We start from the raw sequence: 56,623 nt of genomic DNA on the forward strand, positions 1-56,623 counted from the left end.
AGCCCCCATTTTTCACAAACCCAAGCTGTTCGACCTTTTGAACGCCCTGCCGCGCAAGATACAAACGGCGTATGCTTGACCAAATAAACGCCGCCGATGCCCTTGATGCATTGTCGCCCAGCTTTGCCCTTAGAAGTGGCCGCCAGAGCTTTTCATATCCAGCCTTTCCGCACCAGCGCGTTAGCCAATCCTGAACGCTGACTTGTTCAAGGGGCTCGCCATCCCTGATCCGCCCGGCCGTCATCAATAGATAGGCAACACGCATTTTGGTCACCAAACCGATTGATCTGAGACGCAGATAGTCGAGCGCCCCGTTCAACGGCATCAGCCGCCCCTCGCTGAAGAAACCCGTCCGCGTAGACCTCCATTCAACGTCGCCCCCTAACCCGATGTCGTCGAGAAGGGCGAGGGTTCGCTTATCAAACGGCAAGATCACATGATAGAACTTGTCGTAGGTGATACCTCCCACCTGCTGAGCCATTGCCAGGCCGCCCAACTCTGGCGCGGCTTCGATCAAGGTCACGCGCTTGCCCGCTTTCTGCAATCGAAGCGCCAGCGCCTGACCCAGAATCCCTCCGCCGAGGACCGCCCACGTATCCGTTTGCACAGCACTCATGACACGCTTTCCAACTCGGACGAGACGACCCCGTCTTGATAACTGTATTGCCGATTGCACTTTGGACAGGTCACGCTTCCCTGCCCCTCAAGGCTTCCACGAACCAACACTTGGCCGCATTTGCACACGGCGCCTTTCAGTCTGGCTGGGTTGCCAAATACCAGATGGAATGCGCCGACGTCTTTGGTGACAACCGACCCCATTCCGATCATTGCGAATTCGCCAATCGTAATCCCGCCCGAGATTCTACTGCCCGCTCCAAAAGTTGCCCCATCCCCGACAAAGGTCGGAAGCGTGCTATCCTGCGGACCTGAATCCAAAAGCTCTGTGAGATCAGGGTCACTGGCACGCGGAGTAATGTCGTTGGTAAAGATGGTCCCCGCAGAGATCATCACCCCATTGCCGATCTTGACGGCATTCGGAATGTAGACAAACGAGTTTATTTTGACGAAATCGCCGATTTCGACGCCATACGCGATATAGCTTTTGCCACCAATAATGCAGTTGCTGCCGATCTTGCTGGGGCCGCGCAGATGCACATTGTCCCACACCGACGTACCTGCACCGATTTCCACGCCATTCTCGACGATCGCCGTCGGATGAATCCTGGGCGTCACGACACCACACTCTTGGGCATGACCCTGTCGATGGTCGCAACGCCGTCAACGTCAACCCATCTGCCGCCTTCCGCTATCGACGTGTAACCGGCTGAAATCACGTCCACCGACGCCAGAATATCCCGCCCGGTGGCAAGGCTTTTGGTTGGCTCACCGCGAACCCCGACCGCAAAGTCCAAGACCTGATTTGAGAACGCCTGCACCTTTCCGTAACCGGTGCCAAAGGTCTCCCATTGTCCGGTCAAAGGACGCCGAATGCGAGAGGATTTCCAACCAACTTCTATGACGCCTTCATCGCCATACAACGCCAGGTAATCCGAGCTGTCCTTGTGGATGCTCCAAGACGTTTCGATCTGGGCCAAAGCCCCGTTTGCCGTTCTGAGCGACATAAAGACGTGGTCTTCGACACTGATGTCCTGAAGGCTTGGACCCACCATGGCAGAGGCGGCGGCAATACCGCCCGTAAAGAAACGCACGATATCCACGCAATGGGTGCCGTTATCCACCAAAACACCACCGCCAGATATTTCGGGCTGCGCGTTCCACCGGTCAGTCATGTCCACCACGCCCGTAAAGACGTTCTCGATCAGCTTGAGTTCACCAATCTCTCCCGCAGCCACCATTTCCCGCGCGATCTGGACGTCATCCACATAGCGGAACTTTGACGCCATCGAGATCAGAATGCCTTTCTCACCAGCCGCCGAAGCCATTCTGCGTGCACTTACACCGTTGATCGCAAAAGGCTTTTCACAGAGTACGGGCAAACCCGCCTCAATCAGATCCAAGACAACGGCTTCATGGGTTGCGGGCGGTGTCGACACGATCACCGCGTCACACAACCCGGACAACGCCAATTCGCGATGCGACGCAAACGCAGTAGCGCCGTGACCATCTGCCATCGATTTTGCGGCATCGAACATCGTATCTGCAACGGCTGTCAGGCAAACGCCTTCGGCCTGCCCCAATGCCTCGGAATATGCTTTTGCAATCGCGCCAGCCCCAACAATACCGAATCGTACCATCAGCTTTACTCCGCAACATCCAGACGAGGAACGTCAGAGCAGACAGCGGCGATCTGTTCTGCCAGATAATTAACGTGCTCGTCGGTATAACGCTCATTCCACGGCAGAACGAGAACATCGTTCAGGAAGGAATAGGTTCCCTCAAATCGCTCTGGCGCATAGTCAACAGCTTCGGGCCGGGCCAGGTTGAAAGGAAAGCCGCTGTCGCCGAACGTTTGCTGATCGCGGATCACAGCGCACTCAAACGCAGGCTTCTGGATATATCGCGGTGCCGAATTGATACCAAATCCGCGCAATGCCTCGGCAACGCGAACCGGGCCGCCTATCTCGGGTTGAACGATCAGCGGGTATTTCCAATAGCTGTGAACGGTTTGATCATCCGAGTAAGGCGCGACCAACATAGGCAGAGCAGATATCGCGCCCGTCAGCTTTTGGGCCATCGCTTTCCTCTGGTGCACGCTGTTTTCAAGCTTGGCAAACTGAGCGAGCGCCACCGCGCCTTGCAGTTCGGTCATCCGCCCGTTTAGCGCGACAAAGTAATGATCCGGCTTTGGATCCCCGTACCCCCATGCCTTGTCGATAAACAGCCGTATGCGCCGGGCAAGACCTTCGTCGTTGGAGGTTACGATTCCACCTTCGCCAGTCGTGATGTGTTTACCTTGTTGCAGGCTAAAACAGCCGATATCGCCAAAAGTTCCGACGTGACGACCGTCGATTGTTGCGCCGTAAGCCTGTGCGCAATCTTCGATCACCGGAATTCCATGCTGACGGGCGACAGCGCAAATCGCCGGCATGTCAGCCGGATACCCAAAGAGGTGCGTTACGATAATGGCCTTCGTGCGATCGCTGATCGCGCGTTCGATCGTTTCCGCCGTCAGGTTTCCCGTGATCGGATCAACATCCGCGAAAACAGGTATGGCCGTCTGGTACAGGATCGGGGTGATCGCGCCCATATCGGTGATCGCAGACGTAATGATTTCGTCGCCGGGGTTAGGGTCGATTGCGGAAACAGCGGCATGGATAGCCCCTGTCCCCGAACTGCAGGCAAAGCCGAACGCGGCTCCGATGGATTGGGCGAACTGGGACTGAAACTCTTTTACGAAATGACCTTTGGTCGACGTAAGCGTACCGGAACGGATAGCGGACGTAAGGGCCGCTATTTCTTCATCACCCAACTGGCGACCGCTTGCATCCTGATCTGAAGGAAACTCGGGAACAGATGTACTCGTCATTAATCTCTTTCTCCACCTACTTGAGGGCCCGCTGGAATTTCTTGCGGGGGGATACGGTTAAAAAATATCTTTCCAATCGCGATACTGGACATCAAAAAAAGGTGGTCGCGAACCACCCGCAAAAGTCTCAACTTGGACTGGCCGTATTTACGTGTCGTCAAAACGGCCGGAACTTCGTCGATACGCCATCCGCGCCGATCCAACAGCGCCAAGACCTCGGCCACACCGGAAAATCCGTCATGTCGACGCGGCAAAGAAACAACCGAGCTTTTTCGGTACAGGCGAAAGCAAGACGTGTAAGTTGCAAGATTGTTCCTAAGCAACTGCCGGTAACCCCAAGAGGCGCCTTTGGACAAAAACAAACGCCATTCCGGTACACCTTCAACCTGCCCCTGTGGGTGATAGGGCGAGGCCGTCACGATTGACGTGTCCTCTTTCAGCAAGGGCAGCATCTTGGAAATAAGCGCAGGATCGTATGAGCAATCGCTATCGATGACCGCAACGGCCTCATCCGTCGAGGCCGCAATCCCGGTTGCAGTGGCCGCCATTATCCCAAGGTTTTTCTTATGCCGTAGACAGGTTACATTCGGTTCGCGCCCGAAAAGGTCGTGCATGACGTCCCACGTGTTGTCAGTACTTCCGTCATCCACCAACACGATCGACAGAGCCACTTGCGATCCAAGGTTCGCCTGCAGTTTGGCGAGTTTCTCGGCCAGATAGTGCAGCCCTTCTTCCTCGTTGAAGCATGGAGCAACCACGGTAAGGGATTGATGAGCCGGGAAAGGATCGGTCGAATGCGTCACTGCACGGCCCCCGCAGCAGTCATGCGGACGGCACGGGTCCGCGCCAGTCTTCTTTGCAGGATATCCAGTATCCGCGAGGCGCTGTTCCCCCGTCCAAATGGATTATCAACTTCTCCGACCTTTGACGCCCAACTTGCAGGGCAATCAAGCTCCAGAAGTTCTTCTTGCAGGCGTTGCGCGGATTGACCGACAAGCCGCGCAATTCCACAGCTCACGGCTTCGGAACGCTCAGTCTCGTCGCGCAGAATCAGCAATGGCTTCCCGAGACTTGGCGCCTCTTCCTGAATGCCTCCTGAATCCGACAGAATGACCCACGACGCCGCAAGAACGTGCAGGAAATCCGGATAGGCCAATGGCTCAACAAGGTGGATCTGGTCTGACCCGGACAACTCGGCGCTCGCTACATTCTTCACTTGCGGATTAGGATGGACCGGGAAAACAAGACTAATGTCCGGCCGTTCTTCGACGTAGCGACGCAATACTTTGAGACGGTCGCACATCACAGAACCAAAGCTCTCGCGTCTATGTGTGGTCAAAACCATAATCCGACGCCCCTTGAGGCCAGATATCAACGACGCAACGGGCTTGGACACGGGTCTTTGCCCCATGACGTGCCGTATCGAGTCGACCACCGTGTTCCCGGTAAGAAAAACACTTTCGGCCGGCACTTTTTCGGCCAGCAAAGCCTTCTTGTTGCTATGTGTCGGCGCGAAATGAAAGCTGGCAATGCGGGAAATCAGCCTTCGGTTTGCCTCTTCCGGGAACGGAGAGTCGATACTGGCCGTCCGCAATCCGGCCTCAACATGACCGACGGGTATCTGCCGCTGCCATGCCGCCAAAGCACTGCCGAACGCGCTTGAGGTGTCGCCCTGAACGAGAACCACATCCGGTTTCTCTTTTTCCAGAACGCTATCAATCCTTCCAACAACCCGAGAAATCACATCATTCAACGACTGGGCGTGCTTCATGACCTCAAGGTCGTAGTCGACGGAAATCTCCCATTCCTGAGCCAAGGATCGCACCAGGTCGGTGTGCTGCGACGTCATTACCGTAATAAGTTCAACGTCTTCTCGGTTTTCTGCCTCGCGAATAATGGGCAGCATCTTAATTAGTTCTGGGCGTGTCCCGAAAACTAACATCACTTTCAACGCCTCTCGGCGCGAATACCTGACCACGCGTCGACTCTCGGGTGCCGATCGAGACTCCCACAAATCGGAACGGCTTCCTGGAAAAGTGTCCTCCATAACGCTTAGACAGCGTTATACATTGCACCCACTCGAGCGCAGTAAATACCAAATTCAAACAATTTAAAGCCCCCACTATTCACCATTACCTTCGGCGCAAAATAACACCCAAGTCACAATACTTTCCGTACCGCTCTGATATGAATAGATACGAGATTTTTCTCGTAATAGTTGCCTGCCCCCATAGTAAATGGTCGGCTATGGCATGCGGAATTGTCAACCGATTCTTTTCTCCCATTTTGAAACTTCCGACCAAACAGCAATCCGGCAGCCCAGAGAATTCATGAAAAAGAGTGGCCAGAAACGTCAAATAGCTGCCGCCGCGACACGAAATAGTTTCGCCTCGCAAAGCGCGTCAGTTGACAACTTTGTCTACTAAATACCCCTCAAAACCTTCGCTAAAAAAGCTGCTATTGCATTCTAGTTAAGTACGACATGCGCGACAGTCGCAAAGAAAAGTATCGGAGCCATTCACCATAAATTTTGACGACCACGAAAAGATTTGCGACACATATCACATCTATTTTGAAAAATTACGGCGGGATTTTCCGAGTGAAATATGCAGGAGAATTGAGATCAGGCCACAGCGCGATTTGCCCGGTCTGCGAAAATAGATCCAAATTGGCGTTCGCCAAAAATGGATATTCAATTATGAAATGCGCGGCATGTGGAAACCGCTCGGTTGCTGGTTTGTTTGGCAACGACCACGTTGCCTCAGTTTATGATGACAGCTATTTTTTCGGGGGCGGCGCTGGTTATTCTGACTACCTAAGCGAGGCTGAATTGCTGCGAGACCAAGGCCGGCGCTATGGGAAACTTTTGTCCCGCCATTCAAAAACCGGCCGAATTCTTGAGGTCGGCAGCGCCGCAGGATTCCTTCAAGCTGGGCTGGAAGATACAGGCTGGGTGACCACAGGTCTGGACCCTAATCAGACAATGGTGTCTCACGCTCGGGAAACCCTTGGTCTAAACAGTTTGCTAGGCAGCCTCGAAGATCTTCAAGGGTTGGAACCCTTTGATGCCGTTAGCCTGATTCAAGTTATTGGGCACTTTCACGACTTGACGAAAGCCATGCAAACGGTTGCCGACTTGACGCGACCGGGTGGCATCTGCGTGGTAGAATACTGGCGCCTGGACAGCTGGATCGCGCGAGCGATGGGTAGGTACTGGCACGAATATTCACCACCGAGCGTCCTGCATTGGTTTTCCCGATCTGGGCTTGATACGCTGATGGGCCGCCACTCGTTTTCTCCGGTCGAAAGCGGCAGGCCCAAGAAGTACATTTCCGCAGGCCACGCCGCCTCGCTGCTGGAGCATGTTCTCGGAAGCAAGATACCTGCCAAGCCATTGAGAATGCTGCGCCCCGACGCAAAAATCCGCTATCCGTCGCTTGATCTGGAATGGAGACTGTATCGCCGCGCCTAGCACACCCAGATCAGCACAGCAGATCGGTATGCGCGCAATAGATCCGAATCTGCGAACAAGGTTGTTCGGATGCGGTCGCGCAAGTGAGAACGAAATAAGTACCACGTGAGTACCGAACGAGTACCGGGAGATCGACTTTAAAAGAAAAAACAGAGAGAAAGTTACCCTAACCCTCTGTTTTTACTATGGTACCCAAGGCCGGACTCGAACCGGCACGGTATCACTACCGGGGGATTTTGAATCCCCTGCGTCTACCATTCCGCCACTTGGGCCACGTTCATTGGATTATCGCTCATGAGCAGGAAGGTCCAGAGGCAAAAAACAACCTAGACCCAGATTGTTTTCACCGTGCAGGTTGACGCTGCATCTGGCCCGTGGTTTGGCTTAACCAACAGAATAACAGGATTTTAGCACCGAATGTTGCGATCGCTTTATGACTGGACCATCCGTCTGGCAGAACATCCGCACGCGCTGTGGGCGCTCGCTGTTGTAGCTTTCATCGAAAGCTCTTTTTTTCCGATTCCGCCTGACGTTCTCATGATTCCCATGATCCTCGCGCGGCCGTCGCGCGCGTGGCTGATCGCAAGTGTCGCTTTGGTTGCCTCGGTACTGGGTGGGCTTTTGGGTTATGCCATTGGTGCGTTCTTCTATGAAAGCGTAGGCCAACCCATTCTTGAATCGATGGGCAAAGCGCACGCGATGGAAGAATTCAATACGCGCTTCAACGATTTCGGCTTCTGGGCCGTTCTCGGTGCGGGCGTCACCCCTTTCCCTTACAAGGTGATTACGATCATGTCCGGTTGGACCGGCATGCCTTTGGGTACGTTCATTGCGACCTCGATTCTGGCTCGGGCCTTGCGGTTCTTCGTCGTCGCGGGTCTGCTTTGGGGCTTCGGTGAACCAATCAGAGCCTTTATCGAAAAGCGTCTCGGGCTTATGTTCACCCTGTTCATCATCCTTCTTTTCGGCGGTTTCCTTGCGGTGAGATACCTATGACACGCAGAAGTTTGCTTTTGCTGGTTGCAACCGGCGGATCCGTCGCGCTTTTGCTCGGAGCTTGGGGCTTTCAGCACATCGGAGGGATGCCGCCGTGCAAATTGTGCGTTTGGCAGCGTTACCCGCATGGGGTGGCGATTCTGATTGGCGCTTTGGCTTTGGCTCTGCCGCGCAACACTTTGCTGCCAGTGATCGGCGCACTTGCCGCGATGACGACTGCCGCAATCGGAGTCTTTCACGCAGGCGTCGAACAAAAATGGTGGGAAGGTCCGTCAAGCTGCAGTTCGGGTGACATTGGTGGCCTGTCGACGCAAGAGCTGATGAACCAGATCATGTCAGCGCCTCTTGTACGCTGTGACGACATCCCGTGGGAGTTTCTTGGCCTGTCCATGGCTGGTTGGAACGCAGCTCTTTCGGCAGGTTTGGTTCTGGTCTGGCTCGCGGCGTGGCGCGCCAGCCGTTAAAACTCGTCCAGTTCTGCATCCCAGTACAGAAAATCGATCCAACTATCATGCAGGTGGTTTGGGGGGAATTTCCGACCGATATTGCGAAGCGCTTCGGCGTCCGGTTGGCGCGGGGGCTTGCGCAAATTCATCCCGGCCTGCCGCAATGATTTTGAGCCCTTCTTCAAGTTGCAGGGACTGCACGCCGCCACAACGTTTTGCCAGCTTGTCACGCCACCCGCCGCTCGGGGGACGACATGGTCAAATGTCAGGTCCCCGCGCCCGCCACAATATTGGCACCGGAATTCATCCCTCAAAAATAAATTAAAGCGCGTGAAGGCCACGCGCTTTCTGGGTTTTACATAATCTTTCAGGACAACGACCGAGGGTATTCGGATCTCGGTACTGGGGCTTCTCACGACCTCGTCATATTCAGCGACGATGTCCACCCGGTCCAGCCAGGCCGCCTTGATCGCCTCCTGCCAGGGCCACAAAGACAGTGGGTAATAGGACAAGGGGCGGTAATCGGCGTTCAAAACCAATGCCGGATGATGCTTTAGCGCACCGGGTTCCCTGACAAATTCGGTCCTGAAATCTCCGTCCATATCAGAATCGCTCCTCGCTCTGCTCTGCCCATTTTTGACATCAGAGCGGGGAACACCCGCCCCGGCCTTAACTCAACTATATATCGTGTTAAATCTCTGACAAGCCCTGAGTATCCACAATATCTCGGGTATTGGGTAAGCTGCCTAAGTAACAGGCAAGTGACAGTTATCCACAGGTTGCCTTGCCTGTGTCGCTCGGGCTATGGCGTGAACCATGTCCTGGTTCATCCGCTTTAACAAACCTTTCGACGTGTTGCCGCAATTCACCGATCGCGCCAATGCGGATTCGCCACGCAGTACCTTGTCGGATTTTATCGACCTACCCGGCGTTTATCCCGCAGGGCGATTGGATCGCGATAGTGAGGGGCTCATGCTGCTGACCGACAATGGCCGTTTACAGGCACAAATATCCGACCCGCAGCACAAGATGCCAAAAACCTATTGGGTTCAGGTTGAAGGTCTGCCCGATGCAGCCGCGCTGAAGGCGCTGAGGGATGGGGTCGAACTGAAGGACGGTGTGACCCGCCCTGCCAAGGCGCGACTGATGGATGAGCCTGACGGGCTGTGGCCGCGCACGCCCCCGATCCGGGTGCGACAGACAGTGCCTGATTGCTGGATTGAACTGACCCTGCGCGAAGGCAAAAACCGGCAGGTCCGGCGGATGACGGCCGCTGTTGGCCATCCAACCCTACGCCTGATCCGTGCCCGCATCGGAGATTGGACGCTTGAGGGGCTGGAACCGGGCCGTTGGGACAGCCTGCCTGCACCAGCAATCAGTACCGCGCCCCAGCGCAAACGGGATCGCCGCCCGCGCCGGTGACAAAAACCGCGTTTTGTGATAGGCTTACGCCATGAAAGTCACACCAGACATACCAACAGCACAAGGTGTTCTGGAGGCCGCTCTTTACGTCGATGATCTGGATTCGGCAGAACGGTTCTATGGCGAGATTTTGGGGCTGGAGAAAATTCAACGCGTCACCGACCGCCACGTTTTCTACCGCCTGGGCGCATCGGTTTTGCTGATTTTCAACGCGGATGAAACCGAGAAACCGCCTATGAACCCGGACCTGCCCGTCCCGCCTCATGGCGCACGCGGGCCTGGGCATGTTTGCCTCTCTATGCCACGCGCCCAGATAAACGTGATGCGTAAACATCTGCTGGACTGGAACGTGCCCATTGAGGCCGAGTTCGACTGGCCGAACGGCGCGCACTCACTCTATGTGCGCGACCCGGCTGGAAACTCGGTGGAATTCGCCGAACCTCACCTATGGGGCTGAGTTCAGCGAAGGGGCTGCTTTTCGCCCCCAACGATGCGGCAAATATTGCTGGAGACTACTCCCGCTTCGGCTAGCGCTGCCCGGAACGTGGCCATGTGAGGGGCAGAAAAATGCGCCTCAAGCGCGGCCTGACTTTCCCATTCTTCATAGACGCGGAACCGGTTTGCGTGGCCCAGGATTTGACTGAATTCGTAGGTGATACAACCTTCTTCCTTTACCGTTTCAGCCACCATCTCTTGCGCAGCTTTGGCTGCTTTTTCAACGCCTTCCGGCGCGACCTCAACCGTTCCCGTTACCACGAGCATTCCCACCTCCATCTGGGTTTAGTACCCTCTCAAAGTCCATTCCGCCCGGCCGATACGAACGGCCGGGGGAAAGGACACGGACAGCTTTTGCCGCCCCCCCGACACGCCGAAAAGACAGCGCCGCTCAAAGGCTCAGCTTGTCGCGCATGAAAGCCAACGCGACGCTGAGTCCGTCGGGCGCGATACCGTGCCCGGTGCCTTTCATGACATGGGCATAGACCTCTTTGAAATCGGCGGCCTGAAGCGCCTCGGCCGCTTCGGGCAAGGATTGTGGCGGGACCACATCATCCGCATCGCCATGAACAAGCAGGATGGGCATTCGGCTGACAGTTTCATCCGGCAGCAGGTCCGGCTCCAGCAGCCGCCCGGAAAAGGCGACAACCCCCGCCACTGGATCTTCGCGGCGTGGGGCGACATGCAAGCTCATCATCGTGCCTTGCGAAAAGCCGAAAAGGACTACCTGTTCCGGCAGGACATCCTCATCGACCATCAGGGCGTCCAAAAAGGCATTGAAGTCTTCAAAGGCCATTTCCATGCCACGACGCGCTTCTTCTTCGGACGAACCGTCGATCCAGGGAATCGGGAACCACTGGTAACCATTTGGCATCCCCGGAATTTGTTCCGGTGCGTCAGGGGACACAAACAGAGTGTCCGGCAGGTGCTCGCCCAGAACATCCGCAATACCCAGCAAGTCCGCGCCGTTGGCACCATAGCCATGCACAAACACAACGACCGAGCGTGTATCGCCCGAAACCGGCTCTTTTCGGAGCGCATTCAAAACTCGTGTCATCTGATCCCTTCTCGTTCCTTTGCCACCCGGTAATAGGCCCACAGCACCCGAGCCGCAACCGACCGCCAAGGCGACCACGCCTCGGCCATCTTTCGCAATTCTTTGTCCGTTGGGCGCTTTGGCAGGCCATAGAGAATACGCGCGGCCTCTTGCAAGGCCAGATCGCCCGGCGCGATAACGTCAGCGCGCCCCAGTGAGAACATCGCGTAGATTTCGGCCGTCCATACGCCGATACCCGAAACCTCGGTCAAAATCGAGACCACATCCGCGTCAGGTAAATCACGTAACGCCTTGTAATCAATGCGCGTCTCGGCCAGCGCGCGGGCATAGCGGATTTTCTGGCGGCTCAGCCCCGCAGCGCGCAAATCATCATCCGTCGCCCACATGATCTTGCGCGGCCCGGTCAGCTTTGCGTCCTGCAAGCGTTTCCAAATCGCGTTGGCCGAGGCTACGCTGACCTGCTGGCTGACGATCGCACTTAGAAGTTGCGCGAATCCGTCCGGGCGTCGGCGCAGCGGCAATGGCCCGGTCTGATCCATCGCATAGGCCATGCGCGGACACGCAGCGGCAAGCCACTCGGCCCCTTCAGCGACACAGTCCGATGTTTCGATGATACGTCCGACGGACATGCGCACTCCGGGTAGTTAAATCACGAGCACGTTAGGCCGCTTTGCCGCATATGCAACCCGCTTGTACGCTGCGCTTTTCGCGGATACGCATAGGCGCATGACAATGACCGCCGCCACTCCAAACGACAGCCGGGCCAAGCGAAACGTCGCCGTGCTGGTTGCAGCCCAAGCCTTGCTGGGCTCGCAGATGCCGATGATCTTTATCGTTGGCGGGCTGGCCGGGCAATCGCTGGCGACCAATGCCTGCCTCGCGACGCTGCCGATCTCGCTGATCGTGCTTGGGTCCATGCTTGCTGCGACGCCGATCTCGGCGATCATGCAACGTTGGGGACGGCGCGCAGGGTTTCTTGTTGGCGCGACAGCCGGTGCTTGCGGCGGGTTGGTCGGCGCATATGGCCTGTACCTCGGGTCATTCCCGGTGTTTTTGGTAGGCAGTCTTCTCACCGGCATCTACATGAGCGCTCATGGGTTTTATCGCTTTGCCGCGGCAGACACGGCCTCTGAAGAATTCCGACCCAAGGCGATTTCGTATGTGATGGCCGGTGGCTTGGCAGCAGCGATTATCGGCCCCCAGATCGTCAAGCTCACTTCGACCGCGTACGTCGTTCCATTTCTGGGCACCTATCTGGCGGTGATTGCAGTAAATATTGTTGGCTCGGCGCTTTTCTTCTTTCTGGACATCCCCACACCCCCCAAGGCCGAGGAAGGCGTACCCAAGGGCCGAACCCGCCTTGAGATGCTGAAAACCCCGCGCATCGCAGTCGCGATCATTTGCGCGATGGTGTCTTATGCGCTGATGAACCTTGTAATGACCTCGACGCCTCTGGCGGTCGTTGGTTGCGGTTACACGGCCAATGATGCGGCCGATGTCGTGACGGGCCACGTTCTGGCCATGTATATCCCCAGCTTTTTTACCGGCCAGCTTATCGCGCGATTTGGGGTCGAAAAGATTGTCGCGCTCGGCTTGGCTATTCTGGCTGGCGCAGGCGTTGTCGCCTTGCAGGGTGTCGAGCTTGAGAATTTCTTCATTGCCCTGATCCTATTGGGCATCGGCTGGAACTTTGGGTTTATCGGCGCCACAACCATGCTGGCCGCTTCTCACGATGTGAATGAGCGTGGTCGGATGCAGGGTCTCAATGACCTTCTGGTGTTCGGAGGCGTAACGCTTGCTTCCTTGTCCTCGGGCGGCCTGATGAACTGCTCGGGCGGATCACCGGTCGAGGGATGGACAGCGGTCAACCTGGCCATGATCCCACTGCTTACACTGGCTGGAGGCGCGCTGCTGTGGCTGGTCTTGAAACCGGCCGAACCTGAAAGAGCCTGAGCCGCCTACCAGCGGCCACTGGCTGCGGTCCACATCAACGACAACCGTCTCCGAACTTCTCCCTGCGACAAGGCACCGGCGGCCACCCGGTCGGGCCTTGCAACAGCACGACGCAAAACCCACTCTGCCTGCCAACCGGCATAAAGCGCGGGTCGGGCCTGTTCGGAAATGGTCGCACGGGCAGAACGGGCACGCGCGATACGGTCCAGTCCTTCCTGCGCCAACGCCCGAACGCCATCAGGCGTGCCGTCCAACAACGGAATACGCCCGCGCGCCTCTAGATCAGGGATCGCCCGCAGCCAGTTCGCAACCCCCAGGCCGTAGCCAAAGTCGCGCAGCACCTGCTCATCTGCTGACCCCAGCGCCTGCGCAGATGCAACAATCAACGATCCGGCACTGTGATTGAGGTAGGATTCAAAATGCGCTGCATCTTCAAAAGGATCACGGTATATATCCCAACGCCTTACAGAGATATATTCATCCAAAACCCCCGCCAAATGAGGGGAAAGCACGCGTGACAGCGGCGTGACCACCTCGTGCCTGCGCACTGGTTGCCCTTCTGCGATCTCCTGCAACGCGTCACGCCACCACTGAAGGCGCATTTCGGCAATCATCGGCTCGTGCGTGACCCAAGGCGCACGGGCAACTTCTACGTTCATTGCATAAATTGGAAACAACACCGCGCGCGCTTCGACCGGCGCGGCCATAGCCGCAATGAACCTGTCGGGATCAACCCGATGCACCAAAGCGGCGCACGCTTTAGCGTCGTCGTCGAACTGGACCGTCACTCGGCCACCGCTGCCTGCGAGCCGCAATCGCGCACAAGTTTCCACTGAATCGCATCCAACAGTGCTTCAAAGGATGCGTCTACTATGTTCGCACTGACGCCAACAGTGGACCAGCGCCGCCCCTGCCCGTCCTCGCTGTCGATGATAACGCGCGTGACCGCCTCGGTTCCGCCTTGTGTAATACGCACCTTGAAATCCACCAAATGCATATCATCCAAAATGCGTGAATAGCGGCCAAGGTCTTTTGCCAGCGCCTTGGCCAGAGCATTTACTGGGCCGCGATCACTGCCGTCATCGTCAAGGGACTCGCTGACCGACAGCTTCTTTTCACCATCGACTTTTACGACCACAACCGCCTCGGACAAGCTGACCATCTTGTTGTACTTGTTTTTCCGCCGTTCGACGGTGACTTTGTATCGCTTCACTTCAAAGAACTCGGGCAGTTGGCCCAGTTCCTCGCGCGCCAGAAGTTCAAAACTCGCCTGCGCCGTGTCGTAGGAATATCCATCCGCCTCGCGCAGCTTGATCCGATCCAGGATTCGCCCCAACGCCGGGTCACCGGCTTCGACGGTCAAGCCAGCCTCGGTCAGACGTTTCCTCAGATTCGATTGCCCCGCCTGGTTCGACATCGGGATAATCCGAGCGTTCCCGACAGCTGCCGGGTCGACATGCTCGTAAGTGGACGGATCTTTCAGGATTGCGCTTGCGTGCAGCCCCGCCTTGTGAGCAAAAGCCGATGCCCCCACATAGGCCGACTGTTTGCTTGGCACGCGGTTCAGAATGTCGTCCAGCATCCGGCTGACCCGAGTCAGACCGGCCAAAGCATGCATGCTGACGCCAATCTCGAACTGAGATGCATACGGTTCCTTCAGTAGCAAAGTCGGGATCAGCGCGGTCAAGTTGGCGTTCCCGCATCGTTCACCCAAACCGTTCAGTGTTCCTTGAATCTGCCGTGCGCCCGCGTCCACTGCAGCAAGGGAACAGGCCACAGCGTTTTCAGTATCGTTGTGAGTGTGAATACCAAGGCTGTCTCCGGGAAGACCCGCCGCGATGACCTGTGAAACGATCCGCGACACTTCGGACGGCAACGCGCCGCCGTTTGTATCGCACAACACGACCCACCGCGCCCCGGCGTCCAGCGCCGCTCGGCACACTTCAACCGCATACTCAGGATTGTCCTTGTATCCATCAAAGAAATGCTCGGCATCGAACAGCGCCTCACGCCCCTGCCCCACAATATGCGCGACCGAGGCGCGGACATTCTCGACATTCTCCTCAAGCGAGATGCCCAGAGCGTGCGTGACATGATAGTCATGCGATTTGCCGACCAGACAAACCGCTTGCGTACCTGCATTCATGACCGCGGCCAGCACGTCATCATTCTCGGCCGATCGCCCCGACCGTTTGGTCATTCCAAATGCGGTCAGTTGAGCAGTTATCTTGGGGGCAGAGTCAAAAAAAGCACTATCGGTCGGGTTGGCCCCGGGCCAACCACCTTCGATATAGTCCACTCCCAATTCGTCCAGAGCTTTGGCGATCTGTACCTTTTCGGCGGTCGAAAACTGCACGCCTTGCGTCTGTTGCCCATCTCGTAGGGTCGTGTCGTATAGGTACAACCGTTCCTTGGACATCACAGGCCCTCCAACTTGGCGGCATCGAAACCTGCACCTGGGACAAGCTCGACCCCCTGCTTGCTCATACGCACTTCAAGACCTGCAGCGATATAAGCTGCCTTGAGACGGTCGACCTCCGTAAAATCCTTGCTCTGCATTGCAACTGTCCGCGCTTCTGCCAATCGGTCCGCATGTGCCGCGAGATCAATGGAAGCAGTGTCTGCCCACGCGCCCATTTCCGGCGTCAAAAGCCCCAACAGCCGCGCGCTGGCCAACAGCCCTGCCGCGTCTCCGTCCGAGGCCAACCGGTAGAGTTCTGCAAGCGCACCCGCAGTGTTCAGATCATCACTCAGCGCTGCGATCACCGAGGGTGCCGCGCTGTCGGCGGGCTCGATGCCCGCAGTCAGCGCCCGCCACTTGCGCAGCGTTGCTTCGGCCTCGTGCGCTTTCTTCTCGGTCCAGTCCATCGGCTTGCGATAGTGGGTCTGAAGGAACACGAACCGGATCACTTCGCCCGGCACTCCCTGTTCCAGCAAGTCATGAACCGTGAAGAAATTGCCCAGTGACTTGGACATCTTCTTGCCCTCGACCTGCAGCATCTCATTATGCAGCCAGACCCGCGCGAACTCGCCCTCGGGATGGGCGCAGCAGCTTTGCGCGATCTCATTCTCATGATGCGGGAACATCAGGTCATTGCCACCGCCGTGGATATCAAAGCTCTCACCCAGCAATTCGTAACTCATGGCCGAGCACTCGATATGCCACCCTGGACGCCCACGCCCCCAAGGTGAGTCCCAGCCTGGCAGTTCGTCAGTCGAAGGTTTCCACAACACAAAGTCCATCGGGTTCTTCTTGTACGGAGCAACCTCGACCCGTGCACCCGCGATCATATCGTCGACCGAACGCCCCGACAGCGCGCCATAGTGTTCCTTCCAGCTGTCGACAGCAAACAGAACGTGCCCTTCAGCAGCATAGGCATGCCCCTTGTCGATAAGCCCTTCGATCATCGCAATCATCTGCGCGATATACTGGGTTGCTCGCGGCATTTCGTTCGGTTCAAGCGCGCCCAAAGCGCCCATGTCATGAAGATACCAGCCTATCGTCTCGTCCGAGCGTTCCTGCACCAACTGCTCTAACGTACCTTGCGCCCCGGCCTTTTGTCGCGCCAGAGCAGTCGCGTTGATCTTGTCATCGACGTCAGTGAAATTCCGCACATAGGTCACGTGATCCACGCCGTAAGTGTGCCGCAGCAACCGGTAGAGCACATCGAACGCCACCACGGGCCGCGCATTGCCCAGATGGGCGCGGTCATAAACCGTTGGGCCGCAGACATACATCCGCACATTGTCGGCACTGATCGGAACGAAGTCTTCTTTCGTCCGCGTCCGGGTATTGTGCAGTTTAATCGTCGTCATCGGTCGGCTCCTAAAGGCAGCATTGCTCGTCGCGTTGGCGCGGGCTTAGCAACTTGTCTCAGGGATGAAAACGAAAGAAACCGGCCCGCTTGATAAATCAGCAGGAAATGCAGCAAATAATGATGCAGGTCATCCGGTTCATAGGCCTGTGACTACCATGCAGATGCCAATTCGCCAAGCCCCTGTGTCCCAGTTGGTATTCGATTGACAATCGAAAAATCCTCTGGCCCTGTCAGCCCAAAAGACCAACGGGAGCGCGCCATGCAACTTTCACAGCGTATCACTCACCTGACCGGAGATGGCGGTGATGGATGGGATGTGTTCTATCGCGCGCGCCGAATGCTCAGCGAGGGCCACGCCATTACCGAGCTGACGATTGGTGAGCATGACATCCTCACCCACCCAACGATACTGGACGAAATGCACAGGTCAGCGCGTGAAGGTCACACCGGGTACGCAATGGTTCCGGGCACGGATCTGCTCCGTGATACCGTGGCCGCCCGTGTTCAGGCGCAGACAGGCGTCCCCACGACACGCAACAACGTCCTGATCACCCCCGGCGGCCAGGCAGCTTTGTTCGCTGCTCATGTGGCTGTCTGCGATCCCGGAGATGTTGGGCTTTTTCTGGATCCCTATTATGCCACCTATCCCGGCACGATCAGGGCTGCCGGAGCGATCGCGCGGCCTGTGCAAACCACGGCCAGCAAAGCCTTTCAACCCAGCGCCGAACAGATCGACAATTCTGCTGATGGTGCCGTATCGCTGCTGATCAACACCCCGAACAACCCGACCGGAGTTGTCTATTCCCCGCAAACCCTAGAGGGCATCGCCGCTGTTTGCCGACAGCGCGATCTGTGGCTGATTTCGGATGAAGTTTACGACACACAGGTTTGGGAAGGCAGGCATATCTCTCCTCGGGCTCTGCCTGACATGGCCGAGCGGACGCTGGTTGTCGGCTCAATGTCCAAGTCCCACGCGATGACGGGTTCCCGCTGCGGCTGGGTGATCGGCCCGGAAGACGTTATCGCTCATCTGATTAATCTGGCCACGCACACAACCTACGGAGTTCCCGGGTTCATACAGGATGCTGCCAGCTTTGCCCTGACAGCAGGCCGCAGCCTTGAAGACGAAATCGCTGCGCCATTTCAAAGACGCCGCGCACTTGCGATCGAAATTCTCGAAGCGCAAAACACCGTAGGACTGGTTCCTGCGCAGGGTGCCATGTACCTGATGCTGGATATTCGAGCCACGGGCCTGAGCGGTGAGGGCTTTGCCAATGCCCTTTTGGACACGCACGCAATCGCGGTCATGCCGGGCGAGAGCTTTGGGGAGGCCGCAGCCGGACATATTCGCGTGGCCATGACAATCGACGATGACCGTTTTGCCTCGGCACTGGGGACAATTTGCGAATTCGCCGCGCAGTTGAAAGATCACCGCGCGGCTGAGTAGCCTCTCTCAGAACCGAAAAGTCGTCCGCAGGTTAAACACGTTGGAATCCAGCCCCCCTTCGGACTGGGTCACATCGTCAAAGTTCTGGCGCAGCGCCTCACCGCTGATGACAAAATTCTCACCAATCGGATACGCGACGCCGATGCCGTAGACAGCAGCCGTATCGTTTTCAACTGTCGAATCCACTCGGGCCGCACCAACCACGACATATCCCAGGGCGGGTCCAAAATCGTAGCCGCCGCGCAGTTTCAACCGTGTCATACCATCCAAACTGCCTTCACCCTGACCAAGGTTCAGCGACAGTCGGTTATACTCCAGTTCGCCGCCAAGAACGAAGTTTCCGAAGTCGTGGTCGTAACCTACAAGAGGCCCAAAACTGGTATCATTGCCGCTTGCGCCGTTCGGTCCGTCCGCGTCCGTGTATCCGAAACTGAACCCGGCATACGCCCCGCTCCAGTCCTCAGCATCTGCCGAGGCAGCACTGGTCACGACAAACGCGACAATCAGGACGAAAAGGGCTTTCATATATTTCACCAAAAACCTTTCAACAAAGTCTTCGAGTACTCAGATCACGTTGACATAAAACTGGTCCGCAATGGTTAATTTTCAATTGAAATCACGAACCGGTGTTAAATAAGTGACAGAAGTATAACAGATTTCCCAAAATTCGGTAGAAATACTTGGGCCCGGCACGTGGTGTTTTTCTGACCAGACCAAGATTACTTCGCATTTAAACCGGCAGGTCGCAAACAGGACAGAATGTTGTGGCCCGCATTGAAAGACTGGCATGCACAAGGTGAGGACCTGCATGCAAAGTGACGTTTGGAAGATCTGTCTGGTCAGCCGCACGATAGGCGCGGACCGTGGACGCGCGGCCCGAGGGCGCCCGTCCGGGGTGTGAACCCACGTACCCTTTCACGTCTCACCTACCGGAATTTCAACATGAACGATCAATCCCGTAATACCTCGCGCAGTGGCGGACGTGCCGCGCGCCGTGCCGCCCGTGCCTCTGCCCTACCGGATCATTTGCGCCCCATACGTCCGGGGCTTGAGGGTGGAACCTATAAACCGTTGACCAAGACTCAGGTTGAACAAATCCATCAGGCAGCGCTGACTGCCTTGGAAACGATTGGCTTGGCAGACGCCCCGCAAAGCGGGATTGACTATCTGGTCGGCGCAGGCTGTACCTTGGGCGAGGATGGCCGCATTCGGTTTCCCCGGGCGCTGGTTGAAGACACCATCGCAAACGCAAACCGATCGGTTACCCTGTGCAGTCGTGACGGCAATACCGATCTGGATCTCTCGGGCACTCGGGTTCACTACGGTACAGCCGGGGCTGCGGTCAGCATGGTGGATGTGCACGGGCGCGAATATCGCGACTCGACCGTACAGGACCTGCACGACGCCGCGCGGATTTGCCAACAACTGGATAATATCCATTTTGTTCAACGCCCTATGGTGTGTCGTGATATCCCCGACAACCTCGAAATGGACCTGAATACGATCTACGCCGCCAGTTCGGGCACGTTCAAACATATCGGCACATCGTTCACCGAACCTTCGCATGTCGCGCCTGCGGTCGAGATGCTGCACATGATCGCAGGCGGAGAGGACAAGTGGCGCGAACGCCCGTTCGTCTCGAACTCGAACTGCTTTGTCGTGCCGCCGATGAAATTCGCCACCGAAAGCTGCGAAGTGATGGAAGAATGCATCAAGGCCGGCATGCCCGTTCTTCTTCTTTCCGCAGGAATGGCCGGAGCGACTGCGCCTTCGACCATCGCAGGAGCGATCACGCAAGCTACGGCGGAATGTCTTGCAGGATTGGTTTACGTAAACGCCGTAAGCGCCGGTGCGCCAGCTGTTTTTGGCACTTGGCCGTTCGGTTTGGACCTACGCACCGGGGCCATGTCCATCGGGTCGGGTGAACAGGCCCTTCTGACCGCGGGCTGTGCCCAGATGCACCAGTTCTATGACCTTCCCGGCGGGGCCGCAGCCGGGGCGTCAGATTCAAAACTTCCTGATATGCAGGCAGGATGGGAGCAAATGTGCTCGAACGTCATGGCCGGACTGTCCGGGGTTAACATGGTTTACGAAGCGGCCGGGATGCACGCTTCCCTTCTGGGATTCTGCTTTGAAAGCCTGATCTTAGGGGACGATCTTATCGGGCAGGTTCAGCGCTGTATCCGTGGGATTGAGGTGAACGAGGAAACGTTGGCTCTGGATCAGATCGCCGAGGTTTGCATGGGCGGACCCGGCCACTATCTGGGAACCGACGCAACCCTTAGCCGAATGCAGGCGGACTATGTCTATCCGACCTTTGGCGACCGGACATCACCCAAAGAATGGGCCGAGCTGGGCAAGCCAGACTTGATAGACAAGGCAACCGCGCGGAAAGAGGAAATCCTGTCTATGCCGTCACCAGCCCGGTTTGATCCGCTGCTAGACGCCCAGATCCGCGCAGGGTTCAACATTCACCTGCCCGCGTAACCGCACAAAAAGGGCAAAAAAAGGGGGCCGAGGCCCCCTTTAGTTTCGCTTTCCAGGCTCATGTCGTTGACCGCCCGGTGATTTTTTTGCCTGCGGCCTGGACTGCGCATGGGACGAGCGCACCCGTCCCGTGAAAGAGTGGGAAAGAGCAATATTCCGCCCCACCCTGTTCCCGGTCGACACGGGCATGTCGACCGAGTGGAAAAAGGCAGCTTAGGTAAGTCTCAGTGCCTTTCTCCGTATTCGTCGGGACCGGATATCCGGGGGGAAGATCACGGTCCCTACGCCCCATTGCCGGGGCGCTTGCCTTAGCTACACCCGCTTGTTGCCCCGCAGGTGTTGCATTTCATGCATGTGCCGTTCCGCACCAACGTGTAATTTCCGCACTCGCCGCAAGGATCGCCCTCATAGCCCTGCATCTTGGCTTTGGTGCGAGCGTCCATGCTGGTTGCCACTGCGGTTTCTGTGACCGGGGCCTCAAACGTGGCCGCGCTTTCGGCCATGCCATTCACCTCGGGCTGACCACCATTGAACACGACCAAGTCTTGCGGCAACCGCTTGCGCAGATACCCGGTCGAGCTGATTTGTTTCAGCACTTCCAGTGACTTGGAAGCCGCAGTTTCAGTGACCTCCGAGACGTTCGAGACACCTTCTTCCTCGCCGCGGCCCAGATCGTCGAATGTAGCGCCTTCGGGCTTCACGTGGGCCAGATCGGTGCGGTCCAGATAGCTGACGGCCAGTTCGCGGAAGATGTAATCAAGGATCGACGTCGCGTTCTTGATCGAGTCGTTGCCTTGCACCATCCCTGCCGGTTCAAACTTGGTGAAAGTGAAGGCGTCCACGAACTCCTCCAGCGGTACACCGTATTGCAGGCCGACCGACACCGCGATGGCAAAGTTGTTCATCATCGCCCGGAAGCCAGCGCCTTCCTTGTGCATGTCGATGAAAATTTCACCCAACTGTCCGTCTTCAAACTCACCGGTCCGCAGGTAAACCTTGTGCCCACCTACAATCGCTTTCTGAGTGTAGCCTTTGCGGCGATGCGGCAGCTTTTCGCGATGGCTGCGGATGACTTCCTTGACGACCACCTTCTCAATGACCTTCTCGGCCAGCACGGTGGCTTTTTCCTGCGGCGAGCCGCTTTCCAGAACTTCGGCCGCCTCGTCATCATCCTCGACCAGCGCCGCCGCTAGCGGTTGCGACAGTTTCGAGCCGTCGCGATACAGCGCGTTGGCCTTCACACCCAGCGACCACGACAGTTCGTAAGCCTTCTGGCAGTCCTCAATGGTCGCGTCATTCGGCATGTTGATCGTCTTCGAGATCGCACCCGAGATAAAGCTCTGCGCTGCCGCCATCATGGTGATGTGGCTATCAACCCCAAGGAAACGCTTGCCTTTCTTGCCGCACGGGTTCGCGCAGTCGAAGATCGAATAGTGTTCTTCCTTCAGGTGCGGCGCGCCTTCCAGCGTCATGGTTCCACAGACGTGGTCATTGGCTGCATCGATATCCGCCTTAGTGAACCCAAGGTGGCGCAGCAGGTCGAAGGTCGGGTCATTCAGCTTGGTCGCCGGGATGCCCAGAACGCCTGTACAGAAATCCTCGCCCAGTGTCCACTGGTTGAAGACAAACCGGATGTCGAAGGCGCTTTCCAGCGCGGCATCCACCTTGGCCAGCTCATTCGGGCCAAAGCCATGACCAGTCAGCGAGGTGTGGTTGATCCCCGGCGCGTTGCCGATGGTGCCGTGACCGACCGCATAACCCACGATCTCTTCGATCTGCGACGAGGAATAGCCCAGCTTTTCCAGCGCCGACGGCACCGAGCGGTTGATGATCTTAAAGTAACCGCCACCGGCCAGCTTCTTGAACTTGACCAGAGCAAAGTCCGGCTCGATCCCCGTGGTGTCGCAATCCATCACCAGACCGATGGTGCCGGTCGGTGCGATCACGGTGGCCTGCGCGTTGCGATAGCCGTTCTTCTCGCCGAGGCTCAGCGCCTCATCCCAAGCGGACATGGCCAGATCAACCAGACGCTTGTCCGGGCAGTTGCCATGATCCAAAGGCACCGGTTTCACAGCCAGTTTCTCGTAACCTTCGGTCACACCCTGCGACGCGCGGCGGTGGTTGCGGATGACGCGCAGCATGTGGTCGGCGTTGCGCTCATAGCCTTTGAACGGACCCAGTTCACCCGCAATCTCAGCCGAGGTCGCATAGGCGACACCGGTCATGATCGCGGTCAGCGCACCACAGATCGCCCGCCCTTCGTCCGAGTCATAGCTGTAGCCCATATTCATCAGCAGACCGCCAATATTGGCATAGCCCAGACCCAGCGTGCGGAAGTCATAAGAAAGCTGCGCGATTTCCTTCGACGGGAACTGCGCCATGGTCACCGAGATTTCCAGCGTCAGGGTCCACAGACGCGACGCGTGCATGTAATCCGCCGCCTGGAACTCACCATCCTTGAGGAAGGTCAGCAGGTTCATAGACGCCAGGTTACAGGCCGTGTCGTCCAGGAACATGTACTCCGAGCACGGGTTCGAGCCGCGAATCTCACCGTCTTCGGGGCATGTATGCCATTCGTTCACTGTATCATGGAACTGGATGCCCGGATCGGCACAGGCCCAAGCTGCATGCCCAACCTTTTCCCACAAATCCCGCGCTTTGACGGTCTTTGCGACCTTGCCATCGGTGCGGTTGATCAGCTGCCAATCGGCATCTTTTTCAACGGCGGTCAGGAACGTGTTGGTCACACGGATCGAGTTGTTCGAGTTCTGGCCCGAGACCGAGCTGTAGGCTTCTGAATCCCAGTCCGTGTCGTAGGTCGGGAATTCGATGCTGTCGTGACCCTGTTTGGCGTAATCCAGCACGCGCTTGATATAAGTCTCTGGGATCGCAACCTTTTTAGCCTCGCGAACCGCTTTCTTCAGGCTTTCATTCTTATTGGGGTCATACGCATCATCCTGCGCACCGTCCCAGCTGCGGATGGCCTCGAAAATGCCGTTCAGCATCTTCTCGTGCATCTTCGATCCGGCAACGATCGAGGCCACCTTCTGCTCTTCGATCACCTTCCATTCGATGAATTGCTCGATGTCCGGGTGATCTGCATCGACGATCACCATCTTTGCTGCTCGACGGGTTGTCCCGCCTGATTTGATCGCGCCAGCGGCGCGGTCGCCGATCTTGAGAAAGCCCATAAGACCCGAGGACTTGCCGCCACCCGACAGCGCTTCGCCTTCTGCACGCAGATGGCTGAAGTTGGTCCCGGTGCCCGAGCCGTATTTGAACAGGCGCGCCTCACGCACCCAAAGATCCATAATGCCGCCTTCGTTAACCAGATCATCATCGACGGACTGGATGAAGCACGCGTGCGGCTGCGGATGTTCGTAAGCGGATTTCGATTTGGTCAGCTTGCCGGTTTTGTAATCGACATAGTGGTGCCCCTGCGCGGGACCGTCGATACCATAGGCCCAGTGCAGGCCGGTGTTGAACCACTGCGGCGAGTTCGGCGCGGCGCGCTGGGTCGCCAGCATATAGCGCATCTCGTCAAAGTATGAGCGCGCGTCTTCCTCGGTCGAGAAATAGCCGCCCTTCCAGCCCCAATAGGCCCAGGCACCGGCCAGACGATCGAACACTTGCTTGGAAGACGTCTCTCCGTCGAATTCCGCGCCATCGGCAGGCACCGAGCGCCACAGGAATTCAGGAACGTCTTTCTCTTTGACCTTTTTTAGCTTGGACGGAACACCCGCCTTGCGGAAATACTTCTGCGCGATGACGTCGCTTGCGACCTGGCTCCAGCTTGCTGGAACTTCAATATTGTCCAACCGGAAGACGATGGTCCCATCCGGGTTCCGAATCTCAGAAGTGGCCGACACGAAGTCCAGATCTGCGTAAGCATCCTGTCCCGATTTGGTGAATTTTCTGTCAATCTTCATGTCCGCCGCCCTAGATTCAATCACTTGTTCATTTGGCATCAGGTCCAGAACATTGGACCCTCGACCTTGCCCGAAATTTAGGGCGCAATAGCCCGGGCGCTGTCTTCGACAACGCAAACCCGTCCTAACGGTTGCACGTTAGTATGATGTGCTTTCCGACCCTCGCCCTGTGCCATACTTTGGTTTTACTACCAGATTTAGTGGCACCACCTTCGGCCCATACAATCTGGCGTATTCACCCATAGAAGGTCAACGTCATTTTTCAGTCATTTTTGAAATCTTTTTTGTTGACCCGCTGTCAATAAACGCCCCGCGAGGCGCTGCGCATGATTCCTCCACAGTTTCATCCACGGCGCCCGGTCTTTTCAGCAGCCCGGGGTCAGAACAATTAACTGTGTTTGCGCACGCGGTTATCAGCAATTGATAATCCTGCGCTAAGGTAACTAAGCTGAAACAGAATCAAAACCGGACCGATGCAGCAGGCAGAAGCGGTCACAATATGCGGTGTGATGGAAATGGGGTGCCGAATCTGATGTTGTCGCTTCGCTTGTTTCCAGTGCTGCTGTCAATAGTGGCCTGCACACCACAAGATGTACCCCGCCCCACACGCAGTGCCCAATTCCAAAGCTACCCTCAACGTTTGTTCGACACCTTTGAGATCGGGTGTGACGGCCCCGGAGAGGAATTTAGCCGCGTAGGGAATCGGGTTTTTGAATGCTCTGAACTTCTGCCGCCAGACACCTCCGCCTATTTGATTCTCAACTACGACGGCTATCCTCAAGACCTTCCCACAAGCGTCATGCGACTGACATCGACTAAGAACACCACAGGCTATCGCGTGGATGCCGATTTGTACTTTAGCGTTCCGCAACGAACCGGACCGTCCGTCCAAGTGCCCGTAGAAAGCCAAACACTGGATAAAGCGCTGTCCGCGCTCTACCAGGCAATGGGTGGATCACCAGCATTGTAAGAAGAAGTGGTCGGGGCGGCAGGATTCGAACCTACGACCCCCTGTACCCAAAACAGGTGCGCTACCAGACTGCGCCACGCCCCGGACCGTGCGCCTTCCTAACGATGCCTTTCTGATTTGAAAAGCCCTAACAAGGCCAAATTGCAGGCCCGTGCGAAAAAACTTCGTGCTGCATCAGAGTTCCCGGTGTGATCAGGTAGCGGTCAGCAAGGCCAGCGTTGATTTCCAGCACGGCATACACCGAATCTCCGCCTCCAATCGGTGTGAGATCGCCGGGTACTGCGTGGCTGTGAACGTGAATCACTGTGCCGACTCGGTCCAGAAATATCATGTCGAGCGGAATCAGCGTGTTCTTCATCCAGAACGCAACTGGTTGAGGCGGATCAAAAACAAACAACATGCCCGACCGCGGCGGAAGTGATTCCCGAAACATCAACCCGCGCGACCGTTCTTTCGGTGTCACTGCCAGTTCGACTTCAAAACTAACCTGCGACTTGTCATTCCGAAGATTTACGCGATCCGCGCTGCACGCCGCCAACGCCCCTTCGGTCCAAAGCATAGTCAAAATCGCAAGAACCGTAAGAACTCTGATCATGTCGGATTAGTCGTCCAGCGCCGCTTCCCAGGCGAGCACCTGCGCCGCCATGCGTCCACGCTTGCCATCAATCACACGCATCGCCAACGCTTCGCCCGGCTGCAGATCGGCCAGCCCGGATCGGCGAAGAACCTCGATATGCAGGAACACGTCTTCGCCTCGACCAAAGACATTGGCAAACCCAAAGCCCTTGCCCTTGTCGAACCACTTGACGCGCGCTGCTTCAAGCGGAGCCTGCGCGATAACGACAGGGTCCAGCTCTGCAAAATCCGCAAGCATCATCGTGTCTGTACGTACCGGAGGATCAACGCTGATCACCTCAACCGCCTGCACGCCACGATCTGTGCGGTGGGTCATAATCTCGATGCCTGCGCCATCGGCCACAGAGCTTTGGCCAAAATTACGCAAAACATTCACGTGCAGCAGAATGTCCGGGCCGCCATCGTCAGACACAACGAATCCATACCCCTTTGCGGGGTCGAACCATTTTACGTGTCCACGAACGCGGTACATGCTGTTCAAATCTTCTGGCACGGTGTTTCCATCGAGAGTTTTAGCACTTCGTTAAGGGTCCGATGTGTATGGGAATGACCCACAATTTCAAGCCGAAAAAATCCTTTATTCTCGGTGTTTTGCATTTCTCGGCACGCGAACGTCATGGATTCAACCTTTGTATTTGCCAAGACGAACCTGCGCGCTCTCGCCGCCATTGAAACCGGTCGTGCAGTCGAAACGCTCCGTCGGCCCAAAACTCGATCTCGGTCGGCTCCAACCGATACCCACCCCAGAACGGCGGACGCGGAGGATTCGGCCCCATTTTCGCCGTTACCTTGGCAACCTCGGCCATCAGGGCCGAGCGGCTGCTGAGGGGCTGAGACTGTTTTGACGCCCAAGCTCCCAACCGGCTTTTCAAAGAGCGAGACGCATAATATTCATCGGCTTGCGGCCCACTTTCCCGAGTTATTGTACCACGAACTCGAATTTGACGCCGCAAAGATTTCCAATGCATCACAAAAGCGGCTTTGCCGGCGCTATCAAGTTCGGCAGCTTTCGCACTTTCATAGTTGGTGTAGAAAACAAATGCGTTCTGCTCGATCTCTTTCAGCAGAACCATCCGCACATTGGGCAAACCATCAACGTCCACGGTCGCCAGGGCAATCGCGTTGGGATCATTCGGTTCACTGTCCCTGGCCTCTTCCAGCCACCGCGCCGCGATAATAAACGGATCGGCGCCGGCGAAAATGCCGTCTCTTTCGCTCATTTCCATCCCCTGGAAACTATTGTTGACCACAGTAGGGCGAGAACCCGCCACGGGCAAGAGCACACGGCCTTGATGCAACGCATCCAATGGCATAAACCATCCCAACATGACGCGAAGACAGGCGGAGAACCGAACATGTCAAATCAGTTGATGGCCGGCAAGCGCGGCCTCATCATGGGACTGGCCAATGATAAATCAATCGCTTGGGGAATCGCCCGTGCATTGTCAGAAGCTGGAGCAGAGCTGGCTTTTTCCTATCAGGGGGATGCGCTGAAAAAACGCGTCGACCCCTTGGCGGCGCAACTCGGCAGTGAAATCGTCCTGCCCTGCGACGTCAGCGATGAAGAGTCCATCGACGGACTTTTCACGGCACTTGCCGAAAAATGGGGCAAACTGGACTTCATCGTTCACGCCATCGGATTTTCGGACAAGAACGAACTGCGCGGTCGCTATGTCGACACGTCGCGCGCGAATTTCAAGCTAACGATGGACGTATCGGTCTATTCCTTCACCGCCGTCATGCAGCGCGCCGAGAAGATGATGTCCGAGGGCGGCAGCGCCGTCACATTGACGTATTACGGTGCCGAACAGGTGATGCCGCATTACAACGTCATGGGCGTCGCAAAGGCTGCGTTGGAAGCCTCGGTTAAGTATCTGGCCGAAGACCTTGGCAAGGACGGTATCCGGGTCAACTCGATCTCGGCCGGTCCAATCAAGACACTGGCCGCCAGCGGGATTGGCGACTTCCGCTATATCATGAAGTGGAACGAATATAACTCGCCTCTGCGCCGCAACGTGACAATCGACGATGTGGGCAAGTCTGCCCTGTACCTGTTGTCTGACCTGAGCAGTGGCGTGACTGGTGAAAACCTGCACGTCGATTCGGGCTATCACATCGTCGGCATGAAAGCCGTCGACGCACCAGACGTTGAGAAGGGTTAACAACATGAGCGCCAAGGACCGCCTGCCCCACGAAAAGGGCTTTCACATAAGCTGGGATCAGATTCATCGCGATTCCCGTGCATTGGCGTGGCGTCTGGATGGGCAAGGCCCGGACGACGGTGCATGGCGCGCTGTTGTTGCCATCACACGTGGCGGCATGGCCCCTGCGATGATTGTTAGCCGCGAGCTGGACATTCGGACCGTCGATACAATCAGCGTGCGGTCCTACCACCATCAGGAACAGGGCGAAGCCGAGGTTCTCAAGGCTCCGGACGCGGATTTGATGGGCGACGGAACCGGCGTTCTGATCATCGACGATCTTGTCGACAGCGGAAAAACGCTGGAGCTGGTGCGCGCGATGTATCCCAACGCCCATTTTGCGACCGTCTACGCCAAACCCAAGGGCCGGCCAATGGTGGATACCTTCATCACCGAAGTCAGCCAGGACACGTGGATTTTCTTCCCGTGGGACATGGCCCTGCAATATGTCGAACCCTATCGCGGAACCGACTGACCCTGAGGCCCAAACGCCGATTCTTTCTATAGTCAGAGAATACAGATGACCCGGACACGCACTGCCTCAACCTTCGCGCCACCGGTGATGGAGGCGCGGCGCTGGCTGGACGGTGTGGACTTCCCTGAGGACCGCCCGCTGATCAACGTCAGTCAGGCGGCTCCGGTTGATCCCCCGCCGCTGGCTCTGCGGCAGGCCATGGCGGAATTCGCGATTTCCGAGGATTCGGCTCATCTCTATGGACCCGTGTTGGGGAACTCTGACCTGCGCGATGAACTGGCCGCCCAGATCAGCGCACATTACGATGCAACGGTTCGCTCGGATCAGGTCGCAATAACCTCGGGGTGCAATCAGGCATTCTCGGCCGTGATTTCAGCGATCACTGATCAAAGTGATGAGGTGATCCTGCCAACCCCTTGGTATTTCAACCACAAAATGTGGCTGGACATGGCTGGCGTGCGTGCCGTCGACCTACCGACCGGCGACGATCTTCTGCCCGATCCTGATGCGGCCCGAGCGTTGCTGACGGACAAGACCCGGGCAATCGCGCTGGTTACCCCCAACAATCCGGGCGGCGTCGAATACCCCGCCGATCTGGTGTTGGCGTTCTACGAATTGTGTCGCGACGCGGGTATCCGGTTGATCGTGGACGAAACCTATCGTGATTTTGACAGCCGCAGCGGGCCGCCGCACGATCTGTTTCGCCAGACCGGGTGGGAAAACACTCTGGTTCACCTTTATTCCTTCTCGAAAGCCTATCGGCTGACCGGCCACCGCGTTGGGGCAATCGCCACCGATGTCGCGCTGCTGGGTGAGATCGAAAAGTTTCTGGATACCGTTGCGATCTGCCCCGGTCAGATCGGTCAATTCGCGGCACTTTGGGGCATGCAGAATCTTCCTGAATGGCTTGCGGGTGAAAGAGAAGAAATTCTCGACCGGCGCGCCGCCATTCAAGAGATGTTGCCTGTTTTGACCGGCAAAGGATGGCGTCTGCTTGGACTTGGGGCCTATTTCGCGTATTTCGAGCATCCGTTCGACATTCCGTCAGACGAGCTGGCCCGCCGCCTGGTGCCAGAGGCCGGTGTCCTGCTGCTGCCCGGCACCATGTTCATGCCCAAGGGTGACCCGGCCGGCAAACGGCAAGTGCGCATCGCATTCGCCAATCTGGATCGCGCCGGACTGGATCAACTGTTCGATCGTTTACAAGCCCTTTCCTTCTGAGCTTGCCCCCCGGCGGTGCGCGTCGTATTCAGGGCCGCAACCGACGGGGCAGTAACCTGCCAAAAAGCACAAAGAGGGCAAAATGGCCGCAGGCATGAAAAACCTTTCAAAGACATTTGTCTGGATATTGATGGGCCTTCTGATGCTGGGTCTGGCCGGTTTCGGGGCAACCAGCCTTACCGGGACTGTTCGGACAGTTGCACAGGTGGGCAACGAGGATATCTCGGTCAACGAATATGTGCGTGAGCTTCAGCGTGAAATTCGCGCCGTCGAAAATCAGACCGGCCAACCGCTGCAAATGTCTCAGGCGCTTGAGTTCGGTTTGGATCAGCTCGCCCTGTCCCGCCTGACCGCTTTGGCCGCGTTTGACAACGAAGTTGGTTTGCTGGGCATTTCGATCGGTGATGAGAACCTACAGAAGGAAATTCTGGCCATTCCCGCCTTTCAGGGTGTGAATGGCACGTTCGACCGCGAAGCCTATCAGTTCCAGCTTGAACAGGTCGGCATGACCGACACAGAGTTCGAGACCGACCTGCGCAAGGAATCGGCCCGTACCATCGTTCAGGGCGCGATCATGGGTGGTGTTGAGATGCCGCAAACCCTGACCGATGTTCTGACTGACTTCATCGGCGCGCGGCGCAGCTTTACCGTCGCAACGCTGGCACCTGATGCCCTGACCACGCCCGTTGCCGCCCCCACGGACGCGCAGGTGCAGGCATACTATGATGAGAATTCCGACCAGTTCACCCTGCCTCGCACCAAACAGCTAACCTATGCGATCCTGTCGCCCGACATGCTGCTGGACAGTGTTGAGGTTGACGAGGATTCTGTTCGCCGTCTGTATGATCAGCGCTCGGCCGAATTCCTGCAACCCGAACGCCGTCTGGTCGAACGCCTTCCTTTCCCGTCCGAGCAAGAGGCCAAGGACGCAATGGCGCAGCTAGAGGTCGGTGGAACCTCGTTTGAGCAACTCGTTCGTGACTACGAGCTTGAGCTTAGCGACATCGACCTCGGCGACGTGACCCGCGAGGATCTGGAAGGTGCTGCCGACGCCGTTTTCGCGGCAGAGCTGGATACAGTCGTCGGACCATTGCCGACGGTCTTCGGCCCTGCATTGTTCCGCATCAACGGCTCGCTTGCGGAAAACAACACCTCCTTTGAAGACGCCGCCCCAATCCTGCGCGAAGAACTGGCCGCAGATCGTGCGCGCCGTCAGATCGAGGCGCAGTCCGAGGACATCAACGACTTGCTGGCCGGTGGCGCCACCTTGGAAGAACTTGTTGCCGAAACCGAGATGGAGCTGGGCCAGATTGACTGGACACGCCAGAGCGAAGACGGCGTCGCGGCCTATGAAGGCTTCCGTTCCGCCGCCGAAGTAGTTCAAGACGGTGACTTCCCCGAGGTCGCTTTTCTGGAGGACGGCTCGATCTTTGCGTTGCGCCTGAACGACGTTCTGCCGCGCCGACCTGAACCTCTGGACACAGCCCGCGAACGCGTGGCCGCGGCTTGGACTTTGGCCGAAACAGGCAAAGCCCTTGAGGAACAGGCAAATGTGGTTCTTGAACAACTGAAGGAAGACGGCGATTTCACTGCCACAGGTCTGCCGTTCCGGGTGGAAAATGCCCTTACCCGCACGGCCTTCCTGGATGACGTGCCAGCCGACTTCATGACACAGGTTTTTGAGATGGAGCCGGGCGAGATGCGCGTTTTTCCCGCCGCCGGAACCGCCCTGATCGTGCGCCTGGATGAGCTGTTGCCGCCGGACGAAACCGACGAGCTGCGTCAGGCGCAAGAAGCATTGGCCGCGCAGTTGAACCAAGCTCTGGCACAGAACATTTTCGACGCTTATGTCCGCGACGCGCAGGTGCGTGCCCGCCCTGTCGTGGATCAGCGTGCCCTGAACGCCGTGCAAGCGAGCTATTAAAGAGACCCAAGATGGCCCTTACCCCAGATTTCGACAGCTTCGCACGCGCTTATGAGGCGGGTGAAAATCAGGTCGTTTACACACGTCTGGCCGCTGATCTGGACACCCCGGTGTCGCTGATGCTCAAGCTGACCGGTGCGCAAAAAGATGCGTTCATGCTGGAATCAGTGACTGGCGGCGAAGTCCGCGGACGGTACTCGATCATTGGCATGAAACCCGACCTGATCTGGCGGTGCCACGGCGAAACCTCGGCCATGAACCGCTCGGCCCGGTTCGACCCAGAATCGTTCACCCCGCAAGACGGCAACCCTATGGACAACCTGCGGGCGCTGCTGGCAGAAAGCCGGATCGCACTGCCCGACGACCTGCCGCAGGCCGCTGCCGGATTGTTCGGGTATCTGGGCTACGACATGGTTCGTCTGGTCGAGTATCTGCCGGACGTGAACCCCGACCCGCTTGGCCTGCCGGATGCAGTCATGCTGCGCCCTTCGGTCGTCGCAGTGCTTGATGGCGTAAAAGGCGAAGTGACCGTCGTATCGCCAGCTTGGGTCAGCGAAGGACAATCTGCAAAAGCTGCCTACGCGCAGGCGGCAGAGCGTGTCATGGACGCGGTGCGCGATCTTGAACGCGCCATGCCTGCTGAGACACGCGATCTGGGGGATGCGTCCGAAGTCGCCGCGCCGGTATCCAACTTTACCAAGTCCGGCTACATGGAAGCCGTTGAGAAGGCCAAGGAATACATCCGCGCTGGCGATATCTTTCAGGTCGTTCCGGCGCAACGCTGGACACAGGACTTCCCGCAGCCGCCCTTTGCGCTCTACCGATCCTTGAGGCGCACAAACCCGTCGCCCTTCATGTTCTATTTCAACTTCGGCGGCTTTCAGGTTGTTGGCGCCAGCCCCGAGATTTTGGTGAGGGTGTTCGGGGATGAGGTCACGATCCGTCCGATCGCCGGAACCCGCCCGCGCGGAGCGACTCCAGAGGAAGACAAAGCCAACGAGGTGGATCTGCTGGCCGACAAGAAAGAGCTTGCCGAACACCTGATGCTGCTGGACCTGGGCCGCAACGATACCGGTCGCGTCGCAAAGATCGGAACGGTGCGTCCGACAGAAGAATTCATCATCGAACGCTACAGCCACGTCATGCACATCGTGTCGAACGTCGTAGGAGAACTGGCCGACGACAAAGACGCGTTGGACGCTTTTTTTGCCGGAATGCCGGCCGGTACGGTCTCGGGCGCACCTAAAGTGCGGGCGATGGAAATCATCGACGAGCTAGAGCCTGAAAAGCGCGGAATTTACGGCGGTGGCGTGGGGTATTTCAGCGCGGGCGGCGACATGGATATGTGCATCGCACTGAGAACGGCGATCGTGAAGGACCACAAGCTGTATATTCAAGCAGGCGGCGGTGTCGTTTACGACAGCGACCCTGAGGCTGAATTCATGGAGACCGTCCACAAGTCCAACGCGATCAGGCGCGCAGCCGCAGACGCCGCGCGATTTACCGGCAGCGGAAACAGCTAAGCGAGAGGCCAATCCGGGATTGGCCTCGCAACCTCTTATTGAACCTCTTGCATCATGACTGCCGAAATCGGTGCCATGGCGACTCGGCCACCGCGATCTTCCAGCCCCCACAAAAGCAGGGCTGAGATCGTGTCGGGCCGCAACCTGCCGAGCATGACAACGGTTCCTTCCTGTCCAGCGCGAAACGCAGCCTGATCCAGAAAACGCCGCATGATTTTGGGGTCCTGACGGGCACCATCTATGTCACGAAAGATCACACCCGACGGAATACCGTTTCTCGCAGCCAGCTTCTGCACCGTGTTCAAGCCGTTATCCTGCGTGATCAATCCGCGCCCCGTGCCGCCTGCAATCGCGGCGACCTGATCTGCCAGCTTTCTGTTGCCTTGAATTCCGGTCTCGACACCTTCGAGAATACCTACTGTTTCAGGAAGCACGTCCAGCCAAACAGACAAAGAAACCTCGGCATCCTGTGCGCTTGCTGCCTCGGGCAAGTCAGCCATTGCCAAAACCTCAAACCCGGCCGCGCGGTGCTTGGCCATCTTGTCGACGGCGTCCGGGTCAGTGGGGCTTATGGCAAAACTTATCGGGTAGGGAAAATCTTGCAGCGCCTCGGCACCATAGGCGCCTTCATCGTCAATCAGAATAATCGACATCAGCGGCTTGGCCTCGGGGTTTTCAAACTCTGCGGCATAAGCCTCGATCGGTTTTCCTGGGGTAACCGGTTCACCTTCGGTCGTCGTTGCGGCGGCCTCGTTGTCTCGCTCGGTCAACGGCACGACCCTCTTGCCGATCGAATTTGGAGCATCCTGCGATTGTTCCACACCGATCTGGGGCACCGCGGCGATCCGGGGCAAACTGCGTGGAAGAACATCTTCATCACCTTCGACCGCAATCGGACTGTCCTGGAAAGGTTTTTCTTCGTTTTCCTGCTCGTCCAGCGCAGCGACCTCTGTCTCATCTGGGGCAGCCTCAACCTCGGCCTCCTCAACAACAGGCGCGGGAGGTTCAGGCGAGTCTTCCGCCACAATCGGATCTGCTTCTGCAAGAGGAGCCTCGGGCAGCGGTGCTGGCGCTTGCGGGGCAATAGGAGCCTCGGTCGAAATCGTCACGTCGGCACCGCCGGCCTGCTGCGGAGATTGACCGACCTGGGCAGCCATGTCGTTAACCTGCGGCTCTGCATCCGTCGCCGTTTCAACATCGGACAGCCCAGCCAACGTGTCTGCCTGTTCCTCTGCCGCTTCCGCCTCACGCGGGGGCAGCTTTACCAATCCAGCATCCGAGACGGGCTCGGAGAAATCCGAATTGCCTTCAACCGTTTCCACGGGTGCCGGTGTCGGAGCGTCTTCAGCCACGGCGGGCTTTCGGGTCAAAGGTGTGTTCAAGGACAAGGCCGCACCCAGCAGCAACACAACGACCGCGCCCGCGATCAGTCCGCCCACAAATCCGCCCATAACAATTGCCTCTCGTCTTAATCCTGCTTCGATCGCCTGTGCGCCGTCTCATGCGACACTCACCTACAGGCTCGTCAAGATTGGGATGTCCCCTTGACGCTGCCTCGCAAGCCTGAACATGTATGTGCGAACATTATATCGCGGCTCGGGGCTGCATCGCCAGTCCCAAATGCCCAATCCGAGACAAGTGCCCAAATGCTGCTGCTGATCGACAACTACGACTCGTTTACCTACAACCTCGTCCATTATTTAGGCGAACTTGGCGCCGAAATGGTCATTCGCCGAAATGACGCGCTGGATGTTCAGGAAGCAATGGCGATGAACCCCGCCGGTATCCTTCTCAGCCCGGGGCCGTGCGACCCGGATCAGGCCGGAATTTGCCTTGCCCTGACCGAAGCTGCCGCCGAAACCGGTACGCCTTTGATGGGCGTTTGTCTGGGGCATCAAACAATCGGGCAAGCGTTTGGGGGCAAAGTCACGCGCTGCCACGAGATCGTGCACGGAAAAATGGGCACGATGCACCACACAGGCAAAGGTCTTTTTGCCGGATTGCCCTCTCCGTTTGAAGCCACCCGTTATCATTCGCTGATCGTGGACCGAGCCACCCTGCCCGATTGCCTTGAAATCACTGCTGAGCTTGAAGATGGCACCATCATGGGCCTGCAACACAAGGAACTGCCGATCCACGGTGTTCAGTTCCACCCAGAATCCATTGCATCAGAGCACGGCCACGCCCTGCTCAAGAACTTCCTGTCCGAAATGAAAGTCCCCGCATGAGCGACGCTCTGAAACCACTGATCGGAGCCGCTGCCGACCGGCCCCTAACCCGCGCCGAGGCCGAAGACGCCTTTGGCATACTTTTTGACGGCGCAGCCACACCCAGCCAAATTGGTGGGCTGCTTATGGCCATGCGCACTCGCGGCGAAACCGTTGAGGAATACGCAGCCGCGGCGGCCGTCATGCGCGCCAAGTGCAACGCGGTCAAAGCCCCAGCGGGGGCAATGGACATTGTCGGAACGGGCGGTGATGGCAAGGGCACCCTAAACATCTCAACCGCGACCGCCTTTGTCGTCGCGGGCGCAGGCGTGACCGTGGCCAAGCACGGAAACCGCAATCTCAGCTCTAAATCAGGTGCCGCCGACGCGCTTGGACAATTGGGAATCAACGTTATGGTTGGCCCGGAAACCGTTGAAAAGGCGATTAAAGAGGCCGGTATTGGCTTTATGATGGCACCGATGCACCATCCAGCAATCGCCCATGTCATGCCGACCAGACAAGAGCTTGGCACACGCACCATCTTTAATATCCTGGGTCCGCTTACAAACCCGGCAGGCGTCAAGCGACAACTCACAGGCGCGTTCAGCCGCGAGCTGATCCGCCCCATGGCCGAAACCTTAGGGCTGTTGGGGGCAGAACACGCCTGGTTGGTTCATGGTTCCGACGGAACGGATGAATTGACCATCACAGGGCTAAGCTGGGTTGCTTCACTCGAAGACGGTGTCGTCAAAGAGGTTGAATTGCACCCTGAGGATGCCGGGCTGCCCGTGCATCCATTTGAAGACATTCTGGGTGGGACACCCGAGGAAAACGCCGTTGCTTTCCGCGCCCTTTTGGACGGTGCACCATCAGCTTATCGCGACGCCGTATTGCTGAACGCCGCGGCCGCCTTGGTGGTGGCAGGCGCGGTCGGGGACTTAAAGGAAGGCGTGGCAAAGGCTGCCGAAAGTATCGACAGCGGGAAAGCTAAAGAAAAAATTGCGGTCTTGGCCCGCATTACTCAGGAGGCCGCATGACCGAGACGGTTCTGGACAAGATCAAAGCCTACAAGCTCGAGGAAGTTGCATCAGATAAAGCACACAAATCCTTGGAAACACTAGAAAGTGAGGCGAAGGGAGCGCCCGAAGTCCGCGGGTTTTCCAAGGCTTTGCAATCAGCGGCGCGGCAAGGATACGGACTGATTGCCGAGGTAAAAAAGGCCAGCCCGTCAAAGGGTCTGATACGCGCGGATTTCAACCCGCCTCAGTTGGCGCAAGCCTATGAAGAAGGAGGCGCGGCCTGTCTTTCGGTTCTGACAGACACGCCCAGTTTCCAAGGCGCAAAAGAGTATCTGGCCCAAGCACGCGCGGCCTGCTCACTGCCGGCGCTGCGCAAGGATTTCATGTATGATCCGTATCAGGTTGTCGAAGCCCGCGCTTTGGGCGCAGATTGTATCCTGATCATCATGGCCTCAGTCGAGGATGAACAAGCGGCCGAGCTTGAACAAACTGCCTTTGACTGGGGAATGGACGTTTTGATTGAGGTCCATGACGAGGTGGAACTGGAACGCGCAACCAAGCTGAAAAGCCCTCTGATTGGGATAAACAACCGCAATCTCAAGACGTTCGAGACAACTCTTGACACAACACGGCGGCTGTCCAAACTCGTGCCCGCAGACCGGACGATCGTATGCGAAAGCGGCCTGAGCACGCCGGCTGACTTAGCAGATATTGCCAGATATGGCGCGCGATGCTTTCTGATTGGTGAAAGCCTCATGAGGCAGGATGATGTCGCCACGGCCACACGAAACCTACTGGCGAACCCTCTGATACCCGGAGTGATGTGATGCCACTGACGCACTTTGATGCACAAGGTCAGGCCCACATGGTGGACGTGTCCGACAAGGCTGTGACAGACCGGGTTGCTGTCGCTGCCGGTCACATCAAGATGATGCAGGAAACCTTTGATTTGATTTCCGAAGGCCGTGCCAAGAAGGGCGACGTTCTTGGGATCGCACGCCTTGCGGGGATCATGGGAGCAAAGAAAACACCGGACCTGATACCCTTGTGCCATCCTTTGCCGGTCACCAAGGTCGCAGTCGAGTTGACATTGGACCCGGACTTGCCGGGTGTCCAGATTGAGGCCACCGTTAAAACTGCAGGTCAAACCGGCGTTGAGATGGAGGCGCTGACCGCGGTCTCAACCGCAGCTTTGACCGTCTACGACATGACCAAAGCAGTGGACAAAGCCATGCAGATTGGCGGCATTCGAGTCCTTTTGAAAGATGGCGGCAAGTCAGGACGTTACGAGGCGTCATGATTTCTGTTGAGGACGCACGGGCGCTACTTTTTGATCTCGTCCCGAAGCTTCCGGGCGAAGCTGTCCCATTGGCCCAAGCCGCCGGGCGTATTCTGGCAGAAGATGTGACCGCCACGCGGGATCAGCCCCCGTTTGCGGCTTCTTCGATGGATGGGTACGCCGTCAAATCCTCGGAAGTGGAACTGCACGCCATGTTCAAGGTGGTCGGGGAATCCTCGGCTGGGCGTCGCTTTGAAGGCCGCGTCGGGCCGGGCCATGCCGTTCGGATTTTCACCGGGGCGCCGATACCGGATGGCGCTGATTTTGTTGTAATACAAGAAGATACAGACCGTCGTGGAAACCTGATTACGATCACTGATCTGCCCGGAGCCAAGGACAACATTCGGCCCGCCGGAGTGGACTTCAAGGTAGGCACCAAAATTGCCGCGCCGCGTATCCTACGACCGGAAGACGTGGCGCTTATGGCTGCGATGAACGTCGCAACTGCTTTTGTGGCGCGTAAACCGTCGGTGGCGCTCATTTCCACCGGAGATGAGCTTGTGATGCCCGGTGAGGTGCCGGGACCGGATCAAATTATCGCTTCAAATACCTTTGGCCTCAAAGCCTTGCTTGAAAAAGCCGGAGCAGATGTTCGGATTCTTCCAATTGCGCGAGATACCATAGCGTCCCTTGAAGCCGCCTTTGGCCTTGCGAAAGGTGCCGATCTGGTTGTGACGATCGGCGGGGCATCTGTAGGAGACTATGACCTTGTGTCCAAAGCCTCGACCGGATTGGGGATGGAGAGGTCTTTCTACAAAATCAGGATGCGTCCCGGCAAACCCCTGATGGCCGGTCTTTTGGGAAATACGCCGATGGTCGGGCTTCCGGGAAACCCTGTAAGTGCAATGGTTTGCGGCTATTTGTTCCTCGTGCCAATGGTTCAGCGCATGCTGGGACTTGAACAGGCCGTACCTGCGTTCCGCCGTGCTGTACTGACCGAACCTATCGCCGAAAATGGTCCGCGTGAGCACTATATGCGGGCTGTTCTGGATGAAAATGGCATAGGGGCCTGTGCAGATCAGGACAGTTCCCTTCTCAGTGTTTTGGCCGACGCGAACGCCCTTTTGGTCCGAGAACCCAACGATCCCGCGCGACCTGCCGGTGACAAAGTCTGGTATCTGCCGATTTAAACCTATAGCAAAATCATTGACACAAAACGTGAACATGCGTAGAACAAAATAAAACGCATGATCGGTGAGGTATGAGCAATGCTGACCAAGAAGCAGTTGGATTTGTTGGAATTCATCCACAAACGCGTTCAGGCGGACGGTGTTCCGCCCAGCTTTGATGAAATGAAAGCCGCGCTGGATCTGCGGTCAAAGTCAGGCATCCATCGCCTGATTACCGCGCTGGAAGAACGGGGATTTATCCGCCGTCTGGCTCATCGGGCGCGAGCCATTGAAATTGTGAAGCTGCCGGAAAGCCTTGGCGGGGAACCAACTGTCGCGTTCAAACCTCGGGTGATCGAGGGTGACAAGCCCGAAAGCCAACGCCCGGCGAACTTGGAACCGGTAACCGCCAATGCGATGGAGCTACCGGTTATGGGTCGCATCGCTGCTGGCGTTCCGATTGAAGCGATCAGCCATGTCTCGCATCACGTCGCAGTTCCCGGCACTATGGTGTCCGGCAAGAGCGAGCATTATGCCCTTGAGGTACGCGGCGATTCGATGATTGACGCAGGTATCAACGATGGTGACGTCGTGGTGATCAGAGAATCCTCCGTGGCCGACAACGGGGACATCGTCGTCGCATTGGTCGAGGATCAAGAGGCGACTTTGAAACGTTTCTTCCGTCGCGGGCATGCGATAGCACTCGAAGCGGCTAACCCGGCATATGAAACCCGCGTTCTGCCTGAGGAAAAGGTGAAGGTCCAAGGCCGTTTGGTCGGCTTGATCCGTAGTTATTGATAGCGTTTGCGGGCCTCACCCTGTCGTGGGGACCACAACCTGCTGCCGATCTCATCCCTGCTGCTTGTCAGTTTGTTCCCCGATAGCGCAAGACTGCCGGTTTCCGTTAGGTTATCGGGATCGAAAACCCTGCATTCGCCCGACAGGTCGACTGCCACCGCGGAAACTATGATTTGGTTTGATTCGCATTCGTCAAAGTTACGCGCGGCACGTTTTCCTGTGATATGAACCACTTCTGTACCTTTCCAAAAGTGGCGCTGAACTAACTCGGCCCCCGGCCAACGGTTGGCAGCTTGGATTTGGTTTGCGCCATCCCCGTCATTCTCAAGCCAAACCGTTGCAATGAACCCGCTGCCCTTCTTCTTGCTCAGCGCCCTGCCCTGATCCGTCATTACGCCAACCAAACCTCCTGAATCGGCGATTAATATGTCAGGGCGCTGACCCTGCCCCCAAAGCAGAAAAGCCACGGCCACAGCGACACCTCCGACCCATCTTGCAGAACCGCTCCACAGCGTCAGCCACAGGGCACCAAGCGCGAACATGGGAAGGACATAGCTGGGCGGGCTAACCACGTGCCCCTGCGCTCCGTCCAGGCCAGACACCCAATCCGCGACCACCAGTATCCATTCCAGCCCCAGCCCCATAACGGCCAATGCCAGCATCTCAAGCCCAAATGGAGCGAGCAAGGCTGCAACAACTGCGGCCGGCACTACAATCGTTCCCATCATCGGAACTGACAGCATGTTGGCCAGCAACCCATAGTGTGAAATTGTATTGAAGTGAGCCGCCCCGATCGGAGCGGTCGCAAATCCGGCGATGGCAGAAGACATCAGCAATCCGGTAACAGGCTTTGACCATTTTGGTCCGGGCAACGGGCCGTAGTCACGTAGCGCCCCAAAGACCGCAACCAGTGCCGTAGTTGCCGCAAACGACATTTGAAACCCCGGACTCAGCAAGGTTTCTGGCCGTAGCGACAGAACGATCAAAGCCGCCACTGCAACAGCGCGCAGAGAGATTGCGCGCCGGTCGATCAGTATTGCAACCAGCATCACACTGGCCATTATGAACGCGCGTTCGGTCGCGACGTTTCCGCCAGACAGCATCAGGTAAATGACGGCGGCGATCAGTGCTCCAACCGCTGCAAGTTTGCGCACCGGCCATCTGAGGGCAATCATTGGCAGGGCGGAAAGCGCAATCCTGAAGGTCAGAAAAACGAACCCTGTCAGCAACCCCATATGCAAGCCGGAAATTGCCAACAAGTGCGCAAGGTTGGACGCGCGCAACGTGCTCAACGTCTCATGCCCCATTCCGCTGCGGTCTCCGGTCGTGACGGCAGCGGCAAATCCCCCAACCTCACCAGCCAGGAGAGAGCGAACATGTTCGGAAACCGACATGCGCCACGCCGTTATGCGAACGCCTTCGGCATCCTGCGGCGAAATAATCAGAACCGGAACGCGTGTGTAGCCTACTGCGCCAAGGCTCTGGAACCATGCGTGACGGCGAAAATCGAAACCTCCGGGCTCAACCGGGCCTTGCGGCGGCGACAAGTGGCCGGTCGTCATGATCCTTTGTCCGGGCGCAAGTGCGACATCTCCACCATGCAGCGATAGCCGGGCGCGCTGCGGTCGGCTGTCACCATCCACGCCGTCCAGCCGCACCTGGTCCAGCGTCACCCGCAGAGCATCCGACGCTGACCGATCAATGGCCACAACCCGCCCTTCAATCGGACCGTAGTAACGCCAGGACAAGACCGGCGCGGCCACGGTATGGGCCCGCACTCCCGCAAGAATGAATCCGGTGGCAATCAGAGCGCCACCGATCACCAGTGCCACCCAGCCGGACCGCCACTTGCAAACTATTGCGCAGGCGATCGCGATCGCAGCCAAAAGACAGGCATAGACCTGCCATCCCGGTTCAAAGCGGAGTGAAAAATACAGCCCGATACCGATGGCGAGACAGACCGGAGACCATTGAAACAATTGGCCCGTCTGGTTCAGTAGCGCGGTCTCGACCCGTGCCAGAACACGCATGGTTGCCCCCGTCCTTCCGGCTCGTTAGACAGGCGCCAATCTATGCCCGACACGGTTACCAAAAGGTTAATCCACACAATGTCTGATCAGGTCGTCACCCGTTTCGCCCCGTCTCCCACCGGCTTTTTGCACATCGGTGGCGCACGCACCGCTCTGTTCAACTGGCTTTTCGCGCGCGGTCGCGGCGGCAAGTTTCTGCTGCGGATCGAAGATACGGACAGGGAACGCTCGACCCCTGAAGCGACAGCCGCCATCCTTCAGGGTATGGAGTGGCTGGGGCTTGATCACGATGGCGACGTGATCAGCCAGTTTGAAGGCGCACAGCGCCACGCAGAGGTCGCGCTTCAACTGCTGACCGAGGGCAAGGCGTATAAGTGCTTTTCAACACAGGAAGAAATTGCGACCTTCCGGGAACAGGCACGGGCCGAGGGTAAGTCCACCCTGTTCCGCAGCCCCTGGCGCGATGCTGATGCCTCAACGCACCCGGATGCTCCGTTTGTGATCCGTATCAAGGCTCCGCAGGATGGCTCGACGGTGATCCGTGACCAGGTGCAAGGGGACGTGACTATTCGCAATGACCAGTTGGATGACATGATCCTGCTGCGCTCGGACGGTTCTCCGGTCTATATGCTGGCGGTTGTGGTTGACGATCACGATATGGGTGTGACCCACGTTATTCGCGGCGACGATCACCTGAACAACGCCGCGCGCCAGATGATGATCTACGAAGCCATGGGCTGGGACGTTCCTGTCTGGGCGCATATTCCGCTGATCCACGGGCCAGACGGCAAGAAGCTGTCAAAGCGTCACGGCGCATTGGGCGCTCAGGAATATCAGGCGATGGGATATCCGGCGGCCGGGATGCGCAACTACCTCGCCCGGCTGGGATGGAGCCACGGCGACGACGAATTCTTCACGGATGAACAGGCGAAAGAGTGGTTCGATCTGGACGGAATCGGCAAGAGCCCTGCCCGTTTTGACTTGAAAAAGCTCGAAAATCTCTGCGGTCAGCACATTGCGATCGCCGACGATGCCGCACTGCGGCAGGAAATCCAAGCCTATCTGAAAGCGGCGGGACTGCCTGCCTTAACGGACACACAATCCGGTGATCTGGAGCGTGCGATGTATTGCCTCAAGGATCGGGCGCGCACATTCCCGGAACTGCTTGAAAAAGCGCATTTTGTACTGACATCCCGCCCCATTGAACCAGACGAGAAGGCGGCGAAAACACTCGCCTCTGTATCCGATGGTATACTGAATGAATTGACGCCGCATGTGCAAAATGCTAGCTGGTCGCGGAACGAACTGGAGGATGCCCTGAATTCTTTTGCAGAGGCGAAAGGGCTGAAGTTCGGCAAGCTGGCTGGACCCTTGCGGGCTGCTTTGGCTGGTCGGGCTGTAACTCCTTCGGTTTTTGACATGATGCTTGTGTTGGGGCGCGATGAAACCCTGGCACGGCTTTCTGACGCAGCGAGTTAAACCAAAGCTTAACATTTGGGTAACGCTGCTCCGCTAACACCCGGACTGCGCGTCAGCGCGCATCCGTTGCCCGTAGGCTCGGACAGCGATCCGACTTGCGCATGAATGAGGAAGGGACACTATGACCGACAGCAACAAATCAGCCACTCTGACAGTCCATGGTGAAACGTACGAGTTGCCGGTTCATTCGCCAACCGCAGGCCCGGATGTCGTCGACATTCGCAAGCTGTATAATCAAGCCGGTGTCTTCACCTATGACCCGGGCTTCACCTCGACGGCGAGCTGTGACAGCACAATCACTTATATCGACGGTGAAAAAGGTGAGCTGCTGCACCGTGGATACCCCATCGACCAGTTGGCTGGCAAATCTCACTTCCTCGAGGTTTGCTACCTGCTGCTGTACGGAGAGCTGCCAACAGCACCCGTTCTGGAAAAATTCGAGACTACGATCACCCGCCACACCATGCTGCACGAACAGATGCAGTATTTCTATCGGGGCTTCCGCCGTGACGCGCATCCGATGGCGATCATGGTTGGCGTTGTGGGTGCGATGTCCGCCTTCTATCACGACTCGACTGACATCAACGATCCGCGTCAGCGCGAGGTCGCCTCGCACCGCCTGATCGCCAAGATGCCGACAATCGCGGCGTGGGCGTTCAAGTACCACACCGGTCAGCCCTTCGTGTATCCGCGCAACGATCTGGACTATGCGTCTAACTTCCTGCGTATGTGTTTCAGCGTTCCGGCGGAAGAGTATGAGGTCAACCCGATCCTCAGCCGTGCCATGGACCGCATTTTCACCCTGCACGCGGATCACGAACAGAACGCCTCGACCTCGACCGTGCGCCTGGCCTCGTCTTCGGGTGCGAACCCATTTGCCTGTATCGCGGCTGGTATCGCCTGTCTTTGGGGTCCGGCCCACGGGGGTGCAAACCAGGCGTGTCTGGAAATGCTGGAGGAGATCGGCAGCGTCGATCGCATCCCAGAATATATCGCACGTGCCAAGGACAAGAATGATCCGTTCCGCCTGATGGGTTTCGGCCACCGCGTCTACAAGAACTTCGACCCTCGTGCGAAGGTGATGAAGCAGTCCGCCGATGAAGTGCTGGATCTGCTGGGCATCGAAGACAACCCGAAACTGCAAGTCGCCAAGGCGCTGGAAAAGCAGGCTCTGGAAGATCCGTATTTCGCAGACAAAAAGCTGTTCCCGAACGTGGACTTCTACTCGGGCATCATCCTCGAGGCGATGGGTTTCCCGACCTCGATGTTCACCCCGATCTTTGCCCTGTCGCGCACCGTTGGCTGGGTCAGCCAGTGGAAGGAAATGATCGCCGATCCTCAGAACAAGATCGGTCGTCCGCGTCAGTTGTATCTGGGTGAAACCAACCGCGACTACGTGGACATCGAAAACCGCTGAAAATAGCGAAATATCTGAAAGCGCCCCGGACCAAGTTCCGGGGCTCTTTTTGTTTAGAACAGGGTAAGCTGATCCCCCGCCTGAGCGGGCTTTGCAAACAGGTCACAACGCAACGGTGGCGTCTGTGATGCAAGCCCCAACCGCCTTAGAGCCAACGAAAACCTCTTGGCGATCAGTCCGGCATATTCCCCTTCGCCGCGCATTCGGTGCCCCCAGCGCGGGTCATAGTCCCGCCCACCGTGCATCTCTCTGAGCTTTGACATGACCTTTTCAGCTCGTGCAGGTTCGTGATCGCGCAACCATTCCTGCCACAACCCGGACACTTCACGCGGGAGGCGCAGCATGATCCAGCTTGCAGCGTCCGCGCCTGCATCTCGTCCCGCTTCAAGCAGGTGCTCCAACTCGTGATCCGTCAGGCCGGGAACAAGTGGCGAGGTCATGACGCGAACAGGAACCCCGGCACCGGTCAACCTACGAATGGTCGCCAGCCTTCGCTTGGGCGACGGCGCGCGCGGCTCCATCCGGCGAGACAGACCGGGGTCCAAGGTCGTCAGCGATACACCTACGTGCACCAAACCGCGTTCAGCCATCTCAGCCAGAATGTCCAAGTCACGCTCGACCAGCGTACCCTTAGTCACGATACCGACCGGATGCTGAAACTCTTGCAAAACAGACAAACAAGACCGAGTTATCGCGAGGTCTTTCTCAATCGGCTGATATGGATCGGTATTTGTCCCAAGAGCGATCGGCGCGACCTTGTAGCCGCGTGCTGACAACTCGTTTCTGAGGACCGTCGCAGCATTCGGACGTGCAATCAGCCGAGTTTCAAAATCCAACCCCGGCGACAGGCCGAGATAGGCGTGTGTCGGACGCGCAAAACAGTAAACGCACCCATGTTCGCACCCTCGATAAGGATTGATGGAGCGGTCAAATGGCAGATCAGGCGAGCGGTTATACGTAATCAGGCTGCGCGCGACTTCTTCTGAGACATCGGTCCGAAGTACTGGCAAGTCGTCATCGGCGGCCCATCCATCGTCAAAATGTTCGGACTCGAATCTCTCAAACCTTCCCGCCGCGTTTGACGTGACCCCCCTACCCTTAATGTTAGGCGCAGCCATTTTTGTTTCCCTTTTGTTCTCATTTTAGACATAAGGGAACTGAGCAAACCGGACAAGCCCCCTCGTTGAGCAAGGGCGACGCAACTAGCGTGTCACGTTGGTGCGGTTTCAAACCCTTTTCTGAACGAAATGCAGGATGTTCATGCAGAAAATGACGTCGAGTTGATCAATATTTTGCCGTATAGGTCGGTCCCGGAACCGCCAAGGTCGCAATCGTCACAGTCGAACTGCGGCGAAATGGCCAAAACGGAAAAAATGCCACCACGGGCAATATGCCCGAACAGATCAGGGAAACGCCCCATGTCCGATGAAGAAGACATCGTCCTGTCCGAACTGAATGACGACGAACTGGTCGAACAGATGTTCGACGATCTTTATGACGGCCTGAAAGAAGAAATCGAAGAAGGTGTGAACATCCTGCTGGAACGCGGATGGACCCCTTATGACATCCTAACCAAAGCTCTCGTCGGTGGAATGACCATCGTTGGCCATGACTTCCGCGACGGCATCCTGTTCGTTCCCGAAGTTCTGCTGGCCGCAAACGCGATGAAGGGCGGTATGTCCATCCTGAAGCCTCTGCTGGCCGAAACCGGCGCACCGCGTGTTGGCAAGATGGTCATTGGCACCGTGAAGGGCGACATCCACGACATCGGCAAGAACCTTGTGTCGATGATGATGGAGGGCGCTGGTTTTGAGGTCGTGGACATCGGCATCAACAACCCGGTCGAGAACTATTTGGAAGCGCTGGAGTCAGAGAAGCCGGACATTCTGGGTATGTCCGCACTGCTGACGACTACGATGCCATACATGAAAGTCGTAATCGACACACTGGTCGAGCAAGGCTTGCGTGAAGACTACATCGTTCTGGTCGGCGGCGCGCCTTTGAACGAGGAATTCGGAAAAGCCATCGGCGCAGACGCCTACTGCCGCGATGCCGCCGTTGCCGTGGAAACAGCCAAGGATTTCGTGTCGCGCAAGCACAATCAACTTGCAGGCTAAGCGCTGTTCACGCATTTAGACTAAGGCTGCTCTTTGAGGGCAGCCTTTTTCGTTTAACCACTTGCAAATAAATATAATTTTACTAACTCTCCATTTGCGGGAGTTAAACTCGCGTATTAAGCGAATTTCATTGAAGATATTTTTGGGGTTAGTTGATGCCAACAACATTCAACGTAATTTTTCTGGGCGACCTTCCACTCATCGACCCGACCGAGGGAAATAATGTGGCCGAGAACGCAGGCGCGTTGGTTGGTCAAACGTTCGGCGGCCCCGGCACGCCCCTGTTTGAAAACGCGGCCGTCTGGAGCCCCGTCAGAAACCCCGGTACAACCTACGAAAACGACGCGAACGCCGATTTTGATCTATTCTCTATCGACGGCAATGTAACCCTGTTCGACGCAGCCGTCGCGTACAACGCCACGATTACTTATCTTGACGGAACAACCGCAGACATTACCGCCGTGGTTGCCCAGGATGTTTTCGGAAATACTTACCTCGTGCCCGAATTTTCGGCCAATGCTGATCAGGCGGCTCTTGAGGCTCAAGCCATTCTTTCGGTGTCAATAAACAGCATCGACACTGACACAACGAATGGTCTGACTGCAAACCGCCAGGACTGGAATATCGCGACATGTTTCACGACTGGAACGCTGATTGAGACAGACAATGGACAAATCGCAGTCGAGGACTTGAAGGCGGGGGATCAGATCCGCACCTATGATCACGGGCTGCAATCGCTTCGCTGGGTTGGCCGTAGAACGGTGCGCGCCACTGGTACGTTTACCCCGGTGCTTTTCAAAGCCGGAGCGCTGGGAAATTCTCGGGACTTGTTGGTGTCGCAACAACATAGAATGTTGGTAAGTGATTGGAAAATTGAACTGAATACCGGCCACGCAGAGGCCCTTGCCCCTGCCCGCCAACTTTTGAACGATACCGACATAGTGATGCGGCCCGGCGGTTTGGTAACCTATTATCACCTGATGTTCGACCAGCACGAACTGATTTGGGCCGAAGGCTGTCTGACCGAAAGTTTTCACCCCGGTGTCCAGGCTTGGAACAGCCTGGCCGACGCGACGCAGCAGGAGATTCTGACACTGTTTCCAGAGCTGTCAGCTCAAGGAGTTTCTGCCTACGGCCCAACCGCTCGCCCGTCATTGCAGTCGTATGAAACACGTGCGTCGGTCGCCTGACGCAGGATGTCGGAAGCGGGCTTGCCTTCATCATTCTTTCGTCCTTTGATGCTGCGATCGCACCGGGAATGAAGCCATGCCGCATAACAGCACGCCAGATGACGCAAGCCTGACGTCACAGGGTTATACCGAATCCGGTCGCAAGGGCGGCATCCTCCTGCTGGCCTGCGGTGCGCTTGCGCGTGAGATCCTGGACCTGAAAAACCGCAATGGCTGGGATCACATGTCATTGACCTGCCTGCCCGCGATTCTGCATGTCTACCCCGAGCGGATTACTCAAGCCGTCGAAGAAGCTGTCGCCAAACACCGCGACGAGTTTGACCAGATTTTTGTTGTCTATGCTGATTGCGGAACCGGGGGGCTATTGCAAAAAGCCTGCGCGGAGATGGGCGTAGAAATGGTCAAAGGGCCGCACTGTTACTCATTCTTTGAAGGGAACCAAGCCTTTGACGCTCGTGCCGAGGACGAGACAACGGCCTTCTACCTGACAGACTTTCTAGCCCGGCAATTCGACGCCTTTGTCTGGAAACCACTGGGATTGGATCGCCACCCTGAGCTTAGGGACATGTATTTCGGGAACTACACGAAGCTGGTCTATCAAGCGCAGACAGACGATCCCGACTTGACCGAGCGCGCGCGCAAGTGTGCCGAACGCATGGGGCTGACGTTCGAGCGTCGCTTTACCGGGTACGGAGACCTTGAGACCACTCTTTCAGGTTGGGCCAGTCGCGGCCACTCGGACTAAGGAAATCAGGCGTTTTCCTGAGCCACTTCGCGAATGCGTTCGATCATGGCCCGAAGACCGTTTGAACGCTGGGCTGACAGGTGATCGTGCAGACCAAGACGCGCCAGTTCGCCACCCGCATCGATCATTGGCACTTCGCTGACCGGCAAACCGTTATACAACGACCGCAAAACCGCGATCAGACCACGCACGATCAACGCATCGCTGTCGCCGTCAAAATGAAAAACTCCGCCTTCGATCACCGGGTGCAGCCAAACTTGACTGGCGCAGCCATGCACCTTTGTAGCTGGAACCTTGAGCGCGTCGTCCAGCGGCTCCATCGCCTTGCCTTGATCAATGACATGGCGATACCGATCTTCCCAGTCCTCCAGGAACTCGAAATCCTCAACGATTTCTTCAAAGGCAGGCGTTGCCATTTCGCGGCGGTCCTTTTGTTACAGCTTCATTGGTGTAGCTATGCCTCCGACCGTCGACTGTCCAGCCCTTGGGGTGGGTTTTCAAAGACGGGAAATTGCGATAACCCATTGCGGAATTTAACGCTCTGAGCTGGGTCCATGCAAAAACCGTTGTCACTTGTAATATTCGCCGTACTGACCCTGTCCGCCTGCAATAACTGGAGTGACTCGCGCGCCAACCCGTCCAACTGGTTCGGGTCCAGCACGTCTACGCCGACAGAAGCACCAGCATATGATCCGAACGTGCTCGTGCCGCCGGAACGTGAAGGCACCGGCCTGTTCTCGAGACCCGATCCCGTAGACAACAGCGTGCCGATTGCAAGAATCGACGAGCTTAGGATCAACCCGACGCCCTCGGGCGCAATAATCTATGCCAGCGGAACTGCGGCGCGGCAGGGCGCACATGGCGCGCAGCTTGTTCGCGTTGAAAGCGAGGAAAACCAAAAGAATGGTGTTCTCGAATTCACCTTCCGCGTCAGCTATCCCAGCTATGCAACAAACCAGGGCACCGAACGGTCGCGGGCGGTGTCAGACGCAGCAAATGTCAGCCTGGATGATCTGCAAAACATCCGTCTGGTGCGCGTCGTAGGTCAGCAGAATACGTTGGAATCCCGTCGCCGGTAACAAAGGTCAGAGTGAAACGACCTTCACCGCCTGCCCTTTGGCGGCCAGCGCAATCTTGCCTTCGCATAGTTTGAGCGCGTCCTCACCAAAAGCCTCGAACCGCCACCCTGACATGGCTGGCAGTTCGCGTTCACCGGCTGCGATCTGATCCAGCTCGGAACTGGTGGCGATCAGCTTTGCCGCGACACCCAGACTTTCTGTTTTGGACTTCAACAATACGCGCAGGAGGTCAGCCAATGCCGGGTTGACCTTCAGCTTGTCCCGGCTGTTGTCCACGCGCGGCATCTGGTCCGGCGGGCAGTTAACGCCTTTTTTGACAGCCGCCAAAATGCCTTCGGCAATCACGCCCTTGCGTGCCTCACGCAGCAAGAGCCGGGATCCCCCCAGGTCTGACGCCGACTTGGGCTTGGTCGATGCAAGTTCGATCAGGGCGTCGTCCTTGAACACTCGACTACGCGGAACGTTGTTTTCCTGCGCATAAGCCTCGCGAAACTGGGCCAACTCTCGTACGACCGCCAGAAACTTGGCGGAATTCGTGCGGGTTTTAACACGTTTCCAAGCGTCTTCCGGGCGGATGTCATAGGTTGCCGATTGCGTCAGAGTCCACAGCTCCTCGGCGACCCAATGGCTGCGTTTAGATTTCTCCAATTCCGCAGCGAGGTGTTCGTAGATTTGTCTAAGATGGGTCACGTCCGCCAGAGCATATGTCTTTTGCGCCTCGGACAGCGGGCGTCTTGACCAGTCGGTAAAGCGGGATGTCTTGTCTACACCCTGCTTGCAAATCTTGCGGACAAGAGTTTCGTAGCCAACCTGCTCACCAAATCCGCAGACCATCGCGGCCACCTGCGTATCAAACAACGGCTTGGGGAAAACACCGGCCTCAACCCAGAAAATCTCAAGATCCTGGCGAGCCGCGTGAAAGACCTTGACCACGTTTTCATTACTGAACAGCTCGTAAAGCGGGTCCAGGGACATGCCATCTGACAACGGATCGACGAGAACCGCGCTATCTTCATCGGGCGAAGGGACGGCCAGTTGCAACAAGCACAACTTGGAATAGTACGTGCGCTCTCGCAGAAACTCGGTGTCTACGGTGACATAGGCGTGGTCCGCGGCGGCTGCGCAAAACTCGGCCAACTCTTGCGTCGTTGTCAGGGTTTTCATTCGAGGTGCTATTCTTGCTCTTGTATTTTGTTACTGCCCGTCAGTTCTTTGACATCCCAAGCTGTGGTGCAGACCATAGGCTGAATACCGGGCAAGTGTAAATCACCCTGACAGGTTCACGGCAGCAGCACTGGGGTTCGATCACCGCTGGCGTAGCGCCGCAGAACGGCCGGATATAACTTGTGCTCCCACACCAGAACACGCGCGGCCAATGCTTCGGGCGTCTCGTCTGGTTCAATATTCAAACGGGCCTGCCCCAAGATCGGGCCGTCATCCAACGCGGCCGTAACCTCATGTACCGAGCAGCCATGTTCCGCGTCGCCAGCGTCAATCGCGCGAGCGTGCGTATTCAGACCCTTGTATTTAGGCAACAGTGACGGGTGGATATTCAGCATTCGCCCCTGAAAACGCGATACGAAATCCGCGGTCAAAACCCGCATGAAGCCAGCAAGACAGACGATATCCGGCTGGGCTTGTTCTAACGGCTTCAGCAAGTCGGCCTCGAACGCGGCGCGGTCACCCTTGAACGGTCGGTGATCAACCGCAGCCGTGGCGATGCCGCGATCGGCGGCTTTCACCAAGCCGCCCGCCTGGGGATCATTTGACAGAACCAGACAGGGCCGCGCGGGGTGATCGCCGGTCATGCTATCAACCAGCGACACCATATTGGAGCCGCCCCCCGAGATTAAGATGGCGACGCGCTTGTGGCTCACAGCAATTTGCCCGAGTAAGACACGCCCGGCACGTCTGTGACGGTGCCGATCCGGGCAACTGTCTCTCCGGCCTCGGCCAGCAAAGTGGTCAGCTCATCTGCGCGTGCGGCGTCACAGACGACAATCATGCCGATGCCGCAGTTGAAGGTCTTGAGCATTTCTGCCTCGGCTATGCCACCAACATCAGCCATCCAACGGAAAACCGGCGGCAAGTCCCATGCGTTCAAGTCAATCTGGGCACCAAGCTCATCAGGCAATACGCGCGGGAGGTTTTCCGTCAGGCCACCACCGGTGATATGCGCCAGCGCATGAACGCCCCCTGCCCGGATCGCTTGCAGCGCCTGTTTGACATAGAGACGCGTGGGCGTCAGCAGCGCCTCGCCCAGCGACCCCTCGCTGAACGGCGACGCGGCGTCCCAGCCCAGCCCTGACATCTCGACCAGTTTGCGCACCAGAGAATAGCCGTTGGAATGCACTCCGTTCGAGGCCAGCCCCAACAGCACATCGCCCTGCTGAACTCCGGCGGGCAAATGGGCGCCGCGCTCCATCGCGCCGACAGAGAAACCGGCCAGATCAAAATCACCATCGGGATACATCCCCGGCATTTCGGCAGTTTCGCCACCGATCAGGGCGCAACCGGACTGAACGCAGCCCTCGGCAATGCCTTCGATGATCCGTGCGGCAGTGTCCGTGTCCAACTTGCCCGTTGCGAAATAGTCCAGAAAGAAAAGAGGCTCGGCCCCCTGACAGATCAGGTCGTTGACACACATGGCCACCAGATCAATGCCGACACCATCCACGACGCCGGTATCGATCGCAATGCGCAGTTTTGTGCCCACGCCGTCTGTTGCACCAACCAGAATCGGATCCTGATACCCGGCGTCCTTGAGGTCGAACAAAGCGCCAAACCCGCCAAGGCCGCTCATCACCCCCGAGCGGTTCGTCCGCTTGGCTGCTGGCTTGATCCGGTCGACCAGAGCATTCCCTGCATCAATATCAACACCCGCGTCAGCATAGGTGATTCCGTTCTTGCCCGCTGTCATGGCCAACCCCTTATGAATGGTTCTCGGGCGGGTTAGTCGATTGTTGGGAATGTTGCAACGGTCAGGCTTGACGCGGACGTTCACCGTGATACCCAAGGCGCGTAGGCGGGCCTGTAGCTCAATTGGTTAGAGCAGAGCGCTCATAACGCTTTGGTTGGGGGTTCGAGTCCCTCCGGGCCTACCAAAATTCTGCTTTAGCGCCAGCTAACGAACTGGCACACGGAATAGAAATAGTCACACGGATCAAACCATCCGAGGACAATAACACTGGATACGGCAGCTACTATTGCCAATATCAACCAATTCAATGACCTCACCTCACTAGTAACTTGGACACACATCAGCGTTTCCGGGTTTCAAGCGAAACAATTCAGGTCGACACAAATCGACATACGGAAACAAAGGTGAGGGCCAGCCGAATCAATGGCCTAACTATGCCCCAAACACCCGCTATTCGTTCCCTAGCCCTATCATAGCACACTCAAGCGTCTGGAAAGGCATCACTTTCGATTCTAAGTGAAATTTCTTTCGAGCGTGTCTTTTTACGAACCAAAAAGGCTACCGTCCGATTATTATATCAGCACTCAGCCCACCCAAGCGTTCGCTTTTGCCCAGCCGCAGCACGCCGCCATGCGCGCGGGCGATATCAGAGACGATCGCCAGACCAAGCCCAACGCCGCTACCCTGATTCTGGTTGCGTGCGGGATCCAACCGGGAAAACGGTTTCACCGCCTCAGAGCGCTGCTCAGGCGCGATGCCGGGCCCGTCATCTTCAACCCGTATTCGCACCGCCTTGGGCGTTATCGACAGGCTCACTTCTGCGCGGTCACCGTAGCGAACAGCGTTTCCAATCAGGTTCTCAACCGCGCGACGGATTGCGGTGGGACGTAACAGCGCGGTGCCTTCGCCTTCCACTGAAACCAAGCTGGCCTCCAGCCCTGCGCGGCGTGCATCCTCGACAATCTGCCGCAGCAATTCCTCGGGCTGAACTGTCTCAGGCGGGCCTTCGGCAGCACCGCGCGAGAAATCCAGGAATGCGTCCAGCAACAATTGCATCTCATCCACATCTTGCTGCAGGGGTGCTGCCTCATCTTCGGGAAGCATGGACAGCCCCAGTTTCAGCCGCGTCAGCGGTGTCCGTAGATCATGGCTGACCCCCGACAGCATCAGCGTGCGTTGTTCCATCTGCCTTTCGATACGAGCGCGCATGTCCAAAAAGGCGCTTCCTGCTGCGCGCACTTCTATTGCTCCTCCGGGGGAATACGGCACGACCCTGCCCCGACCAAACGCCTGGGCCGCGTCTGCCAATCGTGTGATCGGGCGAAGCTGGTTGCGCATATACAAAAATGAAATCGAGGTCATGACGACGGCAAAAAACAACATTGTCACGATCAACTGATGCGGAGCGGTCGGCGACAGACGCCGACGTTCCAAGGTCAGCTCAAGCAGACCAACTTGAGTTTCGAGGTACAATCGCGCCTCGTCCCCGATGGGCAGTGCAACGGCGACAAGATTCTGCAACATTTCGTGCAGATCTGACTCAACCTGCGGAGCGATAAAGTCGTACCAGCGACGGATACCCAAGTCTGGCTCTTCGTTAATGTCCAGAAAACGGGCCTTCATATCCAGTGCAGCTATGTCTTGACGAATTGCGGCTATGGCCTGTTGCTGAGTTTCGGCATCCTCTGTCGCCCCCGCAACCAGCAAAACCTCTCGCGCGGCTGCGCTGGTCATTTGCCCTGTCACGTCCTCGAGGTGCTTTTGCAGGAATGCAATGCCCACAACAAGCAACAGCACGACCACTGGCAGAACCAGGATCAGAACCGCACGGGCATACAGGCTGCGCGGCATATAAGATTTGAGCCACCGGCTGGACATGCGCTAAACCTAACGGGCTGATCGGACAAGAGAAAGAGTTCAAAATGCAGGCACCCGATGATTTCAACCCGACTCCCGGTCAGCCTATCGAGCTACAGACCGATCTTCGACTAATCTTGGCGCCGAATCCCTCGCCAATGACCTATCGCGGAACGAATACCTATCTGCTCGGAGAAAGGGACTGCGCTGTCATCGACCCCGGCCCTCTGAACGAGGTCCACCTACAGGCGATTCTGAATGCGCTGCGTCCAGATCAGCGGATCAGCCATATCATCGTGACACACACACATCTGGATCATTCCCCCTTGGCCGCACCGTTGGCCGAAAGAACGGGCGCGCCGATTCTCGCATTTGGCGGTCCCGAGGCTGGCCGCAGCCCCGTCATGAAGAAGCTGGCGCAACAAGGTCTTGCGGGCGGTGGCGAAGGCATCGACAAGGATTTCCGCCCCGACATCGAACTTTCTGATGGAGAACTGATCGAAGGTGACGGCTGGAATCTTGAGGTCATCCATACGCCCGGCCATCTGGGAAATCACATAGCCTTGGGATGGAAGGATGTCTGTTTTACAGCCGATCACGTTATGGGGTGGGCCAGCTCATTGGTTTCACCACCGGACGGAGATCTGACGGATTTCATGCACGCATGCTACAAACTGCGACAGCGAAACTGGTCCATTTTTCACGCAGGTCACGGCGCGCCAATCTCGAATCCTGCTGACCGGTTGGACTGGCTGATCAATCACCGGCTTGCGCGCGAAGCACAGATTCTTGAGGCACTGGCAGACAAGCCCGGCACCGCTCGGGATTTGGCAGAGAGTATCTACACCGAAACGCCTGCGGCTTTGTTACCTGCGGCCGAAAGGAACGTTTTTGCGCATCTTGTCGATTTGTACGGTAAATCAATGGCTTCCCCCATCGACCAGCTATCGGCCAGCGCGCAGTTCAAGAGGCTGAAATGATCTGGCAATTTTTTTTCAACCCAGTGACATTCTGCTCTGGACGTCAAAATTTGTGATTGTTATACGGCCATCAGTTCCGGCGTAGCTCAGCGGTAGAGCAGTTGACTGTTAATCAATTGGTCGTAGGTTCGATCCCTACCGCCGGAGCCAAAATCACTCTTATATAACAAGAGAGTAACAAGCCGCCCCTAGGGGCGGCTTTTGGTTTCTGCAACATCTCTGCAACATACCTTTTGGCTCACCTGTAGGGCCGGGCTGATGTGAGTTTAGCCTTAGGACTCGGCCATCCTGGCTCCATCGCTGGCGCCCGATCTGATGCCAGCCCTCATGGCTGAACCTTCTTTTTCTTCTTGTTTGGGTGCCTTGCGGCCCCGCGGG

General features: G+C 57.2%; 53 protein-coding genes and 4 tRNA genes (1 of these 57 only partly in view). 29 read left to right on the forward strand and 28 right to left on the reverse strand.

What is annotated here, in order from left to right; genetic code table 11:
* The 6 genes in view from ACR0B7_RS00270 to wecB are tightly spaced (at most 5 nt apart) and all read right to left on the reverse strand, a layout consistent with a single transcriptional unit that may run on beyond the window.
* A protein-coding gene (locus ACR0B7_RS00270) for an FAD-dependent oxidoreductase (protein ID WP_170481900.1) crosses the window boundary here: on the reverse strand, window positions 1-616 show its 5' end (the start). 731 nt of this gene lie to the left of the window's left edge; the window shows 616 of its 1,347 coding nt (coding positions 1-616); its start codon is at window positions 614-616; its stop codon lies beyond the left edge, outside the window.
* Window positions 613-1,233 (reverse strand): acyltransferase, encoded by a 621-nt coding sequence (locus ACR0B7_RS00275; RefSeq protein ID WP_170481898.1) that lies wholly within the window; start codon window positions 1,231-1,233, stop codon window positions 613-615. Before ACR0B7_RS00275 ends, ACR0B7_RS00270 begins: the two co-directional genes overlap by 4 nt.
* Entirely contained in the window at window positions 1,230-2,255 is a 1,026-nt protein-coding gene (locus ACR0B7_RS00280; protein ID WP_170481895.1) for a Gfo/Idh/MocA family protein, read from the reverse strand. Before ACR0B7_RS00280 ends, ACR0B7_RS00275 begins: the two co-directional genes overlap by 4 nt.
* A gap of 5 nt (window positions 2,256-2,260) precedes the next feature.
* On the reverse strand, window positions 2,261-3,487 hold the full coding sequence (locus tag ACR0B7_RS00285; protein ID WP_170569496.1) for a DegT/DnrJ/EryC1/StrS aminotransferase family protein: 1,227 nt from the start codon (window positions 3,485-3,487) through the stop codon (window positions 2,261-2,263).
* Window positions 3,487-4,290 carry a glycosyltransferase family 2 protein gene (locus ACR0B7_RS00290; protein ID WP_170481888.1) on the reverse strand — a complete coding sequence of 268 codons (804 nt, stop codon included), beginning with the start codon at window positions 4,288-4,290 and terminating at the stop codon, window positions 3,487-3,489. The genes ACR0B7_RS00285 and ACR0B7_RS00290 overlap by 1 nt, the downstream gene beginning before the upstream one ends.
* On the reverse strand, window positions 4,287-5,534 hold the full coding sequence (gene wecB, locus ACR0B7_RS00295; RefSeq protein ID WP_480680711.1) for a non-hydrolyzing UDP-N-acetylglucosamine 2-epimerase: 1,248 nt from the start codon (window positions 5,532-5,534) through the stop codon (window positions 4,287-4,289). Before wecB ends, ACR0B7_RS00290 begins: the two co-directional genes overlap by 4 nt.
* Before the next feature lie 651 nt (window positions 5,535-6,185).
* Here wecB and ACR0B7_RS00300 point away from each other — a divergent pair.
* Window positions 6,186-6,959, forward strand: coding sequence for a class I SAM-dependent methyltransferase (locus ACR0B7_RS00300; protein ID WP_170481882.1), 774 nt, complete (start codon window positions 6,186-6,188; stop codon window positions 6,957-6,959).
* Window positions 6,960-7,145: 186 nt separating this feature from the next.
* Here the strand turns inward: ACR0B7_RS00300 and ACR0B7_RS00305 are convergent.
* Window positions 7,146-7,231: transfer RNA gene (locus ACR0B7_RS00305), tRNA-Leu, on the reverse strand.
* Window positions 7,232-7,376: 145 nt separating this feature from the next.
* Between ACR0B7_RS00305 and ACR0B7_RS00310 the strand changes: the two genes are divergently transcribed.
* Window positions 7,377-7,955 carry a YqaA family protein gene (locus ACR0B7_RS00310; protein WP_170481879.1) on the forward strand — a complete coding sequence of 193 codons (579 nt, stop codon included), beginning with the start codon at window positions 7,377-7,379 and terminating at the stop codon, window positions 7,953-7,955.
* Window positions 7,952-8,419, forward strand: coding sequence for a disulfide bond formation protein B (locus ACR0B7_RS00315; RefSeq protein WP_170481876.1), 468 nt, complete (start codon window positions 7,952-7,954; stop codon window positions 8,417-8,419). The genes ACR0B7_RS00310 and ACR0B7_RS00315 overlap by 4 nt, the downstream gene beginning before the upstream one ends.
* Here the strand turns inward: ACR0B7_RS00315 and ACR0B7_RS00320 are convergent.
* Window positions 8,416-9,003 (reverse strand): HNH endonuclease, encoded by a 588-nt coding sequence (locus ACR0B7_RS00320; protein ID WP_170383227.1) that lies wholly within the window; start codon window positions 9,001-9,003, stop codon window positions 8,416-8,418. The two genes, ACR0B7_RS00315 and ACR0B7_RS00320, sit on opposite strands and share 4 nt — an antisense overlap.
* A gap of 214 nt (window positions 9,004-9,217) precedes the next feature.
* Between ACR0B7_RS00320 and ACR0B7_RS00325 the strand changes: the two genes are divergently transcribed.
* A complete protein-coding gene (locus ACR0B7_RS00325; RefSeq protein ID WP_170481873.1) occupies window positions 9,218-9,823 on the forward strand; it encodes a pseudouridine synthase in 606 nt (201 codons plus the stop codon).
* A 31-nt stretch (window positions 9,824-9,854) separates the two neighbouring features.
* Window positions 9,855-10,280 carry a VOC family protein gene (locus ACR0B7_RS00330; RefSeq protein ID WP_170413221.1) on the forward strand — a complete coding sequence of 142 codons (426 nt, stop codon included), beginning with the start codon at window positions 9,855-9,857 and terminating at the stop codon, window positions 10,278-10,280.
* A 2-nt stretch (window positions 10,281-10,282) separates the two neighbouring features.
* On the opposite strand, the gene ACR0B7_RS00335 is transcribed toward ACR0B7_RS00330, so the two are convergent.
* The 3 genes from ACR0B7_RS00335 to ACR0B7_RS00345 all read right to left on the reverse strand — a co-directional run bounded on the left by ACR0B7_RS00335 (window position 10,283) and on the right by ACR0B7_RS00345 (window position 12,004).
* On the reverse strand, window positions 10,283-10,585 hold the full coding sequence (locus tag ACR0B7_RS00335) for a putative quinol monooxygenase (RefSeq protein ID WP_170481870.1): 303 nt from the start codon (window positions 10,583-10,585) through the stop codon (window positions 10,283-10,285).
* 124 nt (window positions 10,586-10,709) lie between these two features.
* A complete protein-coding gene (locus tag ACR0B7_RS00340; protein WP_170383219.1) occupies window positions 10,710-11,375 on the reverse strand; it encodes an alpha/beta fold hydrolase in 666 nt (221 codons plus the stop codon).
* Window positions 11,372-12,004: a DNA-3-methyladenine glycosylase 2 family protein gene (locus ACR0B7_RS00345; protein WP_170481867.1), complete on the reverse strand. Its 633-nt coding sequence runs from the start codon at window positions 12,002-12,004 to the stop codon at window positions 11,372-11,374. The genes ACR0B7_RS00340 and ACR0B7_RS00345 overlap by 4 nt, the downstream gene beginning before the upstream one ends.
* A gap of 97 nt (window positions 12,005-12,101) precedes the next feature.
* Here ACR0B7_RS00345 and ACR0B7_RS00350 point away from each other — a divergent pair, with 97 nt between their 5' ends.
* Entirely contained in the window at window positions 12,102-13,328 is a 1,227-nt protein-coding gene (locus ACR0B7_RS00350; protein ID WP_170481864.1) for an MFS transporter, read from the forward strand.
* Between the two features lie 5 nt (window positions 13,329-13,333).
* Here ACR0B7_RS00350 and ACR0B7_RS00355 read toward each other — a convergent pair whose 3' ends face one another.
* The 3 genes from ACR0B7_RS00355 to cysS are packed head-to-tail and all read right to left on the reverse strand — an operon-like array spanning window position 13,334 to window position 17,144.
* On the reverse strand, window positions 13,334-14,116 hold the full coding sequence (locus ACR0B7_RS00355; protein WP_170481860.1) for a squalene/phytoene synthase family protein: 783 nt from the start codon (window positions 14,114-14,116) through the stop codon (window positions 13,334-13,336).
* The gene (cimA, locus tag ACR0B7_RS00360; protein WP_170481854.1) at window positions 14,113-15,747 is read right to left on the reverse strand and encodes a citramalate synthase; all 1,635 of its coding nucleotides are present in this window, start codon (window positions 15,745-15,747) and stop codon (window positions 14,113-14,115) included. The genes ACR0B7_RS00355 and cimA overlap by 4 nt, the downstream gene beginning before the upstream one ends.
* Complete coding sequence (gene cysS / locus ACR0B7_RS00365; RefSeq protein WP_170481850.1) at window positions 15,747-17,144, reverse strand: cysteine--tRNA ligase; 1,398 nt, start codon at window positions 17,142-17,144, stop codon at window positions 15,747-15,749. Before cysS ends, cimA begins: the two co-directional genes overlap by 1 nt.
* Before the next feature lie 261 nt (window positions 17,145-17,405).
* Between cysS and ACR0B7_RS00370 the strand changes: the two genes are divergently transcribed.
* Window positions 17,406-18,593, forward strand: coding sequence for a pyridoxal phosphate-dependent aminotransferase (locus tag ACR0B7_RS00370; RefSeq protein ID WP_170569502.1), 1,188 nt, complete (start codon window positions 17,406-17,408; stop codon window positions 18,591-18,593).
* 6 nt (window positions 18,594-18,599) lie between these two features.
* On the opposite strand, the gene ACR0B7_RS00375 is transcribed toward ACR0B7_RS00370, so the two are convergent.
* Complete coding sequence (locus tag ACR0B7_RS00375; RefSeq protein ID WP_170481844.1) at window positions 18,600-19,118, reverse strand: outer membrane beta-barrel protein; 519 nt, start codon at window positions 19,116-19,118, stop codon at window positions 18,600-18,602.
* A 417-nt stretch (window positions 19,119-19,535) separates the two neighbouring features.
* On the opposite strand from ACR0B7_RS00375, the gene ACR0B7_RS00380 reads away from it, so the two are divergent.
* On the forward strand, window positions 19,536-21,080 hold the full coding sequence (locus ACR0B7_RS00380) for a trimethylamine methyltransferase family protein (RefSeq protein WP_170481840.1): 1,545 nt from the start codon (window positions 19,536-19,538) through the stop codon (window positions 21,078-21,080).
* Between the two features lie 308 nt (window positions 21,081-21,388).
* Here the strand turns inward: ACR0B7_RS00380 and ACR0B7_RS00385 are convergent, their stop codons facing one another.
* Window positions 21,389-25,009 (reverse strand): vitamin B12-dependent ribonucleotide reductase, encoded by a 3,621-nt coding sequence (locus ACR0B7_RS00385; protein WP_170481837.1) that lies wholly within the window; start codon window positions 25,007-25,009, stop codon window positions 21,389-21,391.
* A 520-nt stretch (window positions 25,010-25,529) separates the two neighbouring features.
* On the opposite strand from ACR0B7_RS00385, the gene ACR0B7_RS00390 reads away from it, so the two are divergent.
* Window positions 25,530-25,979: a hypothetical protein gene (locus tag ACR0B7_RS00390; protein WP_480680717.1), complete on the forward strand. Its 450-nt coding sequence runs from the start codon at window positions 25,530-25,532 to the stop codon at window positions 25,977-25,979.
* A gap of 7 nt (window positions 25,980-25,986) precedes the next feature.
* On the opposite strand, the gene ACR0B7_RS00395 is transcribed toward ACR0B7_RS00390, so the two are convergent.
* From ACR0B7_RS00395 to pdxH, 4 genes are all read right to left on the reverse strand, one after another.
* Window positions 25,987-26,063: transfer RNA gene (locus ACR0B7_RS00395), tRNA-Pro, on the reverse strand.
* Between the two features lie 43 nt (window positions 26,064-26,106).
* A complete protein-coding gene (locus ACR0B7_RS00400; protein ID WP_170481835.1) occupies window positions 26,107-26,574 on the reverse strand; it encodes a DUF192 domain-containing protein in 468 nt (155 codons plus the stop codon).
* A gap of 6 nt (window positions 26,575-26,580) precedes the next feature.
* On the reverse strand, window positions 26,581-27,108 hold the full coding sequence (locus ACR0B7_RS00405) for a cold shock domain-containing protein (protein WP_170383197.1): 528 nt from the start codon (window positions 27,106-27,108) through the stop codon (window positions 26,581-26,583).
* A gap of 121 nt (window positions 27,109-27,229) precedes the next feature.
* Window positions 27,230-27,835, reverse strand: coding sequence for a pyridoxamine 5'-phosphate oxidase (pdxH, locus tag ACR0B7_RS00410; RefSeq protein ID WP_170481833.1), 606 nt, complete (start codon window positions 27,833-27,835; stop codon window positions 27,230-27,232).
* A 135-nt stretch (window positions 27,836-27,970) separates the two neighbouring features.
* Here pdxH and fabI point away from each other — a divergent pair, with 135 nt between their 5' ends.
* From fabI to trpE, 5 genes are all read left to right on the forward strand, one after another.
* Window positions 27,971-28,777, forward strand: a complete 807-nt coding sequence (fabI, locus tag ACR0B7_RS00415; protein WP_170481828.1) for an enoyl-ACP reductase FabI — start codon at window positions 27,971-27,973, stop codon at window positions 28,775-28,777.
* Window positions 28,778-28,781: 4 nt separating this feature from the next.
* Window positions 28,782-29,291, forward strand: a complete 510-nt coding sequence (gene gpt / locus ACR0B7_RS00420; RefSeq protein ID WP_170413262.1) for a xanthine phosphoribosyltransferase — start codon at window positions 28,782-28,784, stop codon at window positions 29,289-29,291.
* 45 nt (window positions 29,292-29,336) lie between these two features.
* The gene (locus ACR0B7_RS00425) at window positions 29,337-30,512 is read left to right on the forward strand and encodes an aminotransferase (RefSeq protein WP_170569505.1); all 1,176 of its coding nucleotides are present in this window, start codon (window positions 29,337-29,339) and stop codon (window positions 30,510-30,512) included.
* Between the two features lie 82 nt (window positions 30,513-30,594).
* Entirely contained in the window at window positions 30,595-32,436 is a 1,842-nt protein-coding gene (locus tag ACR0B7_RS00430; protein WP_170481821.1) for a peptidyl-prolyl cis-trans isomerase, read from the forward strand.
* Window positions 32,437-32,447: 11 nt separating this feature from the next.
* On the forward strand, window positions 32,448-33,959 hold the full coding sequence (gene trpE, locus ACR0B7_RS00435; RefSeq protein WP_170481818.1) for an anthranilate synthase component I: 1,512 nt from the start codon (window positions 32,448-32,450) through the stop codon (window positions 33,957-33,959).
* A gap of 35 nt (window positions 33,960-33,994) precedes the next feature.
* Here trpE and ACR0B7_RS00440 read toward each other — a convergent pair whose 3' ends face one another.
* Window positions 33,995-35,410 (reverse strand): divergent polysaccharide deacetylase family protein, encoded by a 1,416-nt coding sequence (locus ACR0B7_RS00440; protein WP_170576597.1) that lies wholly within the window; start codon window positions 35,408-35,410, stop codon window positions 33,995-33,997.
* A gap of 195 nt (window positions 35,411-35,605) precedes the next feature.
* Here ACR0B7_RS00440 and ACR0B7_RS00445 point away from each other — a divergent pair, with 195 nt between their 5' ends.
* The 6 genes from ACR0B7_RS00445 to lexA all read left to right on the forward strand — a co-directional run bounded on the left by ACR0B7_RS00445 (window position 35,606) and on the right by lexA (window position 40,431).
* Window positions 35,606-36,187, forward strand: coding sequence for an aminodeoxychorismate/anthranilate synthase component II (locus tag ACR0B7_RS00445; protein WP_170481812.1), 582 nt, complete (start codon window positions 35,606-35,608; stop codon window positions 36,185-36,187).
* On the forward strand, window positions 36,184-37,203 hold the full coding sequence (gene trpD, locus ACR0B7_RS00450; protein WP_170481809.1) for an anthranilate phosphoribosyltransferase: 1,020 nt from the start codon (window positions 36,184-36,186) through the stop codon (window positions 37,201-37,203). Before ACR0B7_RS00445 ends, trpD begins: the two co-directional genes overlap by 4 nt.
* Window positions 37,200-38,012 carry an indole-3-glycerol phosphate synthase TrpC gene (trpC, locus tag ACR0B7_RS00455; protein ID WP_170481806.1) on the forward strand — a complete coding sequence of 271 codons (813 nt, stop codon included), beginning with the start codon at window positions 37,200-37,202 and terminating at the stop codon, window positions 38,010-38,012. The genes trpD and trpC overlap by 4 nt, the downstream gene beginning before the upstream one ends.
* Complete coding sequence (moaC, locus tag ACR0B7_RS00460) at window positions 38,012-38,485, forward strand: cyclic pyranopterin monophosphate synthase MoaC (RefSeq protein WP_170413284.1); 474 nt, start codon at window positions 38,012-38,014, stop codon at window positions 38,483-38,485. The genes trpC and moaC overlap by 1 nt, the downstream gene beginning before the upstream one ends.
* Entirely contained in the window at window positions 38,482-39,654 is a 1,173-nt protein-coding gene (locus ACR0B7_RS00465) for a molybdopterin molybdotransferase MoeA (protein ID WP_170576599.1), read from the forward strand. The genes moaC and ACR0B7_RS00465 overlap by 4 nt, the downstream gene beginning before the upstream one ends.
* Window positions 39,655-39,732: 78 nt before the next feature.
* Window positions 39,733-40,431, forward strand: coding sequence for a transcriptional repressor LexA (gene lexA / locus ACR0B7_RS00470; protein ID WP_170383133.1), 699 nt, complete (start codon window positions 39,733-39,735; stop codon window positions 40,429-40,431).
* On the opposite strand, the gene ACR0B7_RS00475 is transcribed toward lexA, so the two are convergent.
* Window positions 40,425-42,461 carry a ComEC/Rec2 family competence protein gene (locus ACR0B7_RS00475; protein WP_170576600.1) on the reverse strand — a complete coding sequence of 679 codons (2,037 nt, stop codon included), beginning with the start codon at window positions 42,459-42,461 and terminating at the stop codon, window positions 40,425-40,427. The genes lexA and ACR0B7_RS00475 overlap by 7 nt on opposite strands.
* 78 nt (window positions 42,462-42,539) lie before the next feature.
* Between ACR0B7_RS00475 and gltX the strand changes: the two genes are divergently transcribed.
* Complete coding sequence (gene gltX, locus ACR0B7_RS00480; RefSeq protein ID WP_170482073.1) at window positions 42,540-43,940, forward strand: glutamate--tRNA ligase; 1,401 nt, start codon at window positions 42,540-42,542, stop codon at window positions 43,938-43,940.
* Between the two features lie 121 nt (window positions 43,941-44,061).
* The gene (gene gltA / locus ACR0B7_RS00485) at window positions 44,062-45,357 is read left to right on the forward strand and encodes a citrate synthase (protein WP_170481793.1); all 1,296 of its coding nucleotides are present in this window, start codon (window positions 44,062-44,064) and stop codon (window positions 45,355-45,357) included.
* Between the two features lie 53 nt (window positions 45,358-45,410).
* Here gltA and ACR0B7_RS00490 read toward each other — a convergent pair whose 3' ends face one another.
* The gene (locus ACR0B7_RS00490; protein WP_170576601.1) at window positions 45,411-46,475 is read right to left on the reverse strand and encodes a PA0069 family radical SAM protein; all 1,065 of its coding nucleotides are present in this window, start codon (window positions 46,473-46,475) and stop codon (window positions 45,411-45,413) included.
* Between the two features lie 300 nt (window positions 46,476-46,775).
* On the opposite strand from ACR0B7_RS00490, the gene ACR0B7_RS00495 reads away from it, so the two are divergent.
* The 3 genes from ACR0B7_RS00495 to ACR0B7_RS00505 all read left to right on the forward strand — a co-directional run bounded on the left by ACR0B7_RS00495 (window position 46,776) and on the right by ACR0B7_RS00505 (window position 49,409).
* Window positions 46,776-47,474 (forward strand): cobalamin B12-binding domain-containing protein, encoded by a 699-nt coding sequence (locus tag ACR0B7_RS00495; protein WP_170383124.1) that lies wholly within the window; start codon window positions 46,776-46,778, stop codon window positions 47,472-47,474.
* Window positions 47,475-47,629: 155 nt separating this feature from the next.
* On the forward strand, window positions 47,630-48,664 hold the full coding sequence (locus ACR0B7_RS00500) for a Hint domain-containing protein (protein ID WP_170569516.1): 1,035 nt from the start codon (window positions 47,630-47,632) through the stop codon (window positions 48,662-48,664).
* Between the two features lie 76 nt (window positions 48,665-48,740).
* Entirely contained in the window at window positions 48,741-49,409 is a 669-nt protein-coding gene (locus ACR0B7_RS00505; RefSeq protein WP_170481782.1) for a DUF1638 domain-containing protein, read from the forward strand.
* 5 nt (window positions 49,410-49,414) lie between these two features.
* Here ACR0B7_RS00505 and ACR0B7_RS00510 read toward each other — a convergent pair whose 3' ends face one another.
* Window positions 49,415-49,825: a SufE family protein gene (locus ACR0B7_RS00510; RefSeq protein ID WP_170481779.1), complete on the reverse strand. Its 411-nt coding sequence runs from the start codon at window positions 49,823-49,825 to the stop codon at window positions 49,415-49,417.
* A 138-nt stretch (window positions 49,826-49,963) separates the two neighbouring features.
* On the opposite strand from ACR0B7_RS00510, the gene ACR0B7_RS00515 reads away from it, so the two are divergent.
* The gene (locus tag ACR0B7_RS00515; protein WP_170413312.1) at window positions 49,964-50,488 is read left to right on the forward strand and encodes a hypothetical protein; all 525 of its coding nucleotides are present in this window, start codon (window positions 49,964-49,966) and stop codon (window positions 50,486-50,488) included.
* Between the two features lie 6 nt (window positions 50,489-50,494).
* Here the strand turns inward: ACR0B7_RS00515 and rnd are convergent, their stop codons facing one another.
* The 3 genes from rnd to purM all read right to left on the reverse strand — a co-directional run bounded on the left by rnd (window position 50,495) and on the right by purM (window position 53,408).
* Complete coding sequence (rnd, locus tag ACR0B7_RS00520; RefSeq protein WP_170481775.1) at window positions 50,495-51,652, reverse strand: ribonuclease D; 1,158 nt, start codon at window positions 51,650-51,652, stop codon at window positions 50,495-50,497.
* A gap of 116 nt (window positions 51,653-51,768) precedes the next feature.
* Entirely contained in the window at window positions 51,769-52,365 is a 597-nt protein-coding gene (gene purN / locus ACR0B7_RS00525; protein ID WP_170569522.1) for a phosphoribosylglycinamide formyltransferase, read from the reverse strand.
* Complete coding sequence (purM, locus tag ACR0B7_RS00530) at window positions 52,362-53,408, reverse strand: phosphoribosylformylglycinamidine cyclo-ligase (RefSeq protein WP_170413321.1); 1,047 nt, start codon at window positions 53,406-53,408, stop codon at window positions 52,362-52,364. Before purM ends, purN begins: the two co-directional genes overlap by 4 nt.
* Before the next feature lie 107 nt (window positions 53,409-53,515).
* Between purM and ACR0B7_RS00535 the strand changes: the two genes are divergently transcribed.
* Window positions 53,516-53,592 (forward strand) — tRNA-Ile (locus ACR0B7_RS00535).
* 374 nt (window positions 53,593-53,966) lie between these two features.
* Here ACR0B7_RS00535 and ACR0B7_RS00540 read toward each other — a convergent pair.
* Entirely contained in the window at window positions 53,967-55,286 is a 1,320-nt protein-coding gene (locus ACR0B7_RS00540; protein WP_170481768.1) for an ATP-binding protein, read from the reverse strand.
* A 44-nt stretch (window positions 55,287-55,330) separates the two neighbouring features.
* Between ACR0B7_RS00540 and ACR0B7_RS00545 the strand changes: the two genes are divergently transcribed.
* Both ACR0B7_RS00545 and ACR0B7_RS00550 read left to right on the forward strand, forming a co-directional pair.
* Window positions 55,331-56,245, forward strand: coding sequence for an MBL fold metallo-hydrolase (locus tag ACR0B7_RS00545; RefSeq protein ID WP_170576602.1), 915 nt, complete (start codon window positions 55,331-55,333; stop codon window positions 56,243-56,245).
* A gap of 75 nt (window positions 56,246-56,320) precedes the next feature.
* Window positions 56,321-56,395, forward strand: a tRNA-Asn gene (locus ACR0B7_RS00550).
* Window positions 56,396-56,623: the final 228 nt, after the last annotated feature.

The organism is Ruegeria sp. BB6, from assembly GCF_056539385.1.

Excerpts from the sequence above, each read along its gene's own strand:
- ACR0B7_RS00280 (WP_170481895.1), bottom strand. The coding sequence starts at position 2,255 with ATGGTACGATTCGGTATTGTTGGGGCTGGCGCGATTGCAAAAGCATAT.
- ACR0B7_RS00285 (WP_170569496.1), bottom strand. The coding sequence starts at position 3,487 with ATGACGAGTACATCTGTTCCCGAGTTTCCTTCAGATCAGGATGCAAGC.
- wecB (WP_480680711.1), bottom strand. The coding sequence starts at position 5,534 with ATGGAGGACACTTTTCCAGGAAGCCGTTCCGATTTGTGGGAGTCTCGA.
- ACR0B7_RS00300 (WP_170481882.1), top strand. The coding sequence starts at position 6,186 with ATGAAATGCGCGGCATGTGGAAACCGCTCGGTTGCTGGTTTGTTTGGC.
- ACR0B7_RS00310 (WP_170481879.1), top strand. The coding sequence starts at position 7,377 with ATGTTGCGATCGCTTTATGACTGGACCATCCGTCTGGCAGAACATCCG.
- ACR0B7_RS00315 (WP_170481876.1), top strand. The coding sequence starts at position 7,952 with ATGACACGCAGAAGTTTGCTTTTGCTGGTTGCAACCGGCGGATCCGTC.
- ACR0B7_RS00320 (WP_170383227.1), bottom strand. The coding sequence starts at position 9,003 with ATGGACGGAGATTTCAGGACCGAATTTGTCAGGGAACCCGGTGCGCTA.
- ACR0B7_RS00325 (WP_170481873.1), top strand. The coding sequence starts at position 9,218 with ATGTCCTGGTTCATCCGCTTTAACAAACCTTTCGACGTGTTGCCGCAA.
- ACR0B7_RS00330 (WP_170413221.1), top strand. The coding sequence starts at position 9,855 with ATGAAAGTCACACCAGACATACCAACAGCACAAGGTGTTCTGGAGGCC.
- ACR0B7_RS00335 (WP_170481870.1), bottom strand. The coding sequence starts at position 10,585 with ATGCTCGTGGTAACGGGAACGGTTGAGGTCGCGCCGGAAGGCGTTGAA.
- ACR0B7_RS00340 (WP_170383219.1), bottom strand. The coding sequence starts at position 11,375 with ATGACACGAGTTTTGAATGCGCTCCGAAAAGAGCCGGTTTCGGGCGAT.
- ACR0B7_RS00345 (WP_170481867.1), bottom strand. The coding sequence starts at position 12,004 with ATGTCCGTCGGACGTATCATCGAAACATCGGACTGTGTCGCTGAAGGG.
- ACR0B7_RS00350 (WP_170481864.1), top strand. The coding sequence starts at position 12,102 with ATGACAATGACCGCCGCCACTCCAAACGACAGCCGGGCCAAGCGAAAC.
- cimA (WP_170481854.1), bottom strand. The coding sequence starts at position 15,747 with ATGTCCAAGGAACGGTTGTACCTATACGACACGACCCTACGAGATGGG.
- cysS (WP_170481850.1), bottom strand. The coding sequence starts at position 17,144 with ATGACGACGATTAAACTGCACAATACCCGGACGCGGACGAAAGAAGAC.
- ACR0B7_RS00370 (WP_170569502.1), top strand. The coding sequence starts at position 17,406 with ATGCAACTTTCACAGCGTATCACTCACCTGACCGGAGATGGCGGTGAT.
- ACR0B7_RS00375 (WP_170481844.1), bottom strand. The coding sequence starts at position 19,118 with ATGAAAGCCCTTTTCGTCCTGATTGTCGCGTTTGTCGTGACCAGTGCT.
- ACR0B7_RS00380 (WP_170481840.1), top strand. The coding sequence starts at position 19,536 with ATGAACGATCAATCCCGTAATACCTCGCGCAGTGGCGGACGTGCCGCG.
- ACR0B7_RS00385 (WP_170481837.1), bottom strand. The coding sequence starts at position 25,009 with ATGAAGATTGACAGAAAATTCACCAAATCGGGACAGGATGCTTACGCA.
- ACR0B7_RS00400 (WP_170481835.1), bottom strand. The coding sequence starts at position 26,574 with ATGATCAGAGTTCTTACGGTTCTTGCGATTTTGACTATGCTTTGGACC.
- pdxH (WP_170481833.1), bottom strand. The coding sequence starts at position 27,835 with ATGAGCGAAAGAGACGGCATTTTCGCCGGCGCCGATCCGTTTATTATC.
- fabI (WP_170481828.1), top strand. The coding sequence starts at position 27,971 with ATGTCAAATCAGTTGATGGCCGGCAAGCGCGGCCTCATCATGGGACTG.
- gpt (WP_170413262.1), top strand. The coding sequence starts at position 28,782 with ATGAGCGCCAAGGACCGCCTGCCCCACGAAAAGGGCTTTCACATAAGC.
- ACR0B7_RS00425 (WP_170569505.1), top strand. The coding sequence starts at position 29,337 with ATGACCCGGACACGCACTGCCTCAACCTTCGCGCCACCGGTGATGGAG.
- ACR0B7_RS00430 (WP_170481821.1), top strand. The coding sequence starts at position 30,595 with ATGGCCGCAGGCATGAAAAACCTTTCAAAGACATTTGTCTGGATATTG.
- trpE (WP_170481818.1), top strand. The coding sequence starts at position 32,448 with ATGGCCCTTACCCCAGATTTCGACAGCTTCGCACGCGCTTATGAGGCG.
- ACR0B7_RS00440 (WP_170576597.1), bottom strand. The coding sequence starts at position 35,410 with ATGGGCGGATTTGTGGGCGGACTGATCGCGGGCGCGGTCGTTGTGTTG.
- ACR0B7_RS00445 (WP_170481812.1), top strand. The coding sequence starts at position 35,606 with ATGCTGCTGCTGATCGACAACTACGACTCGTTTACCTACAACCTCGTC.
- trpD (WP_170481809.1), top strand. The coding sequence starts at position 36,184 with ATGAGCGACGCTCTGAAACCACTGATCGGAGCCGCTGCCGACCGGCCC.
- trpC (WP_170481806.1), top strand. The coding sequence starts at position 37,200 with ATGACCGAGACGGTTCTGGACAAGATCAAAGCCTACAAGCTCGAGGAA.
- moaC (WP_170413284.1), top strand. The coding sequence starts at position 38,012 with ATGCCACTGACGCACTTTGATGCACAAGGTCAGGCCCACATGGTGGAC.
- ACR0B7_RS00465 (WP_170576599.1), top strand. The coding sequence starts at position 38,482 with ATGATTTCTGTTGAGGACGCACGGGCGCTACTTTTTGATCTCGTCCCG.
- lexA (WP_170383133.1), top strand. The coding sequence starts at position 39,733 with ATGCTGACCAAGAAGCAGTTGGATTTGTTGGAATTCATCCACAAACGC.
- ACR0B7_RS00475 (WP_170576600.1), bottom strand. The coding sequence starts at position 42,461 with ATGCGTGTTCTGGCACGGGTCGAGACCGCGCTACTGAACCAGACGGGC.
- gltX (WP_170482073.1), top strand. The coding sequence starts at position 42,540 with ATGTCTGATCAGGTCGTCACCCGTTTCGCCCCGTCTCCCACCGGCTTT.
- gltA (WP_170481793.1), top strand. The coding sequence starts at position 44,062 with ATGACCGACAGCAACAAATCAGCCACTCTGACAGTCCATGGTGAAACG.
- ACR0B7_RS00490 (WP_170576601.1), bottom strand. The coding sequence starts at position 46,475 with ATGGCTGCGCCTAACATTAAGGGTAGGGGGGTCACGTCAAACGCGGCG.
- ACR0B7_RS00495 (WP_170383124.1), top strand. The coding sequence starts at position 46,776 with ATGTCCGATGAAGAAGACATCGTCCTGTCCGAACTGAATGACGACGAA.
- ACR0B7_RS00500 (WP_170569516.1), top strand. The coding sequence starts at position 47,630 with ATGCCAACAACATTCAACGTAATTTTTCTGGGCGACCTTCCACTCATC.
- ACR0B7_RS00505 (WP_170481782.1), top strand. The coding sequence starts at position 48,741 with ATGCCGCATAACAGCACGCCAGATGACGCAAGCCTGACGTCACAGGGT.
- ACR0B7_RS00510 (WP_170481779.1), bottom strand. The coding sequence starts at position 49,825 with ATGGCAACGCCTGCCTTTGAAGAAATCGTTGAGGATTTCGAGTTCCTG.
- ACR0B7_RS00515 (WP_170413312.1), top strand. The coding sequence starts at position 49,964 with ATGCAAAAACCGTTGTCACTTGTAATATTCGCCGTACTGACCCTGTCC.
- rnd (WP_170481775.1), bottom strand. The coding sequence starts at position 51,652 with ATGAAAACCCTGACAACGACGCAAGAGTTGGCCGAGTTTTGCGCAGCC.
- purM (WP_170413321.1), bottom strand. The coding sequence starts at position 53,408 with ATGACAGCGGGCAAGAACGGAATCACCTATGCTGACGCGGGTGTTGAT.
- ACR0B7_RS00540 (WP_170481768.1), bottom strand. The coding sequence starts at position 55,286 with ATGTCCAGCCGGTGGCTCAAATCTTATATGCCGCGCAGCCTGTATGCC.
- ACR0B7_RS00545 (WP_170576602.1), top strand. The coding sequence starts at position 55,331 with ATGCAGGCACCCGATGATTTCAACCCGACTCCCGGTCAGCCTATCGAG.